Below are 57,671 nucleotides of genomic sequence, written 5' to 3'. Positions count from 1 at the left end.
GACGACCGGCTGACCGTACTGGCGGGGCGGGAGGCGACGCGCAAGGCGGTGCTGGAGCGGCTCGCCGACCACCGGTGGGCGCACTTCAGCTGCCACGGACAGCAGGACGTGCTCGACCCGTCGCGGGGTGGACTGCTGCTCAGCGACGGGACCCTGACGGTCGGTGAGCTGAGCCGCGGCCGCTACGACGGCGACTTCGGGTTCCTCTCCGCCTGTATGACGGCCTCCGGAGGGCTCGGGCTCAGCGACGAGGTGATCACCCTGGGCGCGGGACTGCACTACGCCGGGTTCCGGCATGTGCTGGCGGCCTTGTGGTCGATCGACGCCGACACGGCGACGGAACTGGCCGAGCGGGTCTTCCGTTCCCTGATGTGCGAGGGGAGGTTCAGACCGGAGCTGTCGGCCGCGGCGGCCGCCGAAGCGGTGCTGCGGCTGCGCGACCGGGACCCCGACCGACCGAGCCGGTGGGCCGCCTTCACCCACACCGGGCCTTGAGCCCCGCCCGACAAGCGAGGAAACGTGAGCGCACTGCCCTACGCCGAAGTCACCGAGGACTCGTACGCGGAGCGTGCCGCGGCCGACTTCACCCTGACCGAAGTGGGGCCGGGGACCGCCGAGCTCAAGGGGCCCTGCCCGCGCTGCGGCACGGTCATCCACGTGCCCGTCGTCGCCGGCACGTACAAGAGCTTCCGCCTGACGCGCGGAGCCCGGCGCTCCGCGCCCCCTCCGGGCGAGCGCCTCGAGCCGGTCATCTGCACCTGCGCGGACGACCACCCCGGCCGGCCGGCGGACAAGGTCGGCTGCGGGGCGTTCTGGCTGCTGCGGATCAGCACGTCATGACGCTCGTCCTCGGGCCCGGCCCGCCCGCCGACGGAGCGGACGCCGCCCGCGCCCAGGAGCGCCACCGGGAGCTGCTCGCCGAGCTCCCGCGGGTGCGCGAGGCCGCGCTCTCCTGGCGCAACGGCCTGGCGGGGCTCCTGCTCGCCCTGATCGGCTTCGGCCTCATCCGCGGGCGCAGTGAGATCGACAAGGTGGCCGCGCCCTGGCACATCGTCATCGGCTGTCTGCTCCTGGCGGCCCTGCTCGTCGGCGCCCTCGGCGCCTACTGGCTGCTGCGCGCGCACAACGGCAAACCGGCGCTCACCCCGGTCGACTTCACCACCTCCACGGTCACCCAGGACCACCTCACGGCCCGGGCCGCGCTCGGCGACCTGCGCCGCGGTATCGTCGCGACGCTCCTGTGCACCGCGCTGCTCGTGGCCGCCGTGGGCACCACCTGGTACGGGCCGGAGAAGTCGGGCCCGAAACTGCGCCTGCGGACGCCCGGCACGACGCTGTGCGGCTCCGCCGCCACCGCGGCCGACGGGCGGCTGACGCTGTCCACGAAGGCGGGACGGATCGCGGTCGACCTCGCCGACGTGCTGACCGTCGAGCCGGCGGAGCAGTGCCCATGACCGAAGCCGGTGAACCCGCCGACGACTTCACGCCCTACGACGCCCCGGCCGACCCGGACGTACTCGACGCGGCCATCGAGGCCCACCTGGCCGGCGCGGAAGCGGCCGACGGGCCCGGGGCGCGCGCCGCGCACCTGGGAGCGGCGGGCCTGCTCGTCGAGCGACGCGGCTCCGCCACCGGGGATCCGGAGGATCTCCGGCTGGCCGCCGACCTGTTACGCGAGGCCGCCGCGGGCTTCGACGACCCGGCGCGGCGCGGCAGGACGCTCTACGACCTCGGCAACGTCCTGGCGCGGACCGAGCACCGCACGGGATCGTTCGCCGCCCTGCGCGAGGCGGTGGACGTCTACCGGGAGGCCCTCCCGTTGCTCTCCGGCGGCACGCGCCTGGCCTGCGCGACCAACATGCTGCCCGTCCTGCTGCGCGCCGGAGCACGGGGCCGCGAGCCGGACCTGACGCGCGAAGCGATCCGGCTGGCCCTGGAGTTCCTCGATCAGGCGCCGTCCGACATCCGTGCCGAGACGGGCGTCTGGGAGGCACTCCTGACCGGGCTGACGGAGGCGGAGACCTCCGACCGGACCTGTCTGGACCTGGTGGAAGCAGCCATCGCACTCGCCGCGCGGCCCGCGACCCGCGACGTACGGGCCTTCCGGTTCGACCGGCTGGGGCGCCTTCTCACCATGGTCGGCATCAGCGCCGGCGAGCTCTCCCTGCTGCGCCAGGCAGTCCAGGCCGGCCTGCGGGCCGTCGCGCTCCGTCCGGGCGACGGCCATCTGGAGGCGAACCTCGCCAGGTCCCTTCGGGAGGCCGGCGCGCGCGAGCGCGACCTGGGACTGCTCCAGGAGGCCGTACGCCGCGTCCGCGACGCGCTGGCACACACCCCGCCAGGCAGCCCGGACCACCACTCGATGCGCGACGACCTCGGCGCGGCCCTGCTGGCGCTGAGTGAGCACCACACGGACCCGGCCCTGCTGCGCGAGGCGGTGGAACACTGCGCCGCGGCGGTCGAGCACGCCGACGGGCCACGCCAGTCGGCGGTGCGCCTGTTCCATCTGGCCACCGCGAGACAGCAGTTGGCGAGCCGCACCCAGGACCGGCGGCTGATGGGCGCGGCGATCGACGCCTACCGCCGCGCCCTGGCCCACCCCTTCCCCCCGGTGGGCCGGGCGGCGATGCTGGTCAACTACGCCTCCGCGCTGTGGCATCACACGGGCGGCGCCGAAGCGCCGGCCGACGACCTGAGGACCGCGATCGACGCCGCCGGCGAGGCCGCCGCCCTGCTGCCCGAGCACTCCCCGCTGCTCAGAAGAACCCTGGAGCTGTACGGCACGCTCCATCTGAACCTCTTCGCCCGCGGCGGGTCCCGGGCGCATGTGGACGCGGCCGTCGACGCCTGGGAGAACGTGCTCGACCGGTCCTCGGCCCGGGGCTGGGGCGAGCTCGCCGCCCTCTGCCTGGCCGGCCTCATGGCCGCCTACCGGGCGCGCTACGAGCTGGCGCACGACGCGCGCGACATCGACCGGGCGGTCGACCGCGGCGAGCGGATCCTCGCCCTGCTCCCCGAGGACCACCCCGAGCTCCCCGAATTCCTCATCGAGCTCTCCACCGCCCTGCGCCTGCGTGCCGCGGCCACCCGCACCCTGGCGGACCTCGACCGCGCCATCGACCACGGCGCCACCGCGCTGACCCGCGCCGATCCCGGCGATCCCCGGCTGGCGGGCTGGCTCGCCCAGCAGTCCGCCAACCACCGCGAACGGTACGAGCAGGCGGACCGCCACGACGACCTCGACCAGGCCGTCACCCTGGCGCGGCGCGCCTGCGCGACCGGGGTGCCGCAACCGCCGGAGTCCCCGGCCCGGGTGCATCTGGCCGGGGCGCTCAGCCTCCGCTACCAACTCCGCAGAGACCCCGCAGACCTGGAACAGGCCGTGGAGATCCTCCGGGCGGCCCGGCAGTGGGCGAGGTCGCGTACCGCCGGTCACGGCGGGGGCAGCGGGCACGCCGACGGCGACCGGGACGGCGACCGGGCCCTCGCCGTCCTGTACAACCTCTCCACGGCCTTGCTCCAGCGCCATGCCGACCACGGCATCCCCTCCGACCTCCAGGAAGCGGTGGACGCCGTCGTCACGGTGGTCGACGCCACCCCGAAGCGCCATCCCGCCCACGCGGAGCGGCTGACCACCGCGGCGAGCGCGTTCCGGCGCCGCTGGCTGAGCGAGGGCGACGAGGAGGACTTCACGCGGGCGGTGGCCTACGCCGAGGAGGGCCTGCGGCATGCCCGGCCCGGGTCCTTCCCGCACGACAACGCGGTCGCCACACTGCTGAGCATCCACGCCGACCGGTCCCGCGCGCCGGAGGGGCACGGCGCCGCGCGGGACCGCGCCGTGGAGCTGGGGCTGCGCATGCTGGCCCGCACCGACCGGCCGGAGCGCAGCCGGGTGCTAACCGCGCACAACACGGCCTGCGTCCTCTTCCGGCGGTGGGAGGGCGGCCGGGCGGAGACGGACCTGGAGCTGGCCGTCACCCTGCTGCGCGAGGTGGTGACAGCCGTCGGCCACGAGCGGGCGCCGGTGTCGGCGGTCCTGCTGGGCGAAGTGCTGGCCCGCCGGGGCGAGCAACCGGACGGCACCTTCCGGAGCCCCGAGGCCGCGGAGATCCTGCGCCAGGTGGCCACCCTCGACACGGCGTCCGCGGACACCCGCTTCCACGCCGCCCGGATGTGGGTGACGGTCGCCGACCGCTCCGGCGAAGAGGTGCTCGACGCCTGCCGTCTCCTGCTGGAGTTGCTGTCGCTCTCCGCGTGGCGGGGCAAGCCGCGGGCGGTGCGCGAGGCGCCGCTGGCGCGGGGACAGGGTCTGGCTTCCCAGGCCGCGCGGGTCGCCCTGGACGCCGGCCGCCCCGCCCTGGCCGTCGAGTTCCTCGAACGCGGCCGGGGCGTCCTGTGGTCCCAGCTCCTCGACCTGCGGACCGACCTGGCCCGCATCCGGGCGGCCGACCCGGACCTCGCCGCGCGTATGACCACGGTCCGTGACGCCCTCGACCGGCCTGACGCGGCCGAGGAGGACGACGGGCCCTGGGACGCCAGCCGGGGGGAACCGCGCGACCACTCCGACGCCCCGCCCCTGGACCCCGACTGGGGAACGGCCCTGCGGGAGGCCGGTGACCTGCTGCGACGGGGTGACAAGGACGCCCTGTTCGACGTACTGGCGCCGCTGACCGAAGCCGACGACCCACGGGTGCGCGCCACCGCGGAGCTGGGTCGCGGGCTCATCCTGCTGGAGCGGGGCGAGCAGGAGGCGGCTCGCTCCGCCCTCACCCGCGCGGCCTGGTCGGGCCTGGACGGGCACGCGCCGATGGCCGCCAATCTGCTCGGAGACCTGCTGGTGGCGGACGGGGACCTCGAAGGCGCCCGCGCCGCGTACGAGCGCGCCAAGGACGGAGCGGACCCCGAAGAGGCGGACCGGGCCGAGGCCGGGCTCGGTGAACTGGCGGCCCTGGGGGAGGCGCTTGAGCAGCTCCCGCCGCCGACGCGGCAGGTCGTGGCGAGCGGCGACCCCCTGCGGATGGCGGCCCTGGCGGAAGACCTCATCACGGACGGGCGGTTCGCACAGGCCCTCGTGGTCCTGGACCGGCTGCGACCGCTGGTCTCCGAGGAGCAGAAGCCGGCCTACGCGGGGCTCCTCGGCCTGGCGCGGGAACACACCGGGGACTACGCGGGCGCGCGGGCCGCCTGGGAGTCCGCCGCGCGGTCCCCCGACGCCGACATCGCCTCCCGCGCCGCCCTCGCGCTCGGCGACCTGCTCGTGGCGGAGTTCACCGTCGCGGAGGCCTTCGACGCCTACCGGCTCGCCGCGGCCGGGGACACGGCGTCCCTCGCCCAGCAGCGCCTCGCGGCGCTCCGGCCCGTTCCCCCGCTCCCGGACGCCGCCGTCCCGCCCCTCTTCGACTACGGCCGGTGGGTGGCCCACCAAGAGCCGCCCCAAGCGGCCCTCGCCGCCCTGACCGCCGCCGTCGACGCCGGCGACCACCGGGCCCGCACCCACTACTACCTCTGCGAAATCCCCGCCCAGCGGCCACCGGACGAGGCGCGGAACGCCCTGCATCGGGTCATCGCCCTCGCCGGCCCCGACGAGACCGCCCTGGTCCTGCTGTGCCGTGCCCGCCTGCGGGAGAGCCGCGGCGACGACGCCGGCGCCCGGCAGTGCTACGACGACGCCTGCCGCGAGGCCGTCACCTCGGGTGACCCCGAACTCGCCGCTCTGGCGGCCGTCAAGCTCGCCAAGAGCCTCGAACGGGACGGCGACCTCCCCGCCGCCCGCGAGGCGTACGAGCGCGCCGTCCGCACCGGCCACCCCCACCACTCCCCGGCCGCCGCCTTCGATCTGGCCCGGATGCTGTCCGACAACGACCGCGAGGACGAGGCACGGGAGGTCTACCGCCGGGTCATGGCCACCGGACACCCCGTCCAGGGCGGCATGTCCGCCATCAACCTGGGCGCGAGCCTCCTGGGATCCGGCGACCTCACCGGCGCCCGCAGGGCGTTCGAGTACGCGGCGGGCGGCCCCTGGCAGGACGCGGCGGCCCGGGCGGGGCGGTGGCTCGCGAGGCTGGAAGCCGAGTCCTGAGCGGCCCCTCCCCCCGGTGATGTCACCGGCGAGGCGGCGCCGGCCCCGAGCCGCCCTCCCAGCGCGCGGTCACCTCGTTCATCGCCGCGACGGCGCGGGCGGCCGCCCGGGGGTCGGTGCGGACGGCGTTGGCGAACTCGACGTGGAGGAAGGTGCTGTCCCGGGCCGCGGCGGTGCGGCCCTGTTCGTTGGTGTGGCCCTCCAGGGGGCAGGAGCGGACCCAGGCGCGGCAGACCCGTGAAGTCGCGGGTGCGGAGGGCGGTGGCGAGGGCGCGGGCGGCGGTGCGGCTCTCGTGGGTGGCGCGGCCGGTGGAGGCGATGACGTCGTAGGCGGGGGCCGAGTCGTCGGCGAAGCCGTGGATCTGGAGGCCGGGGAGTCCGCGCCCGGCGAGTTCGGCGCACACCGCGGCGAAGACGGTGTCGCGCCGGTGGGCCACGTCGGCCGCGTCGCCGGTGCCCGCGTCGCGGTGGGCGCCGGCGAGGACGAGGGCGCCGCCCGGGGTGCCGCGCAGGACGCCGACGCCCAGCTGTTCCGTACGGGCGTCCGCGACGGGGTGGGGGACCTGGACGGACCAGCGCACGGGGGCCGACAGGTCGAGGTACACCCGCCCCCAGCCGCGCGGCGCGGGGCCGGTGTCGGTGCGGTCGGCGATCTCGGCGTAGCGCCGGCCGGTGGCGCTGTCGGTGACCGTACGGAGGTCGAAGTCCAGGGCGGCGAGCCGGGCCGCGGCCTGGGCGCGCCGGCCGTCCAGGAGGAGCCCGACGGCATGGGCGACGGCCTCGCGGTCGGCGCGCCGGGGCGGCAGATAGCCGGTGTCCGCGCCGAAGCGGGCGGTGTAGTCGGTGATCCGGCGCTCCAGGTCGGTGCCGGACGCCGCGGCAGACCCGCCGCTCCCGTCGCCCCCTAGGGTCCTCCCGCCGTGCGGGGCGAGGGTCCAGATCAGCAGGGCGACGGCCAGGGCGGTGAGCGCCAGGGCGGCGAGGGCGGTCTTCGGGGAAGCGGCTCTCATGGGGGAACGGAAGACAGGCGGGGCTGCCGGGAGATTGACGACGGGTGAACGTCCGGTGGACGGAGGGTTGCCGGGATGTCGCCGGGGGTCCGGCGGAGCGATCTGACTCACATTTTCGTCCTCTCGCGCAACCCTTCGCCTCACTCATCGATCCAAACCCCACGGGTCGCGCGTGTATGCGCGGCCGCGCGCCCCAGGGCCCGCGCGTCGGCGCGCCCCTGGACGGCGCACCCCCCACGAATTCCAGAGAGGAGCCCCCGTGGCCGCTTCGGCGCCGAAGCGGCGGCGAAAGATCCGCCGACGGGCAGATATGTCGCTGATAGGTGGCATTCGTCCCCCTATCGCCATTCTCTCTGTCCTGCTCCTCTCCCTGGCGGGAATCACCGCCCTCACCCTCGGCAAGGCCGAGAACGTCCTCATACCCAAAGCGGTGCTGACCTCACAGCAGCACTTCGCCGAGGACGGGGCCGTCGCCCTGCGGGCCTCGCTCGACGAGTCCGTCACCGACCTCACCCGCACCGCGCTCCTCTTCAGCGAGGGCAAGCCCGTCTCCGCCGACGCCGTCCTCGACAAGACGAGCAGCGTCTACCAGAAGTGGAGCGGCACCGCGGTCATCGAGATCAAGTCGGGCAAGCTGCTCGCCGCCCGCGGCGAGACCGTGCCGCTCACCGTGATCGACCGCACCAAGCTCTCCGGCGAGGACGGCCTGGCGCCGCGCCTGGTGCGGCTGCGCAACGGCCAGACCCGGCTGCTCGCGCTCGCCCTGCTCTCCTGGGAGGGCCGGCCCCAGCAGCTCCTGATCGCCTCCAGCAATCTGAAGGTGCCCGGGGTGCGCCTGGGCGCGGGCCGCGCCATCGGCGTCGTCGACTCGACCGGCGCGATCCTCAGCAGCGACGGCGCCCTCGACGCCGAGGGCGCCCAGCACCAGCTGAAGACCTTCGCCACCGCCGCCGCCAAGAAGGCCCGGCAGAACCCGCTCAGCGCCAAGGAGCCCGGCTCCGGCGGCTACGCGGGCGTCAGCGGCGCCCTCACCGGCGGCGCCACGGGCGACCGGCGGACCGTCGGCGGCTACGCCTCGCTGGCCGCCGCCCAGCCCGGCGACTCCACGGTCGCCACCGGCCTGGGGCTGAGCGTCGTCACCCAGGTCGGCGTCACCGAGCGCACCTCCCGGCTGGCCCGTCCGGCGTTCGGCCTGGCCGCGGCCGGCGCGCTGCTGGCCATCGGCGGGCTCGCCATCGCGCTGCTGCTCGGCACCGTCCAGCGCCCCCTCATCCGGCTGTTCCTGGAGAGCCGCCGGCTCACCCGCGGCGACCTGGCCCGCCCGGTGACCGTGCCCCGCTTCGGCGAGGCCGCCCGGATCGGCCGCGCGCTGGAGCGGCTGCGCCGGCAGCTGAGCGAGGAAGACCACCCGGACCACGCCGCGCCCGCGGCCCGCGGCGGCCGGCGCCTGGGCACCCGCGCCCTGGTCGCCGTCTGCGCCGCGCTGCTGCTGACCTGGTCGGTCCCGCTGACCCTGCTGCTCAACCGCCCCGACTCCAGCGTCCACATCCCGGCCCAGGTGGTCAGCGACCAGGAGGCGCGCACCGCGACGATCAGTGACCGGGTGCGCCGGGCGCTCAACGAGGGCCACGCGGACCTGTCCGCCGTCGCCGCCCTGATCGGCGGCCGCACCTCCGCCCACGACATGACGGCCGTGCTGGAGCGCACCATCGAGGAACACCCGCGCTACGAGTCCGTCTACGTGCTCGGCACCGACGGCGAGGTGCTCGCCCGGGCCGGCCACAAGCCGCACCACGCCACCGGCGAGCGCCCCTCGGACCAGTCCCTGGAGGTGTCCGGGCACGGCGGCAAGAAGCCCGTCATCCGCGCCACGGCCCCCCTCCAGGGGCAGGCGGGCGCCGCGGTCGTGGGCGAGTTCGACATCGACTTCGTCAACGCGCTGCTGCGCCGCCCCGGCCTCGGCGAGCTCCGCGTGGTCGACGCCAAGGGACAGGTCATCGCCGGGAACTCCGGCTACCGCGCCTTCCAGAAGATGCCGGGGCACCTGACCCCGCTCGTCGACGGCAAGGCCATCCGCGCCGAGGTCCAGCGCGGCGACGAGGTGCGGGTCGAGGCCGTCGCCCCGATGCTGGGCGGCGGCGCGGCGAAGACCCTCGACTGGAGCGTCGTCAGCTGGCAGCCCGCGTCCCGGCTCGACATCCCCGCGTACACCCTGCAGAACCGCACCGTACTGGTCGGGATGCTCGGCCTCACCGCGGCGGCGGCCTGCCTGGGCTGGCTGCACATCGTGGTCGTCCGCCCGCTGCGCGCCCTCGCCGACCAGGCCGAGGCGCTCGCGGACGGCGACCGGCGTACCGTCCTCTTCCCGCGCCACCACGACGAGGTGGGCGCCGTCGTCCGCAGCCTGGAACTCATCAGGCAGCAGCTGCAGGGGCAGCAGCGCGGACGGGACGGCGCCCGGTCCCTCGCCGGAAGGAACTGAACACCGTGCTCTTCCTCTACACCGTGCTCATGGTGTGCTGCGCGATACTGCTGGTCGCCGGGATCGTGGAGCAGCGGCGGCACTTCGCCAACCTGGACCACATCCCCACCCGGGTGCTGGTCAACGGCATCCGCGGCAAGTCGTCCATCACCCGGCTGTGCGCGGGCGCGCTGCGCGGCGGCGACCTCGTCACCGTGGCCAAGACCACCGGGACGGCGGCCCGGTTCATCCACCCCGACGCCACCGAGGAGCCGGTCTACCGCAAGTTCGGCATCGCCAACGTCGTCGAGCAGATCGGCATCGTGCGGCGCGCCGCCGCGTACCGCCCGGACGCCCTGGTCATCGAGTGCATGGCGGTCATGCCGGCGCTCCAGGAGATCAACCAGTCCAAGCTGATCCGCTCCACGATCGGCGTGCTGTGCAACGTACGCGAGGACCACCTCGCCGAAATGGGCCCCACCCTGGACGACGTGGCGCGCTCGCTGTCCCGCTCCATGCCGGAGGGCGGCATCTGCGTCACCGCCGAGAAGGAACGCCTGCACATCCTCCAGGAGGAGGCCGACGCCCGGAACTGCCGCCTGATCTACGCCGATCCGGAGACGGTCACCGACGAGGAGCTGCGTGGCTTCAGCTGGTTCACCTTCAAGGAGAACGTGGCGATCGCGCTCGCCGTCGCCGAACTCCTCGGTGTGGAGCGCAAGGTGGCCCTGCAGGGCATGTACGACGCGCCGCCGGACCCCGGCGTGCTGTCGGTCGAGCGCTACCGCACCACCGAGGGCAAGCGGCTGCGCTTCGCCAACGTCTTCGCGGCCAACGACCCCGAGTCGACGCTGATGAACATCAACCAGCTGCTCGACCTCGGCGCGATCCACCGCCCGCTCAACGTCGTCATCAACTGCCGCCCCGACCGGGTGGAACGCAACGGCCAGATGGGCGAGATCATCCCCGACCTCGACCCCGAGCACGTCTTCGTGATCGGCCACCCGGCCAAGTCCGCCATCGACGCCATCCCGGCCCCCCTGCGCTCGCGCGCCGTGGATCTCGGCGGCGACCGGCGCGACCCGGAGGAGTTCATGGCGCGGATGCTGGAGATGCTCGGCCCCGACTCCTCGCTGGTCGCCATCGGCAACATCCACGGCCAGGGCGAGCTGCTCCTGGAGCACCTCGCCGAACTCCCGCCGGACGACGCCCCCGACGAGACTCCCGGCGTGACTCCCGGCGGCGCCACCGACACCGCCGAGATCCCCGTCGCCCGCGACGAGACGCCCGGCGGGAGCGCCGACGGCCCCGCCGCCGACTCCGCCGACCCGGCCGGCCCCGCCGACCCCGCGTCCGGCCCGGCTTCCGACGGGGCGTCCGGCCCCGCGTCCGGCCCGGTGAACCCGCGGACGGGCATGCCCGAGCACGTGGACACGATCCAGCTGTACGCCCCCCGCATCGACCCCTACCAGCGGTACCCGGAGGCGTACGAGACGCGGTACGCCCAGCGGCGAACCCCGCAGCCGGCGCACGCGCACGACGGCTCGGCGCGCCCCCGCGGCTTCTTCGAGCCCCGGGTGCCGCCCACGCCCCGCACGGCGGACCGGCCCCACCTGGCGATCCGGCCCCGCCCGGGGAGCCGGCCGCGCCCGGCGGACCAGCCGCACGCGTCGAACCAGCCCCGCCCGGCGGACCAGTCCCGCACGGCGACCCAGCCGCACGCGGCGGGCCGGCGCCCCGCCGAAGACCAGCCCCCCGCCGAAGACCAGCAGTGGCACAGCCCAGGAGAGCCGCGTTGATCCCCTCCGTCCTCACCCCAGAGATCGCCGCGCTCGGTATCGCGCTCGGGCTCATGTTCTCGCTCGTCTGCTATCTGACGACCAACCTCTCGCCCGGCGGCATGATCACCCCCGGCTGGCTCGCCCTCACCCTCGTCGAGGACCTCCAGCGCGCCGCCATGGTCCTCGGCGTCACGGTGCTCACCTATGTGTGCACCCTGCTGCTGCAGCGCTTCGTGATCCTCTACGGCAAGCGGCTGTTCGCGGCGGTCGTGCTCACCGGCGTGCTGCTGCAGGCCACGGTGATGATCGCGCTGACGATCGAGTTCCCGCTGATGTACAGCAACCAGACCCTCGGATTCATCGTCCCCGGCCTGATCGCCTACCAGCTGGTGCGCCAGCCCAAGGGGCCCACGCTGCTGGCCACCGGCTCGGTGACGCTCATGGCGTATGTCGTCCTCACCGCCGGGATCCTGCTCGGCGTCATGCCGTCCGCCTGACCCCACCCCCGGAGCCGACCATGTCTGCCAAGAAGACCACGAAGAAACGCTCTGCGCTGCACGCCGTGACCGTGCTCGCGCTGCTCGGCGCCAGCGCCTATCTGACGGTGGAGCTGCGCCAGGAGGAGCAGGACAAGGCCCCGGCCGTGCAGAAGGTCACGGACGACCCGCAGCTGGAGAACAGCGCCCCCGACACCGGGGCCCGGACCTGGGAGCGGCTGAAGAACCCGGACCGCACCGTGCTGCGCGGCTCCAAGGGCCAGGTGCTCGCCACCTTCACCGACGGCGCCCGCACCGCCACCCTCAAGGGCCCCAGCCGCACCTTCGCCGAGCCCGCCAACACCACCTCCCGCGTGGTGACCGAGGACTGGGTGCGGCTGATGCCCGAGCCGTGGCGCCAGGGGGCCGAGAAGGAGCAGTGGTTCAAGGACTGGTTCAAGCAGTACTACGGCAGCGAGGAGGACGACGTCTTCGCCCTCGCCTTCCAGTACGTCCAGGGCGCGCCGATCAAGAAGGACGACGAGGGCATCCCGTACGCGGGGGACGCCGTCTTCGGGCCGTTCAAGGCGGACGGCGTCGACCGTCTGGAGCAGAACGACTTCTACGACTACCTGGGCATCCCGTACACCTTCCGGGACGGCACCACCATGCAGCCGCGCCAGGACCGCTACCGGGCGCTGGACTGCTCCGGCTACATGCGCATGATTTTCGGCTACCGCGCCCGCTATCCCCTGCGGGCCAGCAACACCGTCGGCGACGGGCTGCCGCGCACCGCCGACGGCATGGCCCGCTCCACCGTGGGCACCGACATCATCAAGATGCAGGGGCCCGCCCCCTGGTACACCCGTCCGAACAACATCGATGTGCTGCAACCGGGCGACCTGCTGTTCTTCAAGATGGACCACCGCACCGGGAACCACATGGACCACGTCGCCCTGTACCTCGGCGTGGACACCGACGGCCACCGGGTGTTCATCTCCAGCCGCAAGGAAGTCAACGGCCCCACCATGGGCGACAAGGGCGGCGCCTCGCGCATCGACGGCAACGGCTTCTACGCCCAGCTGTTCCGCAGTGCGAAGCGGCTCTAGCCGGCCGCGGGGGCCCGGCCGACCGCCCCGCCCGTACCCTTCCCCTATGCTCGTCGCACGCTCCGTCGCCCTGTTCCTCCTGGCCGCCCTCCTGGAGATCGGGGGCGCCTGGCTGGTCTGGCAGGGGGTGCGCGAGCACAGGGGATGGGTGTGGGTCGGGGCCGGAATCATGGCGCTGGGCGCCTACGGGTTCGTGGCCACGCTCCAGCCGGACGCGGAGTTCGGACGCATCCTCGCGGCGTACGGGGGCGTCTTCGTGGCCGGGTCGCTGGCCTGGGGCATGGTCGCCGACGGCTACCGCCCCGACCGCTTCGACGTGGCCGGAGCGCTGATCTGCCTCGCCGGCGTGGCTGTGATCATGTACGCGCCGCGTGGCCGTTAGAGCGCGTCGTCCTCCCGGGTCACCTTCAGGACACAGCCGGTCTCCGGGTCGATCATGACCTGCCAGACCTCGTGGCCGCGCTTGACGTCGACGTCCCAGACCTTCTTGGACTCCTTGTGCTGTGAGTCCTTGTCCTCGCAGTCCTCGCGGTCCTCGCGGTTCTGGTGCTCGCGGTTCTGGTGCTCGCGGTCCTTGTTCTCCGAGTTCTTCTCGTCCCGGTTCTGGTGCTCCCGGTTCTCGTCCTCGCGGTTCTGGTGCTCCCGGTTCTGGTGCTCCCGGTCCTGGCCGCCGCCGGTCCGCACCTGCGGCTCCTTGCGGTGGCCCTCCTTGCGGGAGTTCTCCTTCCGGGAGTCCTCACGCTTGGAGTAGTCGCTCTTGGAGTACTCGCTCTTGGAGTGGTCGTGCTTCGACTCCTCGTGCTTCGACTCCTCGCGCTTGTGCTCCTGCTCGTGGTTCTGGCCCTTCTGCCCCTCGTCGTCCTCGCACTCGTCCTCCAGCTCGGCGCCGAGGGCCTTGCCGCCGACCTCGCACTCGGCGATCCGCACGGCCTCGCTGAGCGTCACACGACCGTCGTTGTGCCGCTTCTCCTCGCCGTGGCGGGCCTCGTTGTCGCCATGGCGGTCCTCGTTGTTCCCGTGCCGGGCCTCGTTGTTCCCGTGCCGGTCCTCGTTGTTCCCGTGCCGGGCCTCGTTGTTCCCGTGCCGGTCCTCGTTGTTCCCGTGCCGGGCCTCGTTGTCGCCGTGGCGGGCTTCCTGCTGGGGCTTGGCCTGCTCCTGGGGCTGCGACGGCTGCGTGAGAGCGGTGTACCGGACGACGGCCTCGTACGCCGCCTCGGTGCCGGGGATCGCCCGGAACTCGTCGCCCCGGTAGCCCTCGTCGCCCTCGCGGGCGTTCTCGTCGGCGCCGTACGCGCCGTTCTCGGACTCGACGGACCGCTCGTCCGTCCCGTGCTTCCCCTCCGTGGAGGGCTGCGCGTAGCCGCGCTCCTGGCCACCGCCGTACTGCCCGCCGTTGTTGTGCTCACGGCCGTTGTCCTGGCCGTTCCCGTGCCGGCCCTCGTGGCCCTGCTGACAGGCGTTGCTCATCCCGGAGTGGGGACCGGGGGTGGCGCTGCCGGCCGCCCAGGCGGCCGTCGGCGCACCCGTCACGAGTGCCGCGGCCGCGATGGCGCCGGCCGATGCGACACCCCAGCGGCGGAAGGCGCGGCGGGGCCGTTGGGTGAATCTGATGTGCTGGGTCATGGGTTGTTTTCACTCCTTGGCGCAGGGACGCTCCGGACCGGCGGCGCGCCGGACGCAGTGCACCTTTCCCCGGGCCCTGGCGGCCGTAGCGGATTTCGATCGCCAGTCCCCCGATTGGCGGCAAATCAGCCCGTCATATCCTGCGTATGGATCACAGGCGCGCGGCGGGTGCCCGCGGGCGCCCGGAATTCCGCCCATCACGTCGCCTCAGGAGGGCCGATGACCACCCGTACCGCAGTCGTCACCGGTGCGAGCAGCGGGATCGGGGCCGCGACCGCCCGCCGTCTCGCCGCCGCCGGTTTCCGCGTCGTCCTCGCCGCCCGCCGCGAGGAGCGCGTCGAGGCGCTCGCCGCCGAGCTGACCGAGGCCGGGCACGAGGCCGTGGCCCGGGTGCTGGACGTGACGGACCGCGCCGCCGTGGACGCCTTCGCCGCCGGTCTGGAACGCTGCGACGTCCTGGTCAACAACGCGGGCGGGGCCATCGGCAGCGAGCCCGTCGCCACCGCCGACCCGGCCGACTGGCGGGCGATGTACGAGGTCAACGTGGTGGGTGTGCTCAATGTCACCCAGGCGCTGCTGCCGGCGCTGATCGCCTCCGGCGACGGCACCGTGGTCGTGCTGTCCTCCACCGCGGGCCACATCGCCTATGAGGGCGGCGGCGGTTACGTGGCCGCCAAGCACGGGGCCCACGCCATCGCCGCCACCCTGCGGCTGGAGTTGTGCGGCGCCCCGGTGCGGGTGATCGAGATCGCCCCGGGCATGGTCCGCACCGACGAGTTCGCGCTGAACCGCTACCGCGGCGACGAGGACAAGGCCGCGGCGGTCTACGAGGGCGTGGCCGAGCCGCTCACCGCGGACGACGTGGCCGACACCGTCGAGTGGGCGGTCACCCGGCCCTCGCACGTCAACATCGACCTGCTGGTCGTCCGCCCCCGCGCCCAGGCGGCCCAGCACAAGGTGCACCGGGAGAGCTGACCCCTCCGCGCCACCGGGGCCTTCACGCGATGCTTCACGCGAAGCCTTCACGCGGTGCCTTCACGCGGTGCCTTCACGCGGTCGGTCAGGAACGGAGAAGCGGAGCGCCCCGCCCGCCCGTAGCGTGAGCGGCATGGAGAGGAAGGCACGATGAGCATGGCCAAGAGGACGGACACGGGGGCGGGCACGGGGGCGGGCGTGGGGGCGGGGTCGCCCGGGCCGCACGCCGCCGACAGCCACGATGTGATCCGCGTACACGGCGCGCGCGAGAACAACCTCAAGGACGTCAGCGTCGAGATACCGAAGCGCCGGCTGACGGTGTTCACCGGCGTCTCCGGCTCGGGCAAGAGCTCGCTGGTGTTCGACACGATCGCCGCCGAGTCGCAGCGGCTGATCAACGAGACCTACAGCGCCTTCGTGCAGGGCTTCATGCCCACGCTGGCGCGGCCCGAGGTCGACGTCCTCGATGGGGTGACCACCGCGATCACCGTCGACCAGCAGCGGATGGGCGGCGACCCCCGCTCCACGGTCGGCACCGCCACCGACGCCAACGCGATGCTGCGCATCCTCTTCAGCCGGCTCGGCCGGCCGCACATCGGCTCCCCCAAGGCGTTCTCCTTCAACGTCCCCTCCATCAGCGGGGCGGGCGCGGTCACGATCGAGCGCGGCGGGAAGACCGTCAAGGAGAAGCGGAGCTTCAGCATCACCGGCGGCATGTGTCCGCGCTGCGAAGGCCGCGGCACGGTCACCGACCTCGATCTCGCCCAGCTCTACGACGACTCCAAGTCGCTCAGCGAGGGCGCCCTCACCATCCCCGGCTACAAGGCGGGCGGCTGGAACTACCGGCTCTACAGCGAGTCGGGCTTCTACGACCCGGACAAGCCGATCCGCGAGTACACCAGGAAGGAACGGGACGACTTCCTGCACCGCGAGCCGATCAGGATGAAGATCGCGGGCATCAACATGACGTACGAGGGCCTGATCCCGCGGATCCGCAAATCGATGCTGGCCAAGGACCGGGAGTCGATGCAGCCGCACATCCGGGAGTTCGTGGACCGGGCGGTCACCTTCACCGCCTGCCCCGACTGCGGTGGCACCCGGCTCAGCGAGGCGGCGCGGTCGTCGAAGATCGAGGGGGTCGGCATCGCGGACGCGTGCGCGATGCAGATCAGCGACCTGGCCGAGTGGGTACGCGGTCTGGCCGAGCCGTCGGTGGCGCCGCTGCTCACCGCGCTCCAGCAGACCCTCGACTCGTTCGTGGAGATCGGCCTGGGCTATCTCTCGCTGGAGCGGCCGTCGGGCACGCTGTCGGGCGGCGAGGCGCAGCGCGTGAAGATGATCCGCCACCTCGGTTCCTCGCTCACCGATGTCACCTACGTCTTCGACGAGCCCACCACCGGCCTGCACCCCCATGACATCCGTCGGATGAACGACCTGCTGCTGCGGCTGCGGGACAAGGGCAACACGGTGCTCGTGGTGGAGCACAAGCCGGAAGTGATCGCGATCGCCGACCACGTCGTCGATCTGGGCCCCGGCGCGGGGACGGCGGGCGGCAGCGTCTGCTTCGAGGGCGGCGTCGAGGGGCTGCGGGCCTCCGGCACCATCACCGGCCGCCACTTCGGCGACCGGGCCGCGCTCAAGGAGACGGTGCGCGAGCCCACCGGCACGCTGCCGATCCGCGGCGCGAAGGCGAACAACCTGCGGGACGTGGACGTCGACATCCCGCTGGGCGTCCTCGCCGTCGTCACCGGGGTGGCGGGCTCCGGCAAGAGTTCGCTGGTGCACGGCTCGATCCCGGCCGGCGCCGGGGTGGTGTCGGTCGACCAGGGCGCGATCCGCGGCTCCCGGCGGAGCAACCCGGCCACGTACACGGGCCTGCTCGACCCGATCCGCAAGGCGTTCGCCAAGGCCAACGGCGTGAAGCCGGCGCTGTTCAGCGCCAACTCCGAGGGCGCCTGCCCGGGCTGCAACGGCGCCGGAGTCGTCTACACCGACCTGGCGATGATGGCCGGCGTCGCCACCACCTGCGAGGAGTGCGAGGGGAAGCGGTTCCAGGCCTCGGTGCTCGAGTACCGCCTCGGCGGCCGGGACATCAGCGAGGTGCTCGCGATGCCGGTGACCGAGGCGAAGGAGTTCTTCGGCACCGGCGAGGCGCGCACCCCGGCCGCGCACACGATCCTCGGCCGGCTCGCGGACGTCGGGCTCGGCTACCTCACCCTCGGCCAGCCGCTCACCACGCTCTCCGGCGGCGAGCGGCAGCGGCTCAAGCTGGCCACCCACATGGCCGACAAGGGCGGCGTCTACGTCCTCGACGAGCCGACCGCCGGCCTCCACCTCGCCGATGTCGAGCAGTTGCTCGGCCTGCTGGACCGGCTCGTCGACTCGGGCAAGTCGGTCATCGTCGTGGAGCACCACCAGGCGGTCATGGCGCACGCCGACTGGATCATCGACCTCGGCCCGGGGGCCGGCCACGACGGCGGCCAGGTCGTCTTCGAGGGCACCCCCGCCGCCCTCGTCGCCGCCCGCTCCACCCTCACCGGCGAGCACCTCGCGGACTACGTCGGCTGAAACCCGGAAACGCAGAGTCCCGGAAAAAACGAGCAGAGTCCCGGAAACGAGCAGCGCCCCGTAAACACGCAGAGCCCCGGAGGACTCCGGGGCTCTGCCGCTCGCATGGCGCGTGGCGCGCCTGAGCTCAACCCTTCACGCAGACCAGCTGCTTGAGCTTCGCGACCACCTCGACGAGGTCCCGCTGCTGGTCGATGACCTTCTCGATCGGCTTGTAGGCGCTCGGGATCTCGTCGACCACGCCGGCGTCCTTACGGCACTCCACGCCCCGCGTCTGCTCCTCCAGGTCCCGCGTGGAGAAACGCTTCTTCGCCGCGTTGCGGCTCATCTTGCGACCCGCGCCGTGCGAGGCCGAGTTGAACGACGCCGCGTTCCCCAGACCCTTGACGATGTACGAGCCGGTGCCCATGGAGCCGGGGATGATCCCGTACTCGCCGCCGCCCGCGCGGATCGCGCCCTTGCGGGTCACCAGCAGGTCCATGCCCTCGTAGCGCTCCTCCGCCACATAGTTGTGGTGGCAGGAGATGACGGGCTCGAACACCGGCTTGGCCTTCTTGAACTCCTTGCGGACGACGTCCTGGAAGATCGCCATCATGAGCGCGCGGTTGTACTTCGCGTACTCCTGCGCCCAGAACAGATCGTGCCGGTACGCCGCCATCTGCGGGGTGTCCGCGATGAAGACCGCCAGGTCGCGGTCGACCAGGCCCTGGTTGTGCGGCAGCTTGCGGGCCTCGCCGATGTGGTACTCGGCCAGCTCCTTGCCGATGTTCCGGGAGCCGGAGTGCAGCATCAGCCAGACCGAACCGGACTCGTCGAGGCAGAACTCGATGAAGTGGTTACCCGAGCCGAGCGAACCCATCTGCTTCACGGCTCGCTCCTGACGGAACTTGACCGCCTCGGCGACGCCGTCGAACCGCTCCCAGAAGCCCTCCCAGCCCGGCGCGGAGAATCCGTGGAGCCGCTCCGGGTCGACCGGCTCCTCGTGCATCCCTCGCCCGACCGGGATCGCCTGCTCGATGCGCGAGCGCAGCCGCGACAGGTCCCCCGGGAGGTCCTCGGCGGTCAGCGAGGTACGGACGGCCGACATCCCGCAGCCGATGTCCACCCCCACGGCCGCCGGGCACACCGCGCCCTCCATCGCGATCACCGAGCCGACGGTGGCGCCCTTTCCATAGTGCACGTCCGGCATCACGGCCAGGCCCTTGATCCACGGCAGCGTCGCCACATTCCGCAGCTGCTGCATGGCCACGTCCTCGACCGTCGCGGGATCGGTCCACATACGGATCGGAACCCGCGCCCCGGGCAGCTCGACATAAGACATATCTACTCATTCCCCCATAGAAGACTGAAAACGCAAAAGCCGGGCAGAGGGCCCCAATAACGGCGGCCGACCGGCAGACGTGGCGGCGCGTGCGGTAGACATTGTCTCCAGGCCCCGCCCACGGGCGGCAAGCAGTTTTCCCGCGAAGCGACCTCGAAGGGACGGGGACAGTGCAGCCAGCGCAGCAGCGAAGGGCGTACGCACCGGGCGCCGCACGGGCCGTCGCCGTGCTCGCGACCGTGCTCGCCGCCATCGGCCTCAGCGGCTGCACCGGCTCCGGCTCCGACCAAGGGCACGACGACGGCAAGTCCGGCGACTCGGGGGCGCCGGTCGCCGCCGCGCCCGGCAAGTACCGCACCCTCCCCGAGGCGTGCGGCGCCGTCGGCTCCAAGACGCTCCAGAAGCTGCTGCCCGGCGCCGACGAGGACGACAAGGTCTACGACGGCCAGGCCACCGTGACCTTCGACACCGAGCGGCGCGTCGGCTGCCGCTGGAAGCTGGAGACGGGCAGCGGCACCCGCTACCTCTCGCTCGACTTCGAGCGCGTCGTGTCGTACGACCCGAAGGTCAGCGATGAGGACCAGGCGGAGGAGCGGTACCAGAAGAAGGCCGTCGCCGCACACGTCCCGGGCGTCTCGGACACCTCCAGCGCCCCCTCCGGGTCCGCATCCGGCTCGGGGTCCGGCTCCGGGTCCGGCTCCGGGTCGCCGAAGAGCAAGGGCACGGCGCCGTCGAAGTCCTCGTCCGGTTCATCCGGTTCGTCCGGCTCCGGGGCAGGAGGCGAGGGCTCCGAGATCGACGCCCCGGCGGCCGACACCCCCACCCCCGACACCCCCACGACCGACGACTCGGGAACCGGCGACGCGGGAACCGGCGACGGCGACAGCGCCGAGACCGCCGCGCCGCGCGTCCTCGACGACCTCGCCGACGACGCCTTCCTCGACGATCAGCTCATCACCACCGACTCCGGCATCCACCGCGATGTCACCGTCGTCTTCAGGTCCTCGAATGTGATTGCCACCATTGAGTACGACCAGTGGGCGACCGACAAGAAGCACATTCCCAGCAGCGAAGAACTGCAGGTCAACGCCGAAGATCTGGCCCAGGAGCTGACCGGGCGGCTCAACGAGTAGACCGGTCCGAGGGGCGGTGGGCAAGACGCCCGAATTGGGCCGCCCGCGCATCGGCCGCGTACCGTGCCGACTAATCCCGCGGGCGGGACGGCCGCCCCTCGACCGAGAACGAGCGAAGGACCCATGCACCGAACAGCACCACGACTCGCCCGGATATTCGTCAGCGCAGCCGTACCGGTGGTGCTCGTCGCCGGCTGCTCCTCCGGCTCCGACAAGGACTCCAAGGACTCGGCCGACGCGTCCAAGTCGGCCACCCCCAGCCCGACGCCGACCGTCGCGGCCGCAAAGTACGACAAGCTCCCCGAGGTCTGCCCGACGCTGTCCGGCAAGACGATCGACCAGCTCGTCCCCAAGGCCGAGAACAAGAAGGGCAAGGAGCTCCCCTCCGCCGACGCCAACCAGTCGGCCAGCTGCCTGTGGACCGGCCTCAACGGCTTCAAGTACCGGCAGCTCACCGTCTCCCTCAAGCTCTTCAGATCCGATCTGTCGCTGGGCACCGGCGAGAAGCGCGCCGAGACCTACGCCGCCGACCAGGCCCAGAAGGCCACCGCGGCAGACGGCGCCAAGAACGCCAAGACCGCGCAGGTCTCCGGCATCGGCGACGCGGCCACCACCGTGAGCACGGAGTCGAAGAAGGACGGCGACGAGTTCCGCAACCAGACCGTCGTGGCCCGCACCGCCAACGTGGTGGTGACCCTCGAGTACAACGGCGCCGGTTACGAGGACGAGAAGACGCCCGACCCCAAGAAGCTCCTCAAGGACGCCGAGACCGCGGCCAAGGAGGTCGTCGCCGCCATCGCCAAGGACGGCGGGGGCACCGACAAGGACGGCGGCAAGGCCACCGGGAAGGACAGCGGGGGCGCCGAGAAGGGCAGCGGGAAGGACACAGAGAAGGACGGCGGGAAGGGCGCAGGATCCGCCGGCGCCGCGTAGCCGCCACTCCCCGCATCGCCGCTCCGACCCCCTTCCCGTCCACCGCCCTTGACGTGTATGCGACGCTGGGCGCGCCGAATGCCGTAGAACGGGGGAGGGGTCGCGGGTGGCCGCGATGCAACTGACACGTACGCACCGCATATTGATCGGGGTGGTCGTCACCGGCGCGGTGGTGATCGCCGCGATCGGTTTCGCGGGCTCCTACTCCGCCGTGCGCGACCTCGCCCGCGACAAGGGCTTCGGTGGCTTCGCCAACGTCCTGCCCATCGGGATCGACGCGGGAATCGTCGTCCTGCTCGCCCTCGACCTGCTGCTGACCTGGCTGCGGATCCCCTTCCCGCTGCTGCGCCAGACGGCCTGGCTGCTGACCGCCGCCACCATCGCCTTCAACGGCGCGGCCGCCTGGCCCGACCCGCTCGGCGTCGGCATGCACGCCGTCATCCCGGTGCTGTTCGTCGTCTCGGTCGAGGCCGCCCGGCACGCCATCGGCCGGATCGCCGACATCACCGCCGACCGGCACATGGAGTCGGTCCGCGTCGCCCGCTGGCTGCTGGCGCCCGTGCCGACCTTCCGGCTGTGGCGCCGGATGAAGCTGTGGGAGCTGCGCTCCTACGACGAGGTCATCAAGCTCGAACAGGACCGCCTCGTCTACCGCGCCCGGCTGCGCGCCCGCTACGGCCGCTCCTGGCGCCGCAAGGCCCCGGTCGAGTCGCTGATGCCGCTGCGGCTGGCGCGCTACGGGGTGCCGCTGGCGGAGACCGCACCGGCCGGGCTGGCCGCGGCGGGCCTGGACCCGGCCGAGCTCACGGCGGCGGCGCTGCCGGCCGCGCTGCCCTACGGGGGCGGGGCCGCCGGAACCCTCAGGGCCGCCGGTGCCGCCGGGACCGCCGGAACCGTCGCGATCCCCGGAGCACCCGGAGCCCCGGGAGTTCCCGGAGTCCCTGGGGCCGACCGGGCCGGGGGCCAGGAGCGCGAGCTGCCCCTCTCCTTCCCGCTGCCGGTCTACCAGCAGCAGGGCTACCAGCAGCCCGCCGCCCCCGAACACGACGGCCGGGCGGCGACCGGCTACGAGCAGGCCGCGGGACACCCGGCGGCCGGCCGACAGCAGCCGCAGCTCCTGGACGAGCCGCAGCAGCCCCAGCCGGCGCCGGCCCAGGCACCGGCCGAGCAGCCCGAGGCCCAGCCGCAACCGCAGCAGCCCGGCTCGTACGCCGACGAGGCGCAGGACGCCGCCGGGCTGACGGTCCCCGTCGGCCCCGGCGGCCGGGTCCGGCCGCTGGGCGGGCAGGGCACCAGCAGCCAGATCGCCTATGTGCCGGGGCAGCGGGACCAGGAGCCCTTCACGGAGCAGGAGCCGTCCGCCGGGGCCGTCACGCCCGCGAACCTGCCGGAGGACATGCCGCGCGACGAGGCGTACTACGGCGCCTTCCGCCAGCACGTCACCAACCACGGCAGGTTCCCCTCCCCGTACCAGTTCGGCCGTCTGCTGCGCGAGGGGTACGGCATCACCGACCTCGGCGAGGCCGAGGTGCGCCGCCACCTGGACGACTGCAAGGAGCGGTACAAGCTGGAGATGGAGACGGAGAACATCCCGTAACGGGCCTGGACTCCCCCATTCCCTGAAAACGGCGGGCGGGCCGGACTCCTGGGGGGTCCGGCCCGCCCGCCGTTTTCGCGGCTCGGGACCCGGCGGCTCGGGAGCCGACCTCAGGCCGCGAGCAGCTTGCGCACCCGGTCGGCGCCCACCGCCAGCAGCAGCGTGGGCAGCCGGGGGCCCGTGTCGCGGCCGACCAGCAGCCGGTAGAGCAGCGCGAAGAACGCGCGCTGCGCGACCTTCAGCTCCGGGGTCGGCTTGGCGTCCGCCGCGAACCCGGCCTGGAGCTTCGGCACCCCGTAGACCAGCGTGGTCAGACCGTCCAGCGACCAGTGGGTGTCCAGCCCCTCCAGCAGCAGCCGCAGCGACTCGCGCTCGGTCTCGCCGAGCGAGGCGAGCAGCTCGGTGTCCGGCTCCTCCCGCACGCGCGTGCGCTGGTCGGCCGGGACCTGGGTGTTGATCCAGCGCTCGGCCCTGTCGAGCCGGGGCCGGGTCTCGTCCAGGGACTTCACCGGGTTGTCCGGGTCGAGCTCGCTGAGGATGCGCAGCGTCTGCTCGTCATGGCCGGTGGTGATGTCGACCACGGACGCGAGCATCCGGTACGGGAGCGGGCGCGGGGTGCGCGGCAGCTCGCCGGCGGCGGTGCGGGTGGCGCGGCTGTACGCGGCGGCGTCCGCCGGCTGGGCCGTGCCCTCGGTGATCTTGCGCTCCAGGGCGTCCCACTCGTCGTAGGTCCGCTGGATCTCCTGGTCGAAGGCGATCTTGAAGGACTGGTTCGGCCGACGGCGCGCGTACAGCCAGCGCAGCAGCGGCGCCTCCATGATCTCCAGCGCGTCGGCCGGGGTCGGCACGCCGCCCTTGGAGGAGGACATCTTGGCCATGCCGCTGATGCCCACGAAGGCGTACATCGGGCCGATGGGCTGCTCGCCGCCGAAGACCTCGCGCACGATCTGCCCGCCGACGACGTACGAGGAGCCGGGCGAGGAGTGGTCGACGCCCGACGGCTCGAAGACGACGCCCTCGTAGGCCCAGCGCATCGGCCAGTCGACCTTCCAGACCAGCTTGCCCCGGTCGTGCTCGCGCAGCAGGACGGTCTCGCCGTGGCCGCAGGCGCAGGTGTACGCCATCTCGGTGGTCTCGTCGTCGTACGAGGTGACGGTGGTGAGGTCGCGCTCGCACACCGAGCAGTACGGCTTGTACGGGTAGTAGCCCGCGCCGCCCGCGCTGCCGTCGTCCTCGCTGGCCGCGCCGGAGCCCTCGGCGGCCTCCAGCTCTGCCTCGTCGACCGGCTTCTGCTGCTTGGCGGGCTTCTTCGCCCCGGCCTTGTCCTTGGTGCGGTACCGGTCGAGGACGGCGTCGATCTGCTCGCGGTGGCGCATCGCGTGCAGGATCTGCTCGCGGTACGCGCCCGAGGTGTACTTCTCGGTCTGGCTGATGCCGTGGAACTCGATGCCCATCTCCTCGAGCGCCTTGATCATCGGCGCCTTGAAGTGCTCGGCCCAGTTCGGATACGAGCTGCCGGGCGGGGCGGGGACGGAGGTCAGCGGCTTGCCGATGTGCTCCGCCCAGGAGGGGTCGATCCCGGCCGGGACCTTGCGATACCGGTCGTAGTCGTCCCAGGACACGATGTGCACACACTCGTAACCGCGCCGCCGGATCTCGTCGGCGACCAGGTGCGGGGTCATGACCTCGCGCAGATTGCCGAGGTGGATCGGGCCGGACGGGCTGAGGCCCGAGGCGCAGACGATCCCCGGTGCGCCAGCACCTGATTTCGCCGTGCCGGGGGCGCGACGCTCCGCCTCGGCAATGACCTCGTCGGCGAATCGGGAGACCCAGTCGGTCTCGGTGCTCTGAGCCACGGTCGGCACTTCCTTCCTTGCGGTCATGGCTCGACCATTGTCCCAGACGGAACGAGGCCCCCCGAAGGTTTTCCACAGGGGGCGGAACCACAGGCCGGGCCGGGGCCGGATCCAGGCCGGGGCGGGGGCCGTGGCGGGGGCGAAAGCGCCGACAAAAAGCGTTGGACCCACCGTGAAATACTGAGGTGGACCCAACCATCTATCGGAACGGCATTCCTCCCATGGCCTCGGTCCCATCCCTTGCCGCCACCGTCCACCAGCGTCTCGCGGACGCCCTCTCGGCCGCCCTGCCGGAGGCCGGCGCCGCCGACCCGCTGCTGCGACGCAGCGACCGGGCCGACTTCCAGGCCAACGGGATGCTGGCGCTCGCCAAGAAGCTCAAGGGCAACCCGCGCGAGCTGGCCGCCAAGGTCGTGGAGAGCCTGCCGGCCGGCGACGTGATCGCGGACATCGAGGTCTCCGGCCCCGGCTTCCTCAACATCACGGTGTCGGACGAGGCGATCGTCAAGACCCTCGCCGCCCGCGCCGCCGACGCCCGCCTCGGCGTTCCGCACGCCGAGAACCCCGGCACGACCGTGGTCGACTACGCCCAGCCGAACGTGGCCAAGGAGATGCACGTCGGCCATCTGCGCTCGGCGGTGATCGGCGACGCGGTGGTGCGGATCCTGGAGTTCGCGGGCGAGAAGGTGGTCCGGCGCCACCACATCGGCGACTGGGGCACCCAGTTCGGCATGCTCATCCAGTACCTGATCGAGCACCCCCACGAGCTGGACCACAAGGCCGATCCGGCCCAGGACCAGGCCGCCTCGGGCGAGGAGGCCATGTCCAACCTGAACCGCCTCTACAAGGCGGCGCGGGCGCTCTTCGACTCCGACGAGGAGTTCAAGGAGCGGTCCCGGCGCCGGGTGGTGGACCTCCAGGCCGGGGACGAGGAGACCCTCGCCCTGTGGCGGAAGTTCGTCGACGAGTCGAAGCTCTACTTCTACTCGGTCTTCGACAAGCTGGACATGGAGATCCACGACCCCGACGTGGTCGGCGAGTCCGGCTACAACGACATGCTGGCCGAGACCTGCCGGCTGCTGGAGGAGTCCGGCGTCGCGGTGCGCTCCGAGGGCGCGCTGTGCGTCTTCTTCGACGACGTGAAGGGCCCGGACGGCAAGCCGGTGCCGCTCATCGTCCAGAAGTCCGACGGCGGCTTCGGCTACGCGGCCACCGACCTGTCCGCGATCCGCGACCGGGTGCGGAACCTTCAGGCCGACTCGCTGGTCTACGTCGTGGACGCCCGGCAGTCGCTGCACTTCAAGATGGTCTTCGAGACCGCCCGCCGGATCGGCTGGCTGGACGAGAAGACCCACGCGTACCAGCTCGCCTTCGGCACGGTCCTCGGCAAGGACGGCAAGCCGTTCAAGACCCGCGAGGGCGAGACGGTGCGGCTGGTGGACCTGCTGGACGAGGCCATCGACCGGGCGACGGCCGTCGTCCGCGAGAAGAGCGAGAACCTGGGGCTGACCGAGGAGGAGATCGCCGAGCGCGGCGCCCAGGTCGGCATCGGCGCGGTCAAGTACGCGGACCTGTCCACCTCGGCCGCCCGTGACTACAAGTTCGACCTGGACCAGATGGTCTCGCTCAACGGCGACACGTCGGTGTACCTCCAGTACGCCTACGCCCGGATCCAGTCGATCCTGCGCCGCGCCGAAGCGGGCCAGAAGCCGGCCGCCCACCCCGAGCTGCCGCTGGCCCCGGCCGAGCGGGCGCTCGGCCTGCACCTGGACCAGTTCGCGGAGACCCTCAAGGAGGTCGCGGCGGGCTACGAGCCGCACAAGCTGGCCGCGTATCTGTACCAGCTCGCCTCGCACTACACGACCTTCTACGACAAGTGCCCGGTCCTGAAGGCCGAGGGCGGCCCGGCCCAGGTCGAGAACCGCCTCTTCCTGTGCGACCTGACCGCCCGCACCCTCCACCAGGGCATGAACCTGCTCGGCATCCGCACCCCCGAGCGCCTCTGAGCGCTCCCGCACGCCCCGCGACGGCGGCCCCGGACCAGATACTGGCCCGGGGCCGCCGTCAGGCGTACCGGGTGAAGCCGCCGGTGGAGATCTTCACGCCGAGGGCGGGCAGCTCGATGCCCTCCCCGTACCGCCCGTGCAGGACACCCTGGTAGGCGCCCTCCCGGGGAACGGTGTACAGGGTCCAGGTCCCGTCGCGGGGGTCGACGAGCAGATAGGCGGGGATGCCCGCGTCGCAGACGAGCAGGTCGGGGGTGGCGTAGTCGTCCTTGTCGTCCGGCAGGGACACGGACGCGACCTGATAGGACTCCAGATGATCCGGCAGGGCTGGGTGAAGCTGGGCGTAAAGCTCGTTGATGATCGCGGCGTGCCTGCCGCGCCGGGTCGGGGACATCATGAGAACCCCCCGGATGATCTCGGCGCGCAGGCCAGTCGCTTCCTCAGCTGCCTCGGCGGCCTTGCGAAGTCGGCTCATGCCAAGCTCCGGGATGGTGGGGGTCATGGTGTCCAACCTTCCGACGGGAAAGTCCGGCCGCAGGGCCACCGCCGTACGGCGACCCTGGCAGCGCGCTCGACGCCCTGTCAGGCGGATCGGCGCCCATCACCGCATCGGGTGAGGCCCGGATCCCGCCCCACCCCCTGCGTTTGCGACAAAAATCCGCTCCAGCCCGGCTGAAAACCAACGATGCGGACAACCTCCCCCCAATTGGGGGAGTCGGACGTCAGGTAATCGGCAATCGATCTTCAGGAGGAAGCCATGCGACGTTGGGGGACCGCGCTCGCGGCGCTCACGCTGGCCGGCGCCGGGATGGCGGCGACGGCGGGGACGGCCGGTGCCGCCACCACGTCGAGGACGGCCAAGGCTGCGGCCGAGGCCTGTGCGACCAGGTGGGGCAGCGTCGACAAAACCGCGCAGGCGAGCGACCACAAGCCGCTGGCGAACATCCGGGCCGGCCGGCACGAGTGCTACGACCGCCTGGTGTTCGACATCAAGGGCGGCACGACGGCCGAGCCGACCGGCTACCGCGTCGGCTACGTCGACGCCATGTACCAGGACGGCTCCGGCGACCCCATCGCGGTCGGCGGCGGCGCGATCCTGGAGATCCGGGTGGCCGCGACGAGCTACGACACCGGAACCGGCGCCGAGACGTACCCGGGCCGGGCCGGGAAGCCGCTGCCCGGGGTGGACGTCACGGGGTACCGCACGTTCAAGGACACCCGCTACGGCGCCAGCTTCGAGGGCGAGACCCAGATCGGGCTCGGCGTGCGCGCCCGACTGCCGTTCCGGGTCTTCCAGTCGGGCGACCACCTGATCGTCGACGTCGCCCACTCCTGGGACACGGCCCGCTGAGCCGTCCCGACCCCGACAACCGCCGGGGCCGACCCCGATAACGTCGGGGCCGACCCCGACAACCGGCCGGGGCCGACCCCGCGCCCCGGCCGGTTGTCAGTGGCACCCGCTTCACTGTCTTCTGTGAACGAAGACGAACTGCTGCCCACCGTCCACGGCCTGGTGTGGCCGGACACCGGGAAGCTGGAGTGCCGCGCGGCCGGCCACGCGCCGGGCCATCTGTGCCTGACGATCGGCGGCGAGGCGGCCCTGGACACGCTCGTGGAGCAGCTCGGCGATGGGTACGGGGAGCCGCGCACCCTGGTGTCGGAGGGGCGCGCCGACTCCTCGGTGAGCGAGCGGACCGGGCTGCCGCTCCTCACCCCGTTCGGGGAGGGCGAGCGGGTCCTCGAGATGCGCGCCTGGGCCTTCGGCGGCCGGTGGATCGGCTGCGGTGCCGTCCGCGTCGGCGGAGAGGCGCGGCTGGTCGTGGTCGTCGCCCCGCGCACCACCCCGGCTCCGGAGGAGCTGCCCGCGGACGCCTCCTGGCTGGACCGGCTCGTCGCGGTGACCGGGTGGGACGCGGAGCAGGTCCGCGCGGACCCGATCCGCCTGGAGCGGATGCACTCCGGCCGGATCCGGCCGGTCGACTGCGCGGCGGCCGAGGCCCGGCTGGGGACGGCGCTGCCGGGCGACTACAAGCGGCTGGTCGACACCTTCGGCCATGGCGCCTTCGACGGCTTCCTGGCCATCCGCCTGCCGGCCGACATCGTCAAGAGCGCCGAGTTCGCGGCCGGTTGGGCGAAGACCCACGGGCTGCGGTCCTGGGAGCCCCGCCCGCCGTTCCCCGAGCCGGGCGGGCTGCTGACCTGGGCGGGCACCGAGCACGAGACAGGGTTCCACTGGATCACCGAGGGGCCGGACCCCGACGCATGGCCCGTCTATGTGACGGAAGTCGGCCCCGAGGCCGGGGACCGGTTCGACATGACGGCCACGGAGTTCGTCTTCCGCATGCTCACCGACCCCGACCACCCGTACTCCATACCCGCCGACTTCGCGGCCCACTGGTTCATGAACTACAACCCGCCCCGCTGACGGCCCGGCGGATCTTGAGCGGTAGCGTGACGGCGCGAACGCCGGGGTGACACAGGACGGAAAGAGGGCCGGGATGCGCTACGTCGTCATCGGAGCGGGCGCCGTCGGGGGCGCGATCGGCGGGCGGCTGTCCCAGAGCGGACACGACGTCGTCCTCGTGGCGCGCGGCGTCCACTACGAGACGCTGCGGCGGGACGGGCTGCGGCTGCTGACGCCCGACGGCACCCACCGGCTCCCGGTGCCCGTGGCCGACCGGCCCGAGGCCGTCGAGCTGCGCCCCGACGACGTGCTCGTGCTCGCCGTCAAGACACAGGACAGCGTGGCCGCCCTGGACGCCTGGGCGCCCCGCCCGGTGGCCGGCGGCGGCACGGCGGGCGACCGGCTGCCGCTGGTCTGCGCCCAGAACGGGGTGGAGAGCGAGCGGCTGGCGCTGCGGCGCTTCCGCCGGGTCTACGCCATGTGCGTCTGGCTGCCCGCCACCTACCTGGAGCCGGGCGAGGTCACCGCCCCCTGCGCCCCCTTCACCGGCATGCTGCACCTGGGCCGCTACCCGTCCGGCGCCGACGAGACGGCCCGGCGGATCGCGGACGGCCTGGAGACCTCCCACTTCCTCGCGCCGGTCGTCCCCGACGTGATGCGCTGGAAGTACGCCAAGCTGCTCAGCAACGTCGCCAACGCCGTGGACGCGGTCTGCGGCCCGGACGGGGGCGCGGAGGCGGCGGCCCTGGCGGAGCGCGCGCGGGCGGAGGCGATCACCGTCCTCGACGCGGCGGGCATCGACCGCGCGAGCGCCGCCGAGCAGAGCGCGGCGCGCGACGGAAAGATGGACATGCGCCCCGTCGAGGGCGGGGCACGGGGCGGCGGCTCGTCCTGGCAGAGCCTGGTGCGGGGCACCGGCTCGGTCGAGGCGGACTATCTGAACGGCGAGATCGTGCTGCTGGGCCGGCTCCACGGGGTGCCGACCCCGGTCAACGAGACCCTGCGGCGCATCGCGAACGAGTGCGCGCGCGAGCGCCGCGCCCCCGGCACGATCACCGCCGCGCGGCTCACCGAGATCGTCAACGCGGCCTGAGCCGCCCCCTTCGGGGCTCCGGCGGACCAGAGCCCCGAAGCGCCGGACGCCTCAGCCCCGGTCGCCCCGGTTCAGCCACTGGGCGACCTCGGTCGCCCAGTAGGTCAGGATCATGCCCGCGCCCGCCCGCCGTACGGACGTCAGCGTCTCCATGATCGCCCGGTCCCGGTCGATCCACCCGTTGGCCGCGGCGGCCTCGACCATCGAGTACTCGCCGGAGACCTGGTACGCGGCGACCGGCACGTCCGTCTCGTCCGCGATCCGGCGCAGGATGTCCAGGTACGGCAGGGCCGGCTTGACCATCACCATGTCGGCGCCCTCGGCGAGGTCGAGCGCCAGCTCGCGCAGCGCCTCGCGGGCGTTGGCCGGGTCCTGCTGGTAGGTCTTGCGGTCGCCCTTGAGCGAGGACGCCACGGCCTCGCGGAAGGGCCCGTAGAAGGCCGAGGCGTACTTGGCGGTGTAGGCGAGGATCGACACGTCCTGGCGGCCGATCCCGTCCAGGGCCGCCCGGGCCACCCCGACCTGGCCGTCCATCATCCCGCTCGTGCCCAGCACATGGGCGCCCGCGTCCGCCTGCACCCGCGCCATCTCGGCGTAGCGCTCCAGCGTCGCGTCGTTGTCGACCCGGCCCTCGGCGTCGAGGACCCCGCAGTGGCCGTGGTCGGTGTGCTCGTCCAGGCACAGGTCCGACATGACGATCAGATCGTCGCCGACCTCGGACCGCACATCGCGCAGGGCGACCTGGAGGATGCCGTCCGGGTCGGTGCCCGGCGAGCCGATCGCGTCCTTCTTGCTCTCCTCCGGCACGCCGTAGAGCATGATCGCGCCGACGCCCGCCTCGACCGCCTCGACGGCCGCCTTCCGCAGCGAGTCGCGGGTGTGCTGCACGACGCCCGGCATCGACGCGAGCGGCAGCGGTTCGCTCACGCCCTCCGCGACGAAGGCGGGCAGGATCAGCTCGGCCGGGTGCAGCCGGGTCTCGGAGACCAGGCGCCGCATGGCCGGGTTCACCCGCAGCCGGCGCGGCCTGGTGCCGGGGAAGGCGCCGTACGGGGTGGTGTCGTGTGTGGTGCTCAAGAGCGTGCCCTCCTCCGTGAACCGGGTCGCCGCTCGCTCGGGCGCGTGACGGGCTCCCCGGCCTCGATCGCGGCCCGCCGACGGGCCGCCCCGAACTCCGCGAGCGCCTCGGCGAGCTTGTGCACCGAGGGCTCGGGCGACAGTACGTCCACCCGCAGGCCGTGCTCCTCCGCGGTCTTCGCGGTGGCCGGGCCGATACAGGCGATGACCGTGACATTGTGCGGCTTGCCAGCGATGCCGACGAGGTTCCGCACGGTGGACGACGAGGTGAAGAGCACCGCGTCGAACCCGCCGCCCTTGATCGCCTCGCGGGTCTCGGCCGGCGGCGGCGAGGCGCGCACGGTGCGGTACGCCGTGACGTCGTCCACCTCCCAGCCCAGCTCGATCAGCCCGGCCACCAGCGTCTCCGTGGCGATGTCGGCCCGCGGCAGGAAGACCCGGTCGATCGGGTCGAAGACCGGGTCGTACGGCGGCCAGTCCTCCAGCAGCCCGGCCGCGGACTGCTCGCCGCTGGGCACCAGGTCCGGCTTGACCCCGAAGTCGATCAGCGACTTGGCGGTCTGCTCGCCCACCGCCGCGACCTTGATCCCGGCGAAGGCGCGCGCGTCGAGCCCGTACTCCTCGAACTTCTCCCGCACCGCCCTGACCGCGTTGACCGAGGTGAAGGCGATCCACTCGTAGCGCCCGGTCACCAGGCCCTTGACCGCGCGCTCCATCTGCTGCGGGGTGCGCGGCGGCTCCACCGCGATGGTCGGCACCTCGCTGGGCACCGCCCCGTAGGAGCGGAGCTGGTCGGAGAGCGAGGCGGCCTGCTCCTTGGTGCGCGGCACCAGGACGTGCCAGCCGAACAGCGGCTTCGACTCGAACCACGACAGCTGCTCGCGCCGCTCGGCCGCGCCGCGCTCGCCGACCACCGCTATCACCGGCTGCGCGCCCTGCGGCGACGGCAGCACCTTGGCCGCCTTCAGCACCTGCGCGATGGTGCCCAGCGTGGCCGTCCAAGTGCGCTGCCGGGTCGTGGTGCCGGCGACGGTGACGGTCAGCGGGGTGTCCGGCTTGCGCCCGGCGGCCACCAGCTCGCCCGCGGCCGCCGCGACCGTCTCCAGGGTGGCGGAGACGACGGCGGTGCCGTCCGAGGAGCCGACCTCGCTCCAGCAGCGGTCGTCGGCCGTACGGGCGTCCACGAACCGCACATCGGTGCTCTGGGCGTCCCGCAGCGGCACCCCCGCGTACGCGGGCACGCCCACCGCGGCCGCCACGCCCGGCACCACCTCGAAGACGATGCCCTCGGCGGCGCACGCGAGCATCTCGTCGGCGGCGTATCCGTCCAGGCCAGGGTCGCCCGCGACCGCGCGGACGACCCGCTTGCCGCTCCGCGCGGCAGCCATGACAAGATTGGCCGTGTCCCTGAGTAGGGGCACGTCGGCGGTGCTTGACGGCGCATCAGCACGCGCCTGTTCGGGTGTGCCCTGAGCGTCCGCGGCCACGCCCGGCCTGACGTGCGTACGCACCACGTCGAGCACGTGCGGGTCGGCGATCAGCACATCCGCGGCGGCGAGTGCCTCCACGGCACGCAGCGTCAGCAGGCCTGGATCTCCCGGGCCCGCACCGAGGAAGGTGACGTGCCCGCATCCGGGGTGGTTCGGGGCGTTGGGGTTCAAAGTGCTCGCTCCCCCATAAGACCGGCCGCACCCTTCGCGAGCATCTCGGCGGCGAGCTCACGGCCCATGAGCCGGGCCGCTTCCTCGCCAGGCGCCGCGGGAACGGGACCGGTGATGGACAGCTGCACCAGCGAGGAGCCGTCGGGGGTGCCGACGGCGCCGCGCAGGCGCATTTCGGTGACAGCCTGACCGTCGCCCAGCAGGTCGGCCAGCGCGCCCACGGGCGCACTGCAGCCGGCCTCCAAGGCGGCGAGCAGGGAACGCTCGGCGGTCACGGCGGCCCGGGTGTACGGGTCGTCGAGCTCGGCGAGCTGAGCAGCGAGCGCCGCGTTGGCGGCGGCGCACTCGACTGCCAGTGCCCCCTGGCCGGGGGCGGGCAGTATGTGGTCGGCGGCCAGGATCTCGGTCGCCTCGTCGAGCCGCCCGAGACGGGTCAGCCCCGCGGCGGCCAGCACCACGGCGTCCAGCTCTCCCGAGCGGACGTAACCGATCCGGGTGTCGACGTTGCCGCGGATCGACACGGTCTCGATCTCCATGCCGAGCGAGCGCGCCCAGGCGCGCAGCTGGGACGTGCGGCGCGGGGAGCCGGTGCCTATCCGGGCGCCCGGCGGGAGCTCGGTGAAGGTCAGCCCGTCGCGGGCGACCAGCGCGTCGCGCGGGTCCTCGCGGGTCGGCAGCGCGGCCAGGACCAGGTCGTCCGGCTGGGCGGTCGGCAGGTCCTTCAGCGAGTGGACGGCGAAGTCCACCTCGCCGCGCAGCAGCGCCTCGCGCAGCGCGGTGGCGAAGACGCCGGTGCCGCCGATCTGCGCCAGGTCCTCGCGCGAGACGTCCCCGCGCGTGGTGATCTCCACCAGCTCCACGGGGCGGCCGGTGACGCGGCGCACCGCGTCCGCTATCAGCCCGGACTGGGCCATGGCCAGCGCGCTGCGCCGGGTGCCGAGCCGCAGCGGCGCCGGGCGGCCGGAGGCGGCGGGGGGTGTTGCGTTCATGCCCGGCCTCTCTTCGGGTCGGTCTGGACGGCCGCGGCGCCGGGCCGGCCGACGCCGCCGTCGGGACGGGTGCCGTTGGCGTCGGCCCGGCTGACGGCGGCCACCGCCTGCGGGTCGAGGTCGAACAGCTCGCGCAGCGCGTCCGCGTACCCGGCACCGCCGGGCGTGCTCGCGAGCTGCTTGACCCGCACGGTGGGGGCGTGCAGCAGCTTGTCGACGACACGGCGCACGGTCTGGGTGATCTCGGCGCGCTGCCTTTCGTCGAGGTCGGGGAGGCGCCCTTCGAGCCGGGCGATCTCGCCGGCGACCACATCTGCCGCCATGGTACGCAGCGCGACCACCGTCGGCGTGATGTGCGCGGCGCGCTGGGCCGCCCCGAAGGCGGCCACCTCGGCGGAGACGATGGCGCGGACCTGGTCGACATCGGCGGCCATCGGCTCGTCGGCCGCGGCCTCGGCGAGCGACTCGATGTCCACCAGGCGCAGCCCGGCGAGACGGTGCGCCGCCGCGTCGATGTCCCGCGGCATCGCCAGGTCCAGCAGCGCGACGGTCTCCGCCGCGCCCGGCCCGGCGGCGCCCCCCGCCCGGTGCTCCGCGCGCCGGTCGAGGGCTTCGGTCAGCATGTCGGCGGTCAGCACAAGACCGGTCGCGCCGGTACAGGAGACCACGACATCGGCGTGGGGCAGCTCGGCGGAGACGCGCTCCATCGGCACGGCCCGGGCCCCGGCGACGAGGCCCGTCAGGGACTCCGCGAGGCGCCGCGCCCGATCCAACGTCCTGTTGGCGATCACCAGTTCGGCGACACCGGCGCGCGCGAGCGTCGTCGCGGCCAGCGAGGACATCGAGCCCGCACCGATCACCAGCGCCCGCCTGCCCGCCGCCCAGCCCGCCACCGGCATGTCCCCGGCGAGCTGTTCGAGACCGAAGGTGACGAGCGACTGGCCGGCCTTGTCGATGCCGGTCTCGCTGTGGGCCCGCTTGCCGACCCGCAGCGCCTGCTGGAACAGGTCGTTCAGCAGGCGGCCCGCGGTGTGCAGCTCCTGCCCCAGCGCCAGCGCGTCCTTGATCTGGCCGAGGATCTGGCCCTCGCCGACGACCATCGAGTCCAGCCCGCAGGCCACCGAGAAGAGGTGGTGGACGGCCCGGTCCTCGTAGTGCACGTACAGATACGGGGTCAGCTCGTCCAGGCCGACACCGGTGTGCTGGGCGAGCAGCGTGGACAGCTCGGCGACCCCGGCGTGGAACTTGTCCACGTCCGCGTACAGCTCGATGCGGTTGCAGGTGGCGAGCACGGTGGCCTCGGTGGCGGGCTCGGCCGCGAGCGAGTCCTGCACCAGCTTGGTCTGCTGATCAGCGGCCAGGGAGGCGCGCTCCAGCACGCTCACCGGGGCGCTGCGGTGGCTCAGTCCGACGACGAGGAGGCTCATGCCGGCATCACCGCGGGGACGTCCCCGTCAGGTCCCTGCCGGCCGTTGTCGGTGCCCGCCGCGGGGGCCGCGCGGTGCGGGGCGAGCGGCGCCGGGGCGGCCGCGGCGGCGCCCGGCGTGTCCTGGGCGGCCGCCTGCGCGCTCGCGACCTCGTCGGGCGCGACCGTCTCCTCCCCCGCCTTGCGCTGCTCGTGGAAGGCGAGGATCTGCAGCTCGATGGACAGGTCCACCTTGCGCACGTCCACCCCGTCCGGCACCGACAGCACGGTGGGGGCGAAGTTCAGGATCGAGGTGACACCGGCGGCCACCAGCCGGTCGCAGACCTGCTGGGCCGCGCCCGCCGGGGTGGCGATGACGCCGATCGACACGCCGTTGTCCGTGATGATCTTCTCGAGCTCGTCGGTGTGCTGCACCGCGATGCCCGCGACCGGCTTGCCGGTCATCGCCGGGTCGGCGTCGATCAGCGCCGCGACCCGGAAGCCGCGGGAGGCGAAGCCGCCGTAGTTGGCGAGCGCCGCGCCGAGATTACCGATGCCGACGATCACGACCGGCCAGTCCTGGGTGAGGCCCAGCTCACGGGAGATCTGGTAGACGAGGTACTCCACGTCGTAGCCGACCCCGCGGGTGCCGTACGACCCGAGGTAGGAGAAGTCCTTGCGCAGCTTGGCCGAATTGACCCCGGCCGCGGCCGCGAGTTCCTCCGAGGAGACTGTGGGCACCGAGCGCTCGGAGAGCGCCGTCAGCGCACGCAGATACAGCGGAAGCCGGGCGACGGTGGCCTCGGGGATCCCTCGGCTTCGGGTCGCCGGTCGGTGAGTTCGGCCAGTTGCCACGGTGCTCCTGCGGGTAGAGCGGGGCTGCGGGCGTCCATGCGTTCCCGGACGTCCCCATCGACAGCAGGCTATGTCTTTGTGAACGCGTGCACAAAGATGGTGTCCGCTTTGTCCGAGCAAAGTGACCGGTGTCACGCATCCATTCGACCTGCTCGTGGAACCAGAACGGGTGTCCTTCCGTTCCCGGCGGCCACATCCGCACGCCCGGAACGCCGACCGGAGCACGGGCTCTCCCTCCTCACTGGTTCCCCCAGGTCGTAAACCCCGGACAGCAACAAATCGCCCACGATCGTAAACGACGGGACGGCCCCCGGGCCCGCCCGCGGCAGCGGCCCCCACGGGCGCGGGGCGCGGCGGGGCACAATGGCGGACATGAGCCCGCTGCTGCGCCGCACCCCCCGCAAGAGCCCCGCCGAGCGCACGGTCACCCTGATCGGCAAGCCCGACTGCCATCTGTGCGAGGACGCCGAGGCCGTGATCGCGAAGGTCTGCGGCGAGCTGGGCACCCCCTGGGAGAAGAAGGACATCACCCAGGACGAGGAGCTGCACCGCAAGTACTGGGAGCAGATCCCCGTCGTCCTCGTCGACGGCGCCCAGCACGACTTCTGGCGGGTGAACCCGGACCGGCTCCGCAAGGCGCTCGGCGGCTGAGCCGATCCCCCTCCCTCCCGCCCCGCCGGGGGCCGGGACGTCGGCCCGGCCGTATCGGCCCGACACCCGGCCGTAACGGGATGGCGGGAATGGCTGGCTATGCTCAGCCCATGGCCGCACTGGGATGGTTCACCCGTCGTCGACACCTCCCCACCGAGGCGAGCGTCCTCGCCGGAGAGGCCTCGGCCGAGGCCGCGCGCAAGTCTTCGGTCCAGGCGCCGCCGCCCCCGCCCGCCGAGCCCGAGTTCCCCGTGGTCGGCGACGAGCGGGCGGCCGCCTTCTTCGACCTGGACAACACCGTGATGCAGGGCGCCGCCCTGTTCCACTTCGGCCGCGGCCTCTACAAGCGGCACTTCTTCCGCAAGCGCGAGCTGGCCCGCTTCGCCTGGCAGCAGGCCTGGTTCCGGCTGGCCGGGGTCGAGGACCCGGCCCACATGGAGGACGTGCGCAGCAGCGCCCTGTCCATCGTCAAGGGCCACCGGGTCTCGGAGCTGATGACGATCGGCGAGGAGATCTACGACGAGTACATGGCCGACCGCATCTGGCCGGGCACTCGCGCCCTGGCGCAGGCCCACCTGGACGCCGGGCAGCGGGTCTGGCTGGTGACCGCCGCCCCGGTGGAGACCGCGACCATCATCGCCCGGCGGCTGGGCCTGACCGGCGCGCTGGGCACCGTGGCGGAGTCCGTCGGCGGGGTCTACACGGGCAGGCTGGTCGGCGAGCCGCTGCACGGCCCGGCCAAGGCCGAGGCGGTCCGGGCGCTGGCGGCGGCCGAGGGCCTCGACCTGTCACGCTGCGCGGCGTACAGCGACTCCTCGAACGACATTCCGATGCTGTCGATCGTCGGCCACCCGTACGCGGTGAACCCGGACGGGCGGCTGCGCAAGCACGCGCGCGAGCACGGCTGGCGGCTGCGCGACTACCGTACGGGCCGCAAGGCGGCCAAGATCGGCATCCCGGCGGCGGCCGGGGTGGGCGCGGTGGCGGGCGGCACGGCGGCAGCCGTGGCCCTGCACCGCCGCCGCCGCTGACCGCAGCCCGTACGCCGCACGGCTCGCCCCGCCGGCTCCGGCCGGGGCCCGCCTCGCCGCTGCCGACCCGCAGCCCGTACGCCACCCGGCCGTACCGCCGGGCCCGTACGCCACCCGGCCGTACCGCCGACCCGGCCGTACCCCGGCCGTAACGCCCGGTCCGCACCCCGCGCGCCGTCACCCTGCGGCCTCGCCCTTCACCCTTGACCGCTTGGGCCGAGCCCTGACCGCTTAGGCCGGACGATGACGGTCCGTGATGGTGGCCACCGCCGCGCGTCCCGGCCCCCGGAGCGTCGGCGCCCGATCAGGGCCGCCCATCGCCGGTCAATCCCCGTTTCACGGCCCAGAGGGCTCCGACCTGCCCCCTTACCACCCCTTTGGCACAACACGCCACGAAACCGCACAGAACACGCCACCTACCGGTCAATATCCCTACTGCATTCGATACTTGATCGGTCGTCAATCCATAACGGAGCAGACTGAAACGATGATTTGGGCAACTGGGTGTAGTGTTGCCTGTACGAAGCGTTATTCTCCTTAGACGCAAATCGGTACCCACGCGTCCCTACGGCGGGTGAACGGTCCCGTACTGCACGTGATGGAAGCTCTGCCTCTGGGAGTCCCGTGTACCCACACGTCGGGGTTGACGCCTCGGGCCTGGCTACGCTGCGCGCAACGGTCCTCGACTGTCTGCGCGGCTTCGTCCCCACCGCGTATGCCGTCCCCGCCCTCGCTACACCCGTGCCCGCCGGCCCCGCCGGCAGCGCGGCCGGCCCCGCCAGCTCCTGCTACGCCCTGGCCGACGGCGGGGCGGCGGTCGGCAGACGCTCCCGCAGCGGCACGTCCACCGCCCGCCGCCCCGGCGCGGACAGCGACAGCCGGCGCATGATGGACCTCGTCGAGCGCGCCCAGTCGGGCGAAGCCGAGGCCTTCGGCCGGCTCTACGACCAGTACGCCGACACGGTCTACCGCTACATCTACTACCGGGTGGGCGGCCGGGCCACGGCCGAGGACCTCACCAGCGAGACGTTCCTGCGGGCGCTGCGCCGCATCGGCACCTTCACCTGGCAGGGCCGTGACTTCGGCGCCTGGCTGGTGACCATCGCCCGCAACCTGGTCGCCGACCACTTCAAATCCAGCCGCTTCCGGCTGGAGGTCACCACCGGCGAGATGCTCGACGCCAACGAGGTCGAGCGCTCCCCCGAGGACTCCGTCCTCGAGTCCCTCTCCAACGCCGCGCTGCTCCAGGCGGTGCGCAAGCTCAACCCGCAGCAGCAGGAGTGTGTGACGCTGCGCTTCCTCCAGGGCCTGTCCGTCGCCGAGACCGCCCGCGTCATGGGGAAGAACGAGGGCGCGATCAAGACCCTCCAGTACCGGGCCGTCCGCACCCTCGCCCGGCTCCTCCCCGAGGACGCCCGCTGACCCTCGGCGGCGCCGACACCCGCTCCCCGTCGGATCATCGGGAGGGCGTAACCCTGGTGATGCGCCGCTCGTTGTGGAGGATGCAGGCTCCTTGTGGTTATGTCCTACCCGCTGACACTCACTCGTTCGGGTGGAAACGCGTGCGGCATGCAACCGTCCGGGTGTCCTGGGGAGTCGACCGTCATGACGAGAGGAGGTGCCGCCTGTGATCGCGAACGTATCGGCGCACCGGCGGGCTAACGCCTTCGCCAAGGCTCTGGAGGCCCTGGAAGCCCTCGAGAAGAAGGGCAGCCAGCCGGATTCCCGGGGTGCGGCGGGCGCCGAGCAGCCCGGCTCTTCGCCGGACAGCACCGAGCACAGACGGCTGCTGGCCCTGACGAGCGGGCTCGGCGAGCTGCCGGCACCGGCGCTGGATCCCGATGTCCGGGCCACCCAGCGGGCCCAACTGGTCGCCGCCATGGAAGCGGCCTTCGCCGAGGGCGCGCCCCAGGTGCCCGGGCAGCGGCCGCCCCGCGTCCGCCGGGCGAGCCCCCTCGGCAGGCTGCGCCCCCGCTCCCGCTGGTCCAAGGGGCTGGCGGCCGGGGGGCTCACGGTCGGGGTGGCCGCGGGCGCGTTCGGCGGGGTCGCCGCGGCGAGCTCCGACGCCCTGCCCGGCGACACCCTCTACGGCTTCAAGCGCGGCATAGAGGATCTGAAGCTGGAGATGGCGGACGGCGACGCCGACCGCGGCCGGCTGTATCTGGACCAGGCGTCGACCCGGATGAGCGAGGCGCGCCGGCTGATGGAGCGCGGCCGCTCGGGCGACCTGGACCACGAGTCGCTGGGCGAGATCCGCAAGGCCCTCTCCGGGATGCGCCATGACGTCTCCGAGGGCCATCGGCTGCTGCACAAGGTCTATGAGCGGGACGGCTCGCTCGGCCCCATGCGGACGCTGTCCTCCTTCACCCGCGCCCACCGCGAGGGCTGGACCCAGCTCCGCGAGAAGCTGCCCGTCCAGCTCATGGACGTGGGGGACGAGGTCAGCTCGGTCTTCGACGCCATAGACCAAGAGGTCGGTCCGCTGCAGTCGCTGCTGCCCGCCTCCCGGGACGGGCGCGGCCACACCGGCCGGAGCTCCGCCGTCGACACCCCTCCCGAGCGTGGTGCCACGGGCGGCGCGGACATCCCGGCGCCCGCCTCGACCAGCCCCAGCGACAGCCGCCCCGGCGGCGACGACGCGCGGCCGCGCCCCTCGTCCCCGTCCCGGACCGAGGACGACGGCCTCATCGGCGGGGCCGGCGATCTGCTGGACCCGCCGACGGGCGAGCCGACTCCCACCCCGTCCTCCGGCAAGGGCGACCCGGGCGGCAAGCCGACCCAGCCGGACATCACCATCCCGCCGCTGCTGCCCGACCTGCTGCCGGGCCTCGGCATCGACGGCGACGGAAAGTAGCACCGCCACGCGGGCCGGCGCCCGGCGTTCCCTGAGGAACACCGGGCGCCGCGCCGCTTCCCACGCCTCGATCGGAAGCCCGGCTCGGAAGAAGACCGGCTCAGAAGAAGACCGAGCGCCGCTGCACCAGCAGCTTGTAGAGGGTGTGCTGGATCGTCTCCCGCACCTGGTCGGTCAGGTTGAACATCAGCATCGGATCGTCCGCCGCCTCCGGCGGATACCCGTCCGTCGGGATCGGCTCGCCGAACTGGATCGTCCACTTCGTCGGCAGCGGCACCCCGCCCAGCGGCCCCAGCCAGGGGAAGGTCGGCGTGATCGGGAAGTACGGGAAACCCAGCAGCCGCGCGAGGGTCTTGGCGTTCCCGATCATCGGGTAGATCTCCTCCGCGCCGACGATCGAGCACGGCACGATCGGCGCCCCGGCGCGCAGCGCCGTCGAGACGAAGCCGCCCCGCCCGAACCGCTGCAGCTTGTACCGCTCGGAGAACGGCTTTCCGATCCCCTTGAAGCCCTCCGGCATCACCCCGACCACCTCACCGCGCTCCAGCAGCAGCTGGGCGTCCTCGGAGCAGGCCAGCGTGTGCCCGAGCTTGCGCGCCAGCTCGTTGACGACCGGCAGCATGAACACCAGGTCCGCGGCGAGCAGCCGCAGATGGCGGCCCGCCGGGTGGTGGTCGTGGACCGCGACCTGGAGCATCAGCCCGTCCAGCGGCAGCACCCCGGAGTGGTTGGCGACGACGAGCGCGCCCCCGCTGTCCGGGATGTTGTCGATGCCCTTCACCTCGATCCGGAAGTATTTCTCGTACATCGGCCGCAGCAGCGACATCAGGACCTGGTCGGTGAGGTCCTCGTCGTAGCCGAAGTCGTCGACCTCGTACTCCCCGGTGACCCGGCGGCGCAGAAAGCTCAGGCCGTGCGCCAGCCGCCGCTCCCAGCCGCCGCCGGGGCCGCCCGCGCCCCCCGGCCGGTCCTGGGGCGGCGGCGGAGGGACCGCGGCGGCCGTCGCGGCCGCCGCCGCCTCGGGCCGCTGCTGGTCGCGCTCCTCGTCGCGCTGCTGTGGCACCGGCTTGAGCGGGCCCTGGGCCCGGTGCGCGCGTCCCTGCCGGGGTCCTTTGCGCCGGGACCGCGGCTCCTCACCGAACGGAATGACCTTGGCATCCGCCATGGTGGTTGCGCTCCTCAGTTCTGGGCGGCGCCGCGGGCGGGCAGCAGCCCGGCGAGCCGGTCGACGGTACGGGCGAGGGCCTCGGGCGGGAGCAGCCCGGGGCCGCGGCTGCGGGCGTAGTCGGCGAAGGCGCCGGCCGTGGTGTATCGGGGCTCGAATCCCAGTGTCTCGCGCATCTGGTTGGTGGCGACGACCCGGCCGTGGGTGAGCAGCCGGATCTGCTCGGGCGAGAAGTCGGTGATCCCGACGGAACGCAGCGCGGTACGGGCCCAGCGCAGGGTCGGCAGCAGCAGCGGGAGCGTCGGGCGGCCGAGCCGCCGGGCGGCCTGGGAGAGCAGCAGCACACCGTCGCCCGCGATGTTGAAGGTGCCGCTGTTGAGCGTGGACCGGGCCGGCTCGGAGGCGGCGATCCGCAGCACCTCGATCGCGTCCTCCTCATGGACGAACTGCAGCCGCGGGTCGTAGCCGATGACGGTGGGCAGCACGGGCAGCGCGAAGTACTCGGCGAGCGGCGAGTCCGCGCAGGGCCCCAGGATGTTCGCGAAGCGCAGCACACAGACGGCCACGTCCGGGCGGCGCCGGGCGAAGCCCCGGACGTATCCCTCGACCTCGACGGTGTCCTTGGCGAAGCCCCCGCTCGGCAGCGACTTGGGCGGGGTGGTCTCGCTGAAGACGGCGGGGTCGCGGGGCGCGGAGCCGTACACATTGGTGCTGGACTTGACCACGAGCCGCTTGACCGACGGTGCCTTCTGGCAGGCGCCGAGCAGCTGCATGGTGCCGATGACGTTGGTCTCCTTGACCGAGGTGCGGCTGCCGCGCCCGCCGAGCGGGGTGCCGTTGATGTCCATGTGGACCACGGTGTCGACGCCGGTCTCGGCGAGCAGCTTCCCGATCGCGGGGTGGCGGATGTCGGCGCGTACGAAGTCGGCGCCGCCGAGGTGGTGTTCGGGGGCGACGGCGTCCACGCCGATCACCCGGGCGACATCCGGCTCGCGCTGTATGCGCCGTACGAAGCGGCCTCCCAGGCGGCGTGCGACTCCGGTGACGAGCACGACCTTTCCCAAGATCAGCGCCTTCCTTCCCACCCTGGTGTGAGCTGGGTCGAGGCGAACACCGTAACCGCTGGATGTTGCCACGTGATGACCACTCGCCGGACGGTGCGCGGTTTTAGGCCCGGTCTCCCCCGATCATGCCCGGGGCCCGTCGCGGCGGGGCGCCCGAGACGCGCAGCAGCCCTCCCACCGGCGGTGGAAGGGCTGCGGGACGAACACAGCGTCGCTTGCTTACTTCTTGTTGCGACGCTGGACGCGCGTGCGCTTGAGCAGCTTGCGGTGCTTCTTCTTCGCCATCCGCTTGCGCCGCTTCTTGATAACAGAGCCCACGACTACCCTCGCTCACTTCGAATCACTCGGTGCGGGGCGTCCGAGCCCACACGACCTACATCGGGCCAGCCTACCCGGCGCCGAGCGAACCGCGTAATCCGAGGGGGGTCCCAGGGCCCTGCCGTCAGGCCCCGTCCAGGCCTAGGCGGACTCCACCCCCACATACGACTCGCGGAGATACTCATGAACCGCCTGCTCTGGGACCCGGAAGGACCTGCCCACCCGGATCGCCGGCAGATGACCGCTGTGCACCAGGCGGTACACGGTCATCTTGGACACTCGCATCACCGAGGCGACTTCCGCCACGGTCAGAAACTGAACCTCGTTCAGAGGCCTTTCGCCAGCAGCAGCCATGACACACCTGAACCTTCCGCACATGTCGGGCACCGGCTTCCCCTCCGGTGACTCCTGCTCGCATGCGCGCTCCTCACCAGATTAGGGGCGCGTGATACGAGTGGGGAAGAGGAGTAGCGATCGAACGCCTACTGTGACAGACACGCCCGATTGAGTACATAGCGAGTAATCGGTCGGTAGTAAGCGGACCGCACAGCGTCGTCAAGCGGAACCGCCACCGACACCCGCCCCTCCGCCTGTCCGACGAACGGCGCGGGGTCGTCCGCGTCCGCCAGGCCGATGGCCTCGAACCCCAGCTGACCTGCTCCGCAGACCCATCCGTGGTCCCCGATCACCAACCCCGGGAGGGGGCCGCCGCGGTCGGCGGCGCAGCCGAGAGCCACCCGAACCGGCAGTGGAGAATGACTGTGGCATCCCGGGTCGCGGGCCGCACATCGAGCGCCGGGTTCCCGCACCATCGCGACTCCCCGTACGTAGGAGAGGTTGTAGGTGCGTACGCCGAACTGGGTCGTTATGTCGATACATCTACCCTGCGCGGGGGTGAGCACGGGACAGCCGGCCGCCGAGAGCGCCGCCGCCAACGAGGCGTAGAACCCCAGGAGGCGGTGCGGATGGCCGGTGCCGAGCAGCACGGGGGCACCCGCGGCGGCGGCCCCGGCCAGCCGCTCCGCGAACGCGTCGAGCGCGGCAAGGGTCAGATCCGGATCGATCACTTCCTGACCCGAGGTGTGCGCGGGATTGGCCGAAATCCCGCATTTGTCGCTCATGAGGCGAAGCAATTCCATGAACGACCAATCACGTTCGGGCTCGATGCCCAGCAGTACGCGGGGGTCGCGCGCGGCGAAGAGCCGGTAGCTGCGCAGGCTCCGCTCCCGGCTGGTGGCCACCGGCCCGGCGAGCCCCGCGGCCAGCAGATGCGCACGCAGCGCGGCCGTAGTCAACACGCCACCGATGCTGACGGATCACCGCGACCGCCCACCGAAGAACGCCGAGAGTTGCCACGGTTGGCCTAACGGCCCCCTACGCCCACCGCCCCCACGGGCCCGCTCCCCGACGACGGCAGCGGCCGCCCGGGGTCGGCGCCCACAGCCGGCGCTCGCCTTACGAGAGCCGCGCCCGCCCTACGGCAGCAGCCCGTGGTGCGGGAAGACCGCCCGGCGGGTCGCCAGGATCGCCTGGTCCAGCCGGTCCCCCGGGTCGTACCCCCCCTCCGCGAAGTCCCGCCACTGCGGCCGCCGCCCGTCCGTCATCCGGCGCGGCGCCGACTGCCGCGTGCGCCGGTAGACCTCGTGCCGCCACTCCTCCGGCACCTCGGCCTCGGGTTCCACCGGCCGCCCGGCCGCGATCGCCACCAGATGCGTCCACGTCCGCGGCACCACGTCCACGACCGCGTACCCGCCGCCGCCCAGCGCGATCCACCGCCCGTCCGCGTGCTCGTGCGCCAGCTCATGACAGCTCTCGGCGACCGCGCGCTGCGCGTCCACCGTCACCGCCAGGTGCGCCAGCGGGTCCTCGACATGGGTGTCCGCCCCGTGCTGCGTCACCAGCACCTGCGGCCGGAACGCCGCCAGCAGCTCCGGCACCACCGCGTGAAACGCGCGCAGCCACCCCGCGTCCGCGGTCCCGGCCGGCAGCGCCACGTTCACCGCGCCGCCCGGCGCCCGGTCCCCGCCGGTCTCCTCCGCCCATCCGGTCTGCGGGAACAGGGTCCTGGGGTGCTCGTGGAGCGAGATGGTGAGCACCCGCGGATCGTCCCAGAAGGCCGCCTGCACCCCGTCCCCGTGGTGCACGTCGACATCCACGTACGCGACCCGCTCGGCGCCCATCTCCAGCAGCCGCGCGATCGCCAGCGCCGCGTCGTTGTACACGCAGAACCCGGAGGCCCCGCCCGGCATCGCGTGGTGCAGCCCGCCGGAGAAGTTCACGGCGTGCAGCGCCGTACCGCGCCACACGGCCTCCGCCGCGCCGACCGACTGGCCGGCGATCAGCGCCGAGGCCTCGTGCATCCCCGCGAAGGCCGGATCGTCCACCGTGCCCAGGCCGTACGAGCCGTCCGCCGCGTGCGGATCGGCCGACGCCCGCCGCACCGCCTCGATGTAGTCCTGGCGGTGGACCAGCCGCAGCGTGGACTCCCCGGCCGGCTTGGCGGCCACCACCTCCATGGCGCGATCGAGCCCGAACGCCTCCACCAGACGCATGGTCAACGCCAGACGGACCGGATCCATTGGGTGCCCGGTGCCGAAGTCGTACCCCGTCAGGTCCTCATCCCACATCAACTGCGCGCGGCCGCTCATGTCCGTCACCGTATCGGGCAGAAGCGGGCGCGAACGACCGCGCGTACCACAGGGTCGCGAGCACCAGCGCCATCGGCACCAGCATCGCCCCCCGGTAATTCCACGCGCCGCCCAGTGCGCCGACGAGCGGGGAGCCGACCAGAAAACCCACGTAATTGAAGATGTTGAGGCGCGCGACGGCGGCGTCGGACGCCCCCGGGAACAGCCGCCCGGCGGCCGCGAAGGTCTGCGGCACCAGCACACACAGCCCCAGGCCCACCAGCGTGAATCCGAGCATCCCCGCCCAGGCCCCGGGCGCCGCCGCGACCACCGCGAACCCGCAGGCGGCGAGCAGCGTCCCGGCCCGGACCACGGCGACCGCCCCGTAGCGGCGCACCCCGAAGTCGCCGAAGGTGCGTCCGACCAGCGCGGTGACCATATAGACGTTGTACGGGACGGTGGCGAGCTGCTCCGAGCTGTGCAGCACGTCCTCCAGATACTTCGCGCTCCAGTTGGAGACCGTCGAGTCACCGATATAGGCGAAGGACATCACGAGACAGAGGGGCAGCAGCAGCTTCATGCTGACGGCGGCGGACGACGCCGCGCCGGCCGCCGGATCCCCGCGGCCCTCCCGCTCGCCCTCCCCGCCGTTGTTCTCGGTGCCCTGGTCGGCGTACCAGCGGCTGGCGAACAGCGCGACCGGCACCAGCGTCGCGACGAGGGGCGCGTACAGCACGTGCAGGGGCACATCCCAGTGCGCGCCCGCCCAGGCCAGCGACGCTCCGGCGATCCCGCCCAGGCTGTACGCGGCGTGGAAGCCGAGCATGATGCTCCGCCCGTACGCGTGCTGGAGGGTGACGCCGAGCATGTTCATCGACGCGTCGAGGGCCCCGACGGAGAGCCCGAAGACCGCGAGGGCGAGGGCCAGCTGCCACAGCGCCGTGCCCGACCCGGCCGCCAGCAGCGCGACGGAGACCACCGGCTGGATCCAGCGGAGCACCAGGCCCGGCCGCACCCGCTTGACCAGCTGCTCCGTCCCGACGCTCCCAACCCCCGCGAGGACCGGGACCGCCGCGAGGAAGGCGGGCAGCAGCGCGTCCGACACCCCGTACCGGTCCTGCAGCGCGGGTATTCGGGTCACCAGCAGGGCGAAGACCGCGCCCTGGACGAAGAAACTGACGGCCAGCGAGGCCCGTCCGTGCCGCAGCCGCGCGGTCGGGCGCGTATCTGTCATGGCCGAGGAGCGTACGGGCCCCCGCCTCGTCAGGCGAGCAGTTGCGGGAGTTCCGCCATGTCCGCGAAACGGGCGCGGGCCTGGGCGAGCTTGGCGGCCGGCGTCATCGCCGTATAGCCGTACACATCCATCCCGGCTGCGATGGCGGCCTGCACTCCGAGCGGACTGTCCTCGACGACCGCGCACCGCTGCGGCGGCACCCCCATCGTCCGGGCGGCGTGCAGAAACAGATCCGGCGCGGGCTTGCCCCTCCCCACGTCCTCGGAGCTGAAGACGCGCTCTTCGCCGAAGAGTCCGTACAGCCCGGTCTTCCGCAGCGCGACACGAATGCGCTCATGGCTCCCGGAGGACGCGACACAGTACGGAACGCCGTCCGCCCGCAGCTTCTCCAGGACCTCCGCGGCACCGGTCACGGGCTGGAGCTCGCGGCGGAAGGCGTCGAACACCCGGCTGTGGAACGTCGCGTCGAAGTCGGCCGGCAGTCGGCGCCCGGTGCGCTCGAGGACCAGCTCATGGATGCGGTGCATGGCCGAGCCCATGTAGTCGCGGATGGAGTCCTCGTAGGTGGTGGGGTGACCCAACTCCGTGAGATAGGCGGCGAGCAGCCGGTTCGATATCGGCTCGCTGTCGACGAGCACGCCGTCGTTGTCGAAGATGACCAGGTCATAGCGCATGCCGCCCAGACTACTCAGCCGGCGAACGACAAAAAGAAAAGCCCGGCCGGGAGCCGAAGCTCCCGACCGGGCTTTTATCAAAATTTGTTCGGCGGCGTCCTACTCTCCCACAGGGTCCCCCCTGCAGTACCATCGGCGCTGAAAGGCTTAGCTTCCGGGTTCGGAATGTAACCGGGCGTTTCCCTAACGCAATGACCACCGAAACACTATGAAGAAAACAAACCAGCCCAACCCGGGAACGGGCCAGCACATGGTCGTTACTTCAGAACCAACACAGTGGACGCGAGCAACTGAGGACAAGCCCTCGGCCTATTAGTACCAGTCAACTCCACCGGTCACCCGGCTTCCATATCTGGCCTATCAACCCAGTCGTCTACTGGGAGCCTTACCCCATCAAGTGGGTGGGAGCCCTCATCTCGAAGCAGGCTTCCCGCTTAGATGCTTTCAGCGGTTATCCCTCCCGAACGTAGCCAACCAGCCATGCCCTTGGCAGAACAACTGGCACACCAGAGGTTCGTCCGTCCCGGTCCTCTCGTACTAGGGACAGCCCTTCTCAAGACTCCTACGCGCACAGCGGATAGGGACCGAACTGTCTCACGACGTTCTAAACCCAGCTCGCGTACCGCTTTAATGGGCGAACAGCCCAACCCTTGGGACCGACTCCAGCCCCAGGATGCGACGAGCCGACATCGAGGTGCCAAACCATCCCGTCGATATGGACTCTTGGGGAAGATCAGCCTGTTATCCCCGGGGTACCTTTTATCCGTTGAGCGACGGCGCTTCCACAAGCCACCGCCGGATCACTAGTCCCGACTTTCGTCCCTGCTCGACCCGTCGGTCTCACAGTCAAGCTCCCTTGTGCACTTACACTCAACACCTGATTGCCAACCAGGCTGAGGGAACCTTTGGGCGCCTCCGTTACCCTTTAGGAGGCAACCGCCCCAGTTAAACTACCCACCAGACACTGTCCCTGATCCGGATCACGGACCCAGGTTAGACATCCAGCACGACCAGAGTGGTATTTCAACAACGACTCCACCATGACTGGCGTCACGGCTTCACAGTCTCCCACCTATCCTACACAAGCCGAACCGAACACCAATATCAAGCTGTAGTAAAGGTCCCGGGGTCTTTCCGTCCTGCTGCGCGAAACGAGCATCTTTACTCGTAATGCAATTTCACCGGGCCTATGGTTGAGACAGTCGAGAAGTCGTTACGCCATTCGTGCAGGTCGGAACTTACCCGACAAGGAATTTCGCTACCTTAGGATGGTTATAGTTACCACCGCCGTTTACTGGCGCTTAAGTTCTCAGCTTCGCCACACCGAAATGTGACTAACCGGTCCCCTTAACGTTCCAGCACCGGGCAGGCGTCAGTCCGTATACATCGCCTTACGGCTTCGCACGGACCTGTGTTTTTAGTAAACAGTCGCTTCTCGCTGGTCTCTGCGGCCACCACCAGCTCCGAGCGCAAAGGCCCATCACCAGCAATGGCCCCCCTTCTCCCGAAGTTACGGGGGCATTTTGCCGAGTTCCTTAACCATAGTTCACCCGAACGCCTCGGTATTCTCTACCTGACCACCTGAGTCGGTTTAGGGTACGGGCCGCCATGAAACTCGCTAGAGGCTTTTCTCGACAGCATAGGATCATCCACTTCACCACAATCGGCTCGGCATCAGGTCTCACCCTTATATGAGAGACGGATTTACCTACCCCTCGGGCTACACCCTTACCCCGGGACAACCACCGCCCGGGCTGGACTACCTTCCTGCGTCACCCCATCGCTCACCTACTACAAGTCTGGTCCGTCGGCTCCACCACTCCCCTTCACCCGAAGGATCCAGGGCGGCTTCACGGACTTAGCATCGCCTGGTTCAGCGCTGGCGCTTCAAAGCGGGTACCGGAATATCAACCGGTTGTCCATCGACTACGCCTGTCGGCCTCGCCTTAGGTCCCGACTTACCCTGGGCAGATCAGCTTGACCCAGGAACCCTTAGTCAATCGGCGCACACGTTTCTCACGTGTGAATCGCTACTCATGCCTGCATTCTCACTCGTGAACCGTCCACAACTCGCTTCCACGGCTGCTTCACCCGGCACACGACGCTCCCCTACCCATCACAGCGGCCGTTGGACCTCATGCTGCAATGACACGACTTCGGCGGTACGCTTGAGCCCCGCTACATTGTCGGCGCGGAATCACTTGACCAGTGAGCTATTACGCACTCTTTCAAGGATGGCTGCTTCTAAGCCAACCTCCTGGTTGTCTCTGCGACTCCACATCCTTTCCCACTTAGCGCACGCTTAGGGGCCTTAGTCGATGCTCTGGGCTGTTTCCCTCTCGACCATGGAGCTTATCCCCCACAGTCTCACTGCCGCGCTCTCACTTACCGGCATTCGGAGTTTGGCTAAGGTCAGTAACCCGGTAGGGCCCATCGCCTATCCAGTGCTCTACCTCCGGCAAGAAACACACGACGCTGCACCTAAATGCATTTCGGGGAGAACCAGCTATCACGGAGTTTGATTGGCCTTTCACCCCTAACCACAGGTCATCCCCCAGGTTTTCAACCCTGGTGGGTTCGGTCCTCCACGAAGTCTTACCTCCGCTTCAACCTGCCCATGGCTAGATCACTCCGCTTCGGGTCTTGGGCGCGCTACTCAATCGCCCTATTCGGACTCGCTTTCGCTACGGCTTCCCCACACGGGTTAACCTCGCAACACACCGCAAACTCGCAGGCTCATTCTTCAAAAGGCACGCAGTCACGACGCAAGGACAAGTCCCTGCGCGACGCTCCCACGGCTTGTAGGCACACGGTTTCAGGTACTATTTCACTCCGCTCCCGCGGTACTTTTCACCATTCCCTCACGGTACTATCCGCTATCGGTCACCAGGGAATATTTAGGCTTAGCGGGTGGTCCCGCCAGATTCACACGGGATTTCTCGGGCCCCGTGCTACTTGGGTGACTCTCAAGCAAGTTGCTGACATTTCGGCTACGGGGGTCTTACCCTCTACGCCGGGCCTTTCGCATGCCCTTCGCCTACATCAACAATTTCTGACTCACCGACCGGCCGGCAGACCGATCAAGAAAGCTCCCACAACCCCGTATACGCAACCCCTGCCGGGTATCACACGCATACGGTTTGGCCTCATCCGGTTTCGCTCGCCACTACTCCCGGAATCACGGTTGTTTTCTCTTCCTGCGGGTACTGAGATGTTTCACTTCCCCGCGTTCCCTCCACATACCCTATGTGTTCAGGTATGGGTGACAGCCCATGACGACTGCCGGGTTTCCCCATTCGGACACCCCCGGATCAAAGCTCGGTTGACAGCTCCCCGGGGCCTATCGCGGCCTCCCACGTCCTTCATCGGTTCCTGGTGCCAAGGCATCCACCGTGCGCCCTTAAAAACTTGGCCACAGATGCTCGCGTCCACTGTGCAGTTCTCAAACAACGACCAGTCACCCGTCACCCACCCCATCAGGGCAGTTCACCGGGACCGGCGCCAAGGGAAACAGGCTCCCGCCCGTGCCCTCAGACACCCAACAGCGTGCCCGGCAGGCTCGTCATCCCCGTCTCTTGTTCCACGCCCCCGAAGAGGCAGTACTGGAGAGGCGGATCATCCGATCCTGCCGAATAGTCAACGTTCCACCCATGAGCAACCGTGCGAGACATTCGCCCGCAGTCGGCTATGTGCTCCTTAGAAAGGAGGTGATCCAGCCGCACCTTCCGGTACGGCTACCTTGTTACGACTTCGTCCCAATCGCCAGTCCCACCTTCGACGGCTCCCTCCCAAGGGTTGGGCCACCGGCTTCGGGTGTTACCGACTTTCGTGACGTGACGGGCGGTGTGTACAAGGCCCGGGAACGTATTCACCGCAGCAATGCTGATCTGCGATTACTAGCGACTCCGACTTCATGGGGTCGAGTTGCAGACCCCAATCCGAACTGAGACCGGCTTTTTGAGATTCGCTCCACCTCGCGGTATCGCAGCTCATTGTACCGGCCATTGTAGCACGTGTGCAGCCCAAGACATAAGGGGCATGATGACTTGACGTCGTCCCCACCTTCCTCCGAGTTGACCCCGGCAGTCTCCTGTGAGTCCCCATCACCCCGAAGGGCATGCTGGCAACACAGGACAAGGGTTGCGCTCGTTGCGGGACTTAACCCAACATCTCACGACACGAGCTGACGACAGCCATGCACCACCTGTACACCGACCACAAGGGGGCACCCATCTCTGGATGTTTCCGATGTATGTCAAGCCTTGGTAAGGTTCTTCGCGTTGCGTCGAATTAAGCCACATGCTCCGCCGCTTGTGCGGGCCCCCGTCAATTCCTTTGAGTTTTAGCCTTGCGGCCGTACTCCCCAGGCGGGGAACTTAATGCGTTAGCTGCGGCACGGACAACGTGGAATGTCGCCCACACCTAGTTCCCAACGTTTACGGCGTGGACTACCAGGGTATCTAATCCTGTTCGCTCCCCACGCTTTCGCTCCTCAGCGTCAGTATCGGCCCAGAGATCCGCCTTCGCCACCGGTGTTCCTCCTGATATCTGCGCATTTCACCGCTACACCAGGAATTCCGATCTCCCCTACCGAACTCTAGCCTGCCCGTATCGAATGCAGACCCGGGGTTAAGCCCCGGGCTTTCACATCCGACGTGACAAGCCGCCTACGAGCTCTTTACGCCCAATAATTCCGGACAACGCTTGCGCCCTACGTATTACCGCGGCTGCTGGCACGTAGTTAGCCGGCGCTTCTTCTGCAGGTACCGTCACTTGCGCTTCTTCCCTGCTGAAAGAGGTTTACAACCCGAAGGCCGTCATCCCTCACGCGGCGTCGCTGCATCAGGCTTTCGCCCATTGTGCAATATTCCCCACTGCTGCCTCCCGTAGGAGTCTGGGCCGTGTCTCAGTCCCAGTGTGGCCGGTCGCCCTCTCAGGCCGGCTACCCGTCGTCGCCTTGGTAGGCCATCACCCCACCAACAAGCTGATAGGCCGCGGGCTCATCCTGCACCGCCGGAGCTTTCCACCCGGTAAGATGCCTCACCAGGTAATATCCGGTATTAGACCCCGTTTCCAGGGCTTGTCCCAGAGTGCAGGGCAGATTGCCCACGTGTTACTCACCCGTTCGCCACTAATCCACCACCGAAGCGGCTTCATCGTTCGACTTGCATGTGTTAAGCACGCCGCCAGCGTTCGTCCTGAGCCAGGATCAAACTCTCCGTGAATGCTTCCGGGCTATCCCGGCAACACCACGAGAGCGGAGCAGGCCGGAGGAATAATCCAGCCCGCTCACAGCGTCCTCGCTGTGTGTGTTTCTTCAAAGGAACCTCGTCCGATCAGACGATCCGAATCAGACCGGCCGACCGTACGGGGTATCAACATATCTGGCGTTGACTTTTGGCACACTGTTGAGTTCTCAAGGAACGGACGCTTCCTTCGAAACCGTTTCACCGGTTTCTCCGGGCGCTTCCCTTCGGTGTTTCCAACCTTACCAGATCCGTTTTCCGTTCCGTTCCCGGTCCGAATTCCGTTTCCGGCCCCCTGTTGGAGCGGGGTTTTTCGCGCCTTCCGGCGTGGTCACTACGTTAGCGGATTTCCCCGGAGGCTCATAATCGAGTCTCCCGGACCGAATTCCGGGCACGCCGAAATCCATCCCGATGAGGGGCCGTGCAGTAGTGGTTTGCCGCCGGTGCGGCGCGAGTGGCTCCCCCGGAGAACCGTTACGGCTCCGTGGCAGCTCGGAGAACACTACGCATCGCGCCAGGGCGTGTCAACCGCCCCCGGCGTGCGGTTTCACTCCAGGTCGCTCAGCCGTCCGCCGGCGTCCGGCTGGGTCTCCTCGACCCGGCGCAGCAGCCGGGTCAGCATCTCGCCGAGCGCTCCGCGCTCCTCGCTCGACAGGTCCTGGAGGAGGTCCTCCTCGAAGACGGAGGCCATCCGCATGGCCTCCAGCCACTTCTCCCGGCCCTCGGCGGTCAGCTCCACGATGACGCGCACCCGGTTGGCCTCGTCGCGTTCGCGCGTGACCAGACCCTCGCTCGCCATGCGGTCGATGCGGTGGGTCATCGCGGCCGGGGTGAGGCCGAGCTTCTTGGCCAAGTCGCCGGGGCCCAGCTGGTAGGGGGCGCCGGAGAGCACGAGGGCCTTGAGCACCTCCCACTCGGTGTTGCTGATGCCCAGGGTCGCGGTCTGGCGGCTGTACGCGACGTTCATCCGCCGGTTGAGGCGGCTGAGGGCGCTGACGACCTGCTCCACCTGCGGGTCCAGGTCCTGGAACTCGCGCTGGTAGGCCGCGATCTGCTCCTCGAGGCTCGGCTCGGCCGGGCCGGGGGTCTCAGGCATGCCGCGCAGTATGGCACGTAACCCATTCGCCTCGAAGTCCTTCAAGGTGTACTCTTTAGCTTCGAACTTTAGCGTTGAAGTCTTGAGGCTTGGACTCTTAGTTCTCCTTCAGACCTCGACTTCTTCAGCCAGACCTCTTCAGAGCTCCTTCTCGACCTAGGCAGGTGAGTGTGACCACCGCGATGGGCGCCGCGCTGCGCCGGATCCAGCTGGGTAACGCGCTGAGCGCGTTCGGCAACGGCTTCACCGTCCCGTTCCTGTTCGTCTATGTGGCGCAGGTGCGGAACCTCGGCGCGAGCACCGCCGGCATGGTGCTCGCGGCGTTCGCCGTCGCGGCGCTGGCCGTGCTGCCCTTCACCGGCAGGGTGATCGACCGGCGTGGGCCGCTGCCGGTGGCGCTGGTGGGTGCCGTGGCTTCGGCCTTCGGTTCCATGGGGATGGGCCTGGCGTCCGACGAGGCGTCCGTCATCGCCGCGGTGGCCCTGCTCGGCGCGGGCATCGCGGTGATCCAGCCCGCCCTCGCCACCATGATCGTGTGGTGCTCGACCACGACCACCCGCTCGCGCGCCTTCGCCACCCAGTTCTTCCTCAACAACCTCGGCCTCGGCGTCGGAGGGCTGATCGGCGGCCTGCTGGTCGACCCCTCCGCCCCGTCGAGCTTCGTCCGGCTGTTCGCGATCGAGTCGGTGATGTTCCTGGTGCTGGGCGCGGCCGTGGCGACCGTACGGCTGCCGAAGCCGCCCAAGCTCGACCCCGCCGCCGTGGCGGAACGCGCCGGTGGTGGCTGGCGGGCCATGCTGCGGAACCGGGCCATGGTGCAGCTGTGTGTGCTGGGCTTCGTGATGTTCTTCACCTGCTACGGACAGTTCGAGTCCGGGCTGTCGGCGTTCGCCGTGGAGGTCACCCGCATCTCGCCCGCGATGCTCGGCGCCGCGCTGGCGGCCAACACGATGGCCATCGTGCTGGCGCAGTTCATCGTGCTCAGGCTGGTGGAGGGGCGGCGGCGCAGCCGGGTCATCGCGCTGACCGGGCTGGTGTGGACGGTCGCCTGGCTGGTGGCGGGCGCGTCTGGGCTGGTGCCGGGGAGCCAGGCCGTCGCGACCGGCGCGATCATCTCGGCGTACGCGCTCTTCGGGCTCGGTGAGGCGATGCTGTCGCCGACCGTGGCCCCGCTCGTGGCCGACCTGGCGCCGCCGACGCTGGTCGGGCAGTACAACTCCGGTTTCGCCCTGGTCAAGCAGCTCGCGCTGGCCGTCGGCCCGGCGGTGGGCGGCCTGATGGCCGGGTCGGGGCTGTACGTGGCGTACATCGCGATGCTCGTCGGCTGCTCGCTGGGCATCTCGGCGCTCGCGCTGCGGCTGGGCCGGCGGCTCACGGCCCGCCAGGACAACCCGCTGCGCGCCGTCCCCGCCACGCCGGTGCCCGCGCAGCGGCGGGAGGCCGTCGACTCGGTCACCGCGGCGGCCTGACCTCGGGCAGGCCGCCGCGGGTGGCCCGGGCGCGGGCGGTGCGGGTGCGGGCGGTCCTGGGGTGTCTTCCCCTAGCCCGCCGGGAGGGCGAACTCGCACCACACCGCCTTGCCGCCGTCCGGAGTGCGGCGCGAGCCCCAGGACGAGGCGATGGTCGCGACGATCGAGATGCCGCGCCCCGCCTCGTCGACCGGCTCGGCCCGGCGGCGGCGCGGCAGATGCTCGTCGCCGTCCGTCACCTCGATGATCAGGCGGCGGTCCGTACGGCGCAGCCGCAGGCGCATCGGGGGCACGCCGTGTTGCAGCGAGTTGGCGACCAGCTCGCTGGCGGCGAGCACGCCCAGGTCGCGCAGCTCCATGGGGAAGCGCCAGCTGGCCAGGACCCCGGAGGCGAAGGCCCGCGCCCGGGGGGCCGCCTCCACCCCGCCGAGGAGTTCCAGCGCGGCGTTGTGGAACAGCTCGGCGTCATGGCCGGTGCGGGCGGGGTGCTGGAGGACCAGGACGGCCACGTCGTCGTCGTGCTCGGCGGTGATGCCCAGCGCCCGGATGAGGCGGTCGCACATCACCTGCGGGCTGCCCGTGGCCCCCGAGAAGACCCGCTCGAGGGCGGCGACGCCCTCGTAGATGTCCTTGTCGCGCCGCTCCACCAGGCCGTCCGTGTACAGCACCGCGCTGGAGCCGGGGCCGAAGGGGACCGAGCCCGACGTGTGCAGCCAGACGCCGGTGCCGAGCGGGGGCCCGGTGGGCTCGGCGGCCCGGCGCACGGTGCCGTCCTGGTCGCGGACCAGGATCGGCAGATGCCCCGCCGAGGCGTAGACCAGGCGGTTCTCGTTCGGGTCGTGGACGGCGTAGACGCACGTCGCGATCTGGCTGGCGTCGATCTCGGAGGCCAGGCCGTCCAGGAGCTGCAACACCTCGTGCGGGGGGAGGTCGAGTCGGGCGTAGGCGCGGACGGCGGTGCGCAGCTGGCCCATCACGGCGGCGGCGCGGACGCCACGGCCCATGACATCGCCGATGACCAGGGCGGTGCGGCCGGCGCCGAGCGTGATGACGTCGTACCAGTCGCCGCCCACGGCGGCGTCCGTGCCGCCCGGTTGGTATGTGGCGGCGACCCTGAGGTCGTCGGGCTGCTCGAGCTCCTGCGGGAGGAGGCTGCGCTGGAGGGTGACGGCGGCCTGGCGCTGCAGTCGCTCGCTGGCGCGCAGCCGCTCCGCGGCCTCCACCTGGTCGGTGACGTCGGCGCCGAAGACCAGCACCCCGCGCAGCGGGGACTCGGCGGCCGACGGCTGTCCGGCGGCCGGGGCAGGGGGGTCGGGCGGGGCGGGGAGGTCGGGCGGGGCGGGTAGCCCGGCCGCGGCAGGCACGTCGGGCAGACCGGCCGGTCCGGGCAGACCGGGCTGGGCGTCCGGGCCGGGCTGGACAGGCTGAGCGGGCGCGCCGGGCTGGGTGGGCTGGGCCATCTCGATGGGCGAGCAGGTGAAGGTGTAGTAGCCCTGCCGCGCCCCGGAGACGCGCCGGGACTTGACCGTACGCGGGCGGCCGCTGCGCAGGACCTGGTCCATGAGCGGCAGCAGCCCCAGCTCCCTCAGCTCGGGCAGCGACTGGCGGGCGGAGGAGCCGGGCGTGCGGGCGCCGAAGATGGCCGTATAGGAGTCGTTGAGATAGGCGATGCGGTGATCGGGGCCGTAGACCACCGCGACCAGGGCCGGGACCTGGCCGAGGACGTCATGGACGGACAGCCCGTCGAGGGTCGGGACGGCGGCGGGCAGCCCGTCCTCCGCGCCCGGGCCGGCCGCGCCCGGCGGCGGAGGCTCGCCGCGGTCCGCGGCG

At 71.4% G+C, this 57,671-nt stretch carries 42 protein-coding genes and 3 rRNA genes (2 of these 45 cut by a window edge); 23 read left to right on the top strand and 22 right to left on the bottom strand.

Annotated features, from left to right (window positions below):
- The 9 genes from BBH68_RS15535 to BBH68_RS15490 all read left to right on the top strand — a co-directional run.
- On the top strand, nt 1-495 hold the final stretch of the coding sequence (locus BBH68_RS15535) for a CHAT domain-containing protein (protein ID WP_065962777.1). Its footprint begins 816 nt before the window's first position; only the last 495 of its 1,311 coding nucleotides appear in the window; the start codon falls outside the window, past its left edge; its stop codon occupies nt 493-495.
- A gap of 24 nt (nt 496-519) precedes the next feature.
- Nucleotides 520-840, top strand: coding sequence for a hypothetical protein (locus BBH68_RS15530; RefSeq protein WP_065962775.1), 321 nt, complete (start codon nt 520-522; stop codon nt 838-840).
- A complete protein-coding gene (locus BBH68_RS15525; protein WP_065962773.1) occupies nt 837-1,454 on the top strand; it encodes a hypothetical protein in 618 nt (205 codons plus the stop codon). The genes BBH68_RS15530 and BBH68_RS15525 overlap by 4 nt, the downstream gene beginning before the upstream one ends.
- Nucleotides 1,451-6,079: a tetratricopeptide repeat protein gene (locus BBH68_RS41960; RefSeq protein WP_065962771.1), complete on the top strand. Its 4,629-nt coding sequence runs from the start codon at nt 1,451-1,453 to the stop codon at nt 6,077-6,079. Before BBH68_RS15525 ends, BBH68_RS41960 begins: the two co-directional genes overlap by 4 nt.
- A gap of 1,320 nt (nt 6,080-7,399) precedes the next feature.
- Nucleotides 7,400-9,571, top strand: coding sequence for a cache domain-containing protein (locus BBH68_RS15510; RefSeq protein WP_065962768.1), 2,172 nt, complete (start codon nt 7,400-7,402; stop codon nt 9,569-9,571).
- Nucleotides 9,572-9,576: 5 nt separating this feature from the next.
- On the top strand, nt 9,577-11,349 hold the full coding sequence (pgsB, locus tag BBH68_RS15505) for a poly-gamma-glutamate synthase PgsB (RefSeq protein WP_076970866.1): 1,773 nt from the start codon (nt 9,577-9,579) through the stop codon (nt 11,347-11,349).
- Nucleotides 11,346-11,828, top strand: a complete 483-nt coding sequence (locus BBH68_RS15500; RefSeq protein WP_065962765.1) for a poly-gamma-glutamate biosynthesis protein PgsC/CapC — start codon at nt 11,346-11,348, stop codon at nt 11,826-11,828. The genes pgsB and BBH68_RS15500 overlap by 4 nt, the downstream gene beginning before the upstream one ends.
- Before the next feature lie 20 nt (nt 11,829-11,848).
- A complete protein-coding gene (locus BBH68_RS15495; RefSeq protein ID WP_065962763.1) occupies nt 11,849-12,916 on the top strand; it encodes an NlpC/P60 family protein in 1,068 nt (355 codons plus the stop codon).
- 46 nt (nt 12,917-12,962) lie between these two features.
- Nucleotides 12,963-13,298 carry a YnfA family protein gene (locus BBH68_RS15490; RefSeq protein WP_065962762.1) on the top strand — a complete coding sequence of 112 codons (336 nt, stop codon included), beginning with the start codon at nt 12,963-12,965 and terminating at the stop codon, nt 13,296-13,298.
- On the opposite strand, the gene BBH68_RS15485 is transcribed toward BBH68_RS15490, so the two are convergent.
- Entirely contained in the window at nt 13,295-14,539 is a 1,245-nt protein-coding gene (locus BBH68_RS15485) for a putative sodium/potassium/calcium exchanger (RefSeq protein ID WP_065962760.1), read from the bottom strand. The two genes, BBH68_RS15490 and BBH68_RS15485, sit on opposite strands and share 4 nt — an antisense overlap.
- A gap of 219 nt (nt 14,540-14,758) precedes the next feature.
- Here BBH68_RS15485 and BBH68_RS15480 point away from each other — a divergent pair, with 219 nt between their 5' ends.
- Together BBH68_RS15480 and BBH68_RS15475 are read left to right on the top strand one after the other, a co-directional pair.
- The gene (locus tag BBH68_RS15480) at nt 14,759-15,514 is read left to right on the top strand and encodes an SDR family NAD(P)-dependent oxidoreductase (protein ID WP_065962758.1); all 756 of its coding nucleotides are present in this window, start codon (nt 14,759-14,761) and stop codon (nt 15,512-15,514) included.
- Nucleotides 15,515-15,664: 150 nt separating this feature from the next.
- On the top strand, nt 15,665-18,082 hold the full coding sequence (locus tag BBH68_RS15475) for an ATP-binding cassette domain-containing protein (protein WP_065962756.1): 2,418 nt from the start codon (nt 15,665-15,667) through the stop codon (nt 18,080-18,082).
- Between the two features lie 127 nt (nt 18,083-18,209).
- Here the strand turns inward: BBH68_RS15475 and BBH68_RS15470 are convergent, their stop codons facing one another.
- Nucleotides 18,210-19,403 (bottom strand): RtcB family protein, encoded by a 1,194-nt coding sequence (locus BBH68_RS15470; RefSeq protein ID WP_065962753.1) that lies wholly within the window; start codon nt 19,401-19,403, stop codon nt 18,210-18,212.
- 170 nt (nt 19,404-19,573) lie between these two features.
- Between BBH68_RS15470 and BBH68_RS15465 the strand changes: the two genes are divergently transcribed.
- From BBH68_RS15465 to BBH68_RS15455, 3 genes are all read left to right on the top strand, one after another.
- Nucleotides 19,574-20,536, top strand: a complete 963-nt coding sequence (locus BBH68_RS15465) for a hypothetical protein (protein ID WP_065962752.1) — start codon at nt 19,574-19,576, stop codon at nt 20,534-20,536.
- Nucleotides 20,537-20,659: 123 nt separating this feature from the next.
- Nucleotides 20,660-21,469, top strand: a complete 810-nt coding sequence (locus BBH68_RS15460; protein WP_065962750.1) for a hypothetical protein — start codon at nt 20,660-20,662, stop codon at nt 21,467-21,469.
- A 115-nt stretch (nt 21,470-21,584) separates the two neighbouring features.
- Nucleotides 21,585-23,066: a DUF2637 domain-containing protein gene (locus BBH68_RS15455; RefSeq protein WP_174589029.1), complete on the top strand. Its 1,482-nt coding sequence runs from the start codon at nt 21,585-21,587 to the stop codon at nt 23,064-23,066.
- A 110-nt stretch (nt 23,067-23,176) separates the two neighbouring features.
- Here the strand turns inward: BBH68_RS15455 and lysS are convergent, their stop codons facing one another.
- On the bottom strand, nt 23,177-24,949 hold the full coding sequence (gene lysS, locus BBH68_RS15450) for a lysine--tRNA ligase (RefSeq protein ID WP_079151011.1): 1,773 nt from the start codon (nt 24,947-24,949) through the stop codon (nt 23,177-23,179).
- 194 nt (nt 24,950-25,143) lie between these two features.
- Between lysS and argS the strand changes: the two genes are divergently transcribed.
- Nucleotides 25,144-26,928 carry an arginine--tRNA ligase gene (argS, locus tag BBH68_RS15445; RefSeq protein ID WP_065962746.1) on the top strand — a complete coding sequence of 595 codons (1,785 nt, stop codon included), beginning with the start codon at nt 25,144-25,146 and terminating at the stop codon, nt 26,926-26,928.
- A gap of 58 nt (nt 26,929-26,986) precedes the next feature.
- On the opposite strand, the gene BBH68_RS15440 is transcribed toward argS, so the two are convergent.
- Nucleotides 26,987-27,430, bottom strand: coding sequence for a PDDEXK family nuclease (locus BBH68_RS15440; protein WP_079151010.1), 444 nt, complete (start codon nt 27,428-27,430; stop codon nt 26,987-26,989).
- Nucleotides 27,431-27,685: 255 nt separating this feature from the next.
- On the opposite strand from BBH68_RS15440, the gene BBH68_RS15435 reads away from it, so the two are divergent.
- From BBH68_RS15435 to BBH68_RS15425, 3 genes are all read left to right on the top strand, one after another.
- A complete protein-coding gene (locus tag BBH68_RS15435; protein WP_065962743.1) occupies nt 27,686-28,279 on the top strand; it encodes an AMIN-like domain-containing (lipo)protein in 594 nt (197 codons plus the stop codon).
- 123 nt (nt 28,280-28,402) lie between these two features.
- Nucleotides 28,403-29,353: a hypothetical protein gene (locus BBH68_RS15430; RefSeq protein WP_104531307.1), complete on the top strand. Its 951-nt coding sequence runs from the start codon at nt 28,403-28,405 to the stop codon at nt 29,351-29,353.
- Between the two features lie 73 nt (nt 29,354-29,426).
- Nucleotides 29,427-30,425 carry a ketopantoate reductase family protein gene (locus BBH68_RS15425; protein ID WP_065962740.1) on the top strand — a complete coding sequence of 333 codons (999 nt, stop codon included), beginning with the start codon at nt 29,427-29,429 and terminating at the stop codon, nt 30,423-30,425.
- 51 nt (nt 30,426-30,476) lie between these two features.
- Here BBH68_RS15425 and hemB read toward each other — a convergent pair whose 3' ends face one another.
- The 5 genes from hemB to BBH68_RS15400 are packed head-to-tail and all read right to left on the bottom strand — an operon-like array spanning nt 30,477 to nt 36,412.
- Nucleotides 30,477-31,502 carry a porphobilinogen synthase gene (gene hemB, locus BBH68_RS15420; protein ID WP_065962738.1) on the bottom strand — a complete coding sequence of 342 codons (1,026 nt, stop codon included), beginning with the start codon at nt 31,500-31,502 and terminating at the stop codon, nt 30,477-30,479.
- A complete protein-coding gene (locus BBH68_RS15415; protein ID WP_065962736.1) occupies nt 31,499-33,163 on the bottom strand; it encodes a bifunctional uroporphyrinogen-III C-methyltransferase/uroporphyrinogen-III synthase in 1,665 nt (554 codons plus the stop codon). The genes hemB and BBH68_RS15415 overlap by 4 nt, the downstream gene beginning before the upstream one ends.
- On the bottom strand, nt 33,160-34,152 hold the full coding sequence (gene hemC, locus BBH68_RS15410) for a hydroxymethylbilane synthase (RefSeq protein ID WP_065962733.1): 993 nt from the start codon (nt 34,150-34,152) through the stop codon (nt 33,160-33,162). The genes BBH68_RS15415 and hemC overlap by 4 nt, the downstream gene beginning before the upstream one ends.
- Nucleotides 34,149-35,579: a glutamyl-tRNA reductase gene (locus tag BBH68_RS15405; RefSeq protein ID WP_065962731.1), complete on the bottom strand. Its 1,431-nt coding sequence runs from the start codon at nt 35,577-35,579 to the stop codon at nt 34,149-34,151. Before BBH68_RS15405 ends, hemC begins: the two co-directional genes overlap by 4 nt.
- Complete coding sequence (locus BBH68_RS15400; protein WP_065962730.1) at nt 35,576-36,412, bottom strand: redox-sensing transcriptional repressor Rex; 837 nt, start codon at nt 36,410-36,412, stop codon at nt 35,576-35,578. Before BBH68_RS15400 ends, BBH68_RS15405 begins: the two co-directional genes overlap by 4 nt.
- A gap of 363 nt (nt 36,413-36,775) precedes the next feature.
- Here BBH68_RS15400 and BBH68_RS15395 point away from each other — a divergent pair, with 363 nt between their 5' ends.
- The 4 genes from BBH68_RS15395 to BBH68_RS15380 all read left to right on the top strand — a co-directional run bounded on the left by BBH68_RS15395 (nt 36,776) and on the right by BBH68_RS15380 (nt 40,948).
- Nucleotides 36,776-37,063: a glutaredoxin family protein gene (locus BBH68_RS15395; protein ID WP_174589028.1), complete on the top strand. Its 288-nt coding sequence runs from the start codon at nt 36,776-36,778 to the stop codon at nt 37,061-37,063.
- 110 nt (nt 37,064-37,173) lie between these two features.
- Nucleotides 37,174-38,094, top strand: coding sequence for an HAD family hydrolase (locus BBH68_RS15390; protein WP_065962729.1), 921 nt, complete (start codon nt 37,174-37,176; stop codon nt 38,092-38,094).
- Nucleotides 38,095-38,718: 624 nt separating this feature from the next.
- Entirely contained in the window at nt 38,719-39,516 is a 798-nt protein-coding gene (locus BBH68_RS15385; protein WP_065962727.1) for an ECF subfamily RNA polymerase sigma factor, BldN family, read from the top strand.
- 205 nt (nt 39,517-39,721) lie between these two features.
- A complete protein-coding gene (locus tag BBH68_RS15380) occupies nt 39,722-40,948 on the top strand; it encodes a DUF5667 domain-containing protein (protein ID WP_065962724.1) in 1,227 nt (408 codons plus the stop codon).
- A gap of 100 nt (nt 40,949-41,048) precedes the next feature.
- Here BBH68_RS15380 and BBH68_RS15375 read toward each other — a convergent pair whose 3' ends face one another.
- The 12 genes from BBH68_RS15375 to BBH68_RS15325 all read right to left on the bottom strand — a co-directional run bounded on the left by BBH68_RS15375 (nt 41,049) and on the right by BBH68_RS15325 (nt 54,372).
- Nucleotides 41,049-42,113, bottom strand: coding sequence for a lysophospholipid acyltransferase family protein (locus BBH68_RS15375; protein ID WP_065962721.1), 1,065 nt, complete (start codon nt 42,111-42,113; stop codon nt 41,049-41,051).
- 14 nt (nt 42,114-42,127) lie between these two features.
- Nucleotides 42,128-43,177: an NAD-dependent epimerase/dehydratase family protein gene (locus BBH68_RS15370; RefSeq protein WP_065962719.1), complete on the bottom strand. Its 1,050-nt coding sequence runs from the start codon at nt 43,175-43,177 to the stop codon at nt 42,128-42,130.
- A gap of 219 nt (nt 43,178-43,396) precedes the next feature.
- On the bottom strand, nt 43,397-43,495 hold the full coding sequence (locus BBH68_RS39360; RefSeq protein WP_003948845.1) for a 30S ribosomal protein bS22: 99 nt from the start codon (nt 43,493-43,495) through the stop codon (nt 43,397-43,399).
- 141 nt (nt 43,496-43,636) lie between these two features.
- Complete coding sequence (locus BBH68_RS15365; RefSeq protein ID WP_067285578.1) at nt 43,637-43,849, bottom strand: helix-turn-helix domain-containing protein; 213 nt, start codon at nt 43,847-43,849, stop codon at nt 43,637-43,639.
- A 128-nt stretch (nt 43,850-43,977) separates the two neighbouring features.
- Nucleotides 43,978-44,793 (bottom strand): phosphatase, encoded by an 816-nt coding sequence (locus BBH68_RS15360; RefSeq protein ID WP_065962717.1) that lies wholly within the window; start codon nt 44,791-44,793, stop codon nt 43,978-43,980.
- 177 nt (nt 44,794-44,970) lie between these two features.
- Nucleotides 44,971-46,143 carry an acetoin utilization protein AcuC gene (locus BBH68_RS15355; protein WP_065962716.1) on the bottom strand — a complete coding sequence of 391 codons (1,173 nt, stop codon included), beginning with the start codon at nt 46,141-46,143 and terminating at the stop codon, nt 44,971-44,973.
- Complete coding sequence (locus tag BBH68_RS15350; RefSeq protein WP_065962714.1) at nt 46,112-47,356, bottom strand: MFS transporter; 1,245 nt, start codon at nt 47,354-47,356, stop codon at nt 46,112-46,114. Before BBH68_RS15350 ends, BBH68_RS15355 begins: the two co-directional genes overlap by 32 nt.
- A 29-nt stretch (nt 47,357-47,385) precedes the next feature.
- Nucleotides 47,386-48,030, bottom strand: coding sequence for an HAD family hydrolase (locus BBH68_RS15345; RefSeq protein ID WP_065962712.1), 645 nt, complete (start codon nt 48,028-48,030; stop codon nt 47,386-47,388).
- An 86-nt stretch (nt 48,031-48,116) separates the two neighbouring features.
- Nucleotides 48,117-48,233: ribosomal RNA gene (gene rrf / locus BBH68_RS15340) — 5S ribosomal RNA — on the bottom strand.
- Between the two features lie 89 nt (nt 48,234-48,322).
- Nucleotides 48,323-51,444 (bottom strand): 23S ribosomal RNA (locus BBH68_RS15335).
- A 286-nt stretch (nt 51,445-51,730) separates the two neighbouring features.
- Nucleotides 51,731-53,255: ribosomal RNA gene (locus tag BBH68_RS15330) — 16S ribosomal RNA — on the bottom strand.
- Together the 16S, 23S and 5S rRNA genes form the textbook arrangement of a ribosomal RNA operon.
- A gap of 568 nt (nt 53,256-53,823) precedes the next feature.
- Complete coding sequence (locus BBH68_RS15325) at nt 53,824-54,372, bottom strand: MarR family winged helix-turn-helix transcriptional regulator (RefSeq protein WP_065962711.1); 549 nt, start codon at nt 54,370-54,372, stop codon at nt 53,824-53,826.
- A 170-nt stretch (nt 54,373-54,542) separates the two neighbouring features.
- Here BBH68_RS15325 and BBH68_RS15320 point away from each other — a divergent pair, with 170 nt between their 5' ends.
- Nucleotides 54,543-55,841 (top strand): MFS transporter, encoded by a 1,299-nt coding sequence (locus BBH68_RS15320; protein WP_065962708.1) that lies wholly within the window; start codon nt 54,543-54,545, stop codon nt 55,839-55,841.
- 71 nt (nt 55,842-55,912) lie between these two features.
- On the opposite strand, the gene BBH68_RS15315 is transcribed toward BBH68_RS15320, so the two are convergent.
- Nucleotides 55,913-57,671: the 3' portion of an ATP-binding SpoIIE family protein phosphatase gene (locus BBH68_RS15315; RefSeq protein WP_065962707.1), read on the bottom strand. 140 nt of this gene lie beyond the right edge of the window; 1,759 of the gene's 1,899 nt are visible here — the last part of the coding sequence; its start codon lies beyond the right edge, outside the window; the stop codon is at nt 55,913-55,915.

The organism is Streptomyces sparsogenes (assembly GCF_001704635.1).
GTDB lineage: Bacteria > Actinomycetota > Actinomycetes > Streptomycetales > Streptomycetaceae > Streptomyces > Streptomyces sparsogenes.
The sequence above is the reverse complement of the archived record's forward strand: the minus strand, read 5'-3'. Positions and strand labels throughout refer to the sequence as shown.

Coding starts and splice junctions, on each gene's coding strand:
- BBH68_RS15525 (WP_065962773.1), top strand. CDS start 837: ATGACGCTCGTCCTCGGGCCCGGCCCGCCCGCCGACGGAGCGGACGCC.
- BBH68_RS15485 (WP_065962760.1), bottom strand. CDS start 14,539: ATGACCCAGCACATCAGATTCACCCAACGGCCCCGCCGCGCCTTCCGC.
- BBH68_RS15365 (WP_067285578.1), bottom strand. CDS start 43,849: ATGGCTGCTGCTGGCGAAAGGCCTCTGAACGAGGTTCAGTTTCTGACC.
- BBH68_RS15480 (WP_065962758.1), top strand. CDS start 14,759: ATGACCACCCGTACCGCAGTCGTCACCGGTGCGAGCAGCGGGATCGGG.
- BBH68_RS15325 (WP_065962711.1), bottom strand. CDS start 54,372: ATGCCTGAGACCCCCGGCCCGGCCGAGCCGAGCCTCGAGGAGCAGATC.
- BBH68_RS15350 (WP_065962714.1), bottom strand. CDS start 47,356: ATGACAGATACGCGCCCGACCGCGCGGCTGCGGCACGGACGGGCCTCG.
- lysS (WP_079151011.1), bottom strand. CDS start 24,949: ATGACCGCAAGGAAGGAAGTGCCGACCGTGGCTCAGAGCACCGAGACC.
- BBH68_RS15495 (WP_065962763.1), top strand. CDS start 11,849: ATGTCTGCCAAGAAGACCACGAAGAAACGCTCTGCGCTGCACGCCGTG.
- BBH68_RS15390 (WP_065962729.1), top strand. CDS start 37,174: ATGGCCGCACTGGGATGGTTCACCCGTCGTCGACACCTCCCCACCGAG.
- argS (WP_065962746.1), top strand. CDS start 25,144: ATGGCCTCGGTCCCATCCCTTGCCGCCACCGTCCACCAGCGTCTCGCG.
- BBH68_RS15490 (WP_065962762.1), top strand. CDS start 12,963: ATGCTCGTCGCACGCTCCGTCGCCCTGTTCCTCCTGGCCGCCCTCCTG.
- BBH68_RS15425 (WP_065962740.1), top strand. CDS start 29,427: ATGCGCTACGTCGTCATCGGAGCGGGCGCCGTCGGGGGCGCGATCGGC.
- BBH68_RS15475 (WP_065962756.1), top strand. CDS start 15,665: ATGAGCATGGCCAAGAGGACGGACACGGGGGCGGGCACGGGGGCGGGC.
- BBH68_RS15405 (WP_065962731.1), bottom strand. CDS start 35,579: ATGAGCCTCCTCGTCGTCGGACTGAGCCACCGCAGCGCCCCGGTGAGC.
- BBH68_RS15455 (WP_174589029.1), top strand. CDS start 21,585: ATGCAACTGACACGTACGCACCGCATATTGATCGGGGTGGTCGTCACC.
- BBH68_RS15355 (WP_065962716.1), bottom strand. CDS start 46,143: ATGAGCGGCCGCGCGCAGTTGATGTGGGATGAGGACCTGACGGGGTAC.
- BBH68_RS15460 (WP_065962750.1), top strand. CDS start 20,660: ATGCACCGAACAGCACCACGACTCGCCCGGATATTCGTCAGCGCAGCC.
- BBH68_RS15440 (WP_079151010.1), bottom strand. CDS start 27,430: ATGACCCCCACCATCCCGGAGCTTGGCATGAGCCGACTTCGCAAGGCC.
- BBH68_RS15395 (WP_174589028.1), top strand. CDS start 36,776: ATGGCGGACATGAGCCCGCTGCTGCGCCGCACCCCCCGCAAGAGCCCC.
- hemC (WP_065962733.1), bottom strand. CDS start 34,152: ATGAACGCAACACCCCCCGCCGCCTCCGGCCGCCCGGCGCCGCTGCGG.
- BBH68_RS15510 (WP_065962768.1), top strand. CDS start 7,400: ATGTCGCTGATAGGTGGCATTCGTCCCCCTATCGCCATTCTCTCTGTC.
- BBH68_RS15375 (WP_065962721.1), bottom strand. CDS start 42,113: ATGGCGGATGCCAAGGTCATTCCGTTCGGTGAGGAGCCGCGGTCCCGG.
- BBH68_RS15345 (WP_065962712.1), bottom strand. CDS start 48,030: ATGCGCTATGACCTGGTCATCTTCGACAACGACGGCGTGCTCGTCGAC.
- BBH68_RS41960 (WP_065962771.1), top strand. CDS start 1,451: ATGACCGAAGCCGGTGAACCCGCCGACGACTTCACGCCCTACGACGCC.
- BBH68_RS15435 (WP_065962743.1), top strand. CDS start 27,686: ATGCGACGTTGGGGGACCGCGCTCGCGGCGCTCACGCTGGCCGGCGCC.
- BBH68_RS15470 (WP_065962753.1), bottom strand. CDS start 19,403: ATGTCTTATGTCGAGCTGCCCGGGGCGCGGGTTCCGATCCGTATGTGG.